At 54.8% G+C, this 42,486-nt stretch carries 49 protein-coding genes and 1 pseudogene; 48 read left to right on the top strand and 2 right to left on the bottom strand.

Annotation, left to right across the window (positions count from 1 at the left end; genetic code table 11):
* From RR877_RS03705 to RR877_RS03485, 45 genes are all read left to right on the top strand, one after another.
* Positions 1–2,263 (top strand): DNA-directed RNA polymerase subunit beta (locus RR877_RS03705; RefSeq protein ID WP_332627722.1); only part of this gene is annotated, 2,263 nt, incomplete at its 5' end.
* A gap of 40 nt (positions 2,264–2,303) precedes the next feature.
* Complete coding sequence (gene rpoC, locus RR877_RS03700; protein ID WP_332551211.1) at positions 2,304–6,179, top strand: DNA-directed RNA polymerase subunit beta'; 3,876 nt, start codon at positions 2,304–2,306, stop codon at positions 6,177–6,179.
* Between the two features lie 118 nt (positions 6,180–6,297).
* On the top strand, positions 6,298–7,377 hold the full coding sequence (locus tag RR877_RS03695; protein WP_332627721.1) for a hypothetical protein: 1,080 nt from the start codon (positions 6,298–6,300) through the stop codon (positions 7,375–7,377).
* Between the two features lie 12 nt (positions 7,378–7,389).
* Entirely contained in the window at positions 7,390–9,876 is a 2,487-nt protein-coding gene (locus tag RR877_RS03690; RefSeq protein ID WP_332627720.1) for a hypothetical protein, read from the top strand.
* A 73-nt stretch (positions 9,877–9,949) separates the two neighbouring features.
* Positions 9,950–10,951, top strand: a complete 1,002-nt coding sequence (locus RR877_RS03685; protein ID WP_332627719.1) for a hypothetical protein — start codon at positions 9,950–9,952, stop codon at positions 10,949–10,951.
* A 32-nt stretch (positions 10,952–10,983) separates the two neighbouring features.
* Positions 10,984–12,180 (top strand): hypothetical protein, encoded by a 1,197-nt coding sequence (locus tag RR877_RS03680; RefSeq protein ID WP_332627717.1) that lies wholly within the window; start codon positions 10,984–10,986, stop codon positions 12,178–12,180.
* A gap of 73 nt (positions 12,181–12,253) precedes the next feature.
* Entirely contained in the window at positions 12,254–12,889 is a 636-nt protein-coding gene (locus RR877_RS03675; RefSeq protein WP_332627716.1) for a hypothetical protein, read from the top strand.
* 216 nt (positions 12,890–13,105) lie between these two features.
* Positions 13,106–13,480 (top strand): 30S ribosomal protein S12, encoded by a 375-nt coding sequence (rpsL, locus tag RR877_RS03670; protein ID WP_182485235.1) that lies wholly within the window; start codon positions 13,106–13,108, stop codon positions 13,478–13,480.
* Positions 13,480–13,950, top strand: coding sequence for a 30S ribosomal protein S7 (rpsG, locus tag RR877_RS03665; RefSeq protein WP_096382567.1), 471 nt, complete (start codon positions 13,480–13,482; stop codon positions 13,948–13,950). The genes rpsL and rpsG overlap by 1 nt, the downstream gene beginning before the upstream one ends.
* A gap of 42 nt (positions 13,951–13,992) precedes the next feature.
* Positions 13,993–16,110, top strand: a complete 2,118-nt coding sequence (gene fusA / locus RR877_RS03660; RefSeq protein WP_332550955.1) for an elongation factor G — start codon at positions 13,993–13,995, stop codon at positions 16,108–16,110.
* A gap of 83 nt (positions 16,111–16,193) precedes the next feature.
* Positions 16,194–17,387 (top strand): elongation factor Tu, encoded by a 1,194-nt coding sequence (tuf, locus tag RR877_RS03655; RefSeq protein WP_110232718.1) that lies wholly within the window; start codon positions 16,194–16,196, stop codon positions 17,385–17,387.
* 81 nt (positions 17,388–17,468) lie between these two features.
* On the top strand, positions 17,469–17,744 hold the full coding sequence (locus tag RR877_RS03650; RefSeq protein ID WP_332550954.1) for a hypothetical protein: 276 nt from the start codon (positions 17,469–17,471) through the stop codon (positions 17,742–17,744).
* Between the two features lie 166 nt (positions 17,745–17,910).
* Positions 17,911–19,401 (top strand): amino acid permease, encoded by a 1,491-nt coding sequence (locus tag RR877_RS03645; RefSeq protein WP_277494939.1) that lies wholly within the window; start codon positions 17,911–17,913, stop codon positions 19,399–19,401.
* Positions 19,402–19,474: 73 nt separating this feature from the next.
* Positions 19,475–20,374, top strand: a complete 900-nt coding sequence (locus tag RR877_RS03640) for a cytochrome b/b6 domain-containing protein (protein ID WP_277494940.1) — start codon at positions 19,475–19,477, stop codon at positions 20,372–20,374.
* Between the two features lie 65 nt (positions 20,375–20,439).
* Entirely contained in the window at positions 20,440–22,107 is a 1,668-nt protein-coding gene (locus tag RR877_RS03635) for a SulP family inorganic anion transporter (protein WP_332550953.1), read from the top strand.
* Positions 22,108–22,467: 360 nt separating this feature from the next.
* Entirely contained in the window at positions 22,468–22,776 is a 309-nt protein-coding gene (gene rpsJ / locus RR877_RS03630; protein WP_030147986.1) for a 30S ribosomal protein S10, read from the top strand.
* An 8-nt stretch (positions 22,777–22,784) separates the two neighbouring features.
* Positions 22,785–23,441 carry a 50S ribosomal protein L3 gene (gene rplC, locus RR877_RS03625; RefSeq protein WP_277494942.1) on the top strand — a complete coding sequence of 219 codons (657 nt, stop codon included), beginning with the start codon at positions 22,785–22,787 and terminating at the stop codon, positions 23,439–23,441.
* A gap of 3 nt (positions 23,442–23,444) precedes the next feature.
* Positions 23,445–24,092, top strand: coding sequence for a 50S ribosomal protein L4 (gene rplD, locus RR877_RS03620; RefSeq protein ID WP_110232723.1), 648 nt, complete (start codon positions 23,445–23,447; stop codon positions 24,090–24,092).
* Entirely contained in the window at positions 24,092–24,397 is a 306-nt protein-coding gene (gene rplW, locus RR877_RS03615; RefSeq protein ID WP_110232724.1) for a 50S ribosomal protein L23, read from the top strand. Before rplD ends, rplW begins: the two co-directional genes overlap by 1 nt.
* A gap of 25 nt (positions 24,398–24,422) precedes the next feature.
* Positions 24,423–25,259, top strand: a complete 837-nt coding sequence (rplB, locus tag RR877_RS03610) for a 50S ribosomal protein L2 (protein WP_277494943.1) — start codon at positions 24,423–24,425, stop codon at positions 25,257–25,259.
* A gap of 15 nt (positions 25,260–25,274) precedes the next feature.
* Positions 25,275–25,556, top strand: a complete 282-nt coding sequence (gene rpsS / locus RR877_RS03605; protein ID WP_096382546.1) for a 30S ribosomal protein S19 — start codon at positions 25,275–25,277, stop codon at positions 25,554–25,556.
* Positions 25,557–25,582: 26 nt separating this feature from the next.
* Positions 25,583–25,978, top strand: a complete 396-nt coding sequence (rplV, locus tag RR877_RS03600; protein ID WP_280797968.1) for a 50S ribosomal protein L22 — start codon at positions 25,583–25,585, stop codon at positions 25,976–25,978.
* Positions 25,978–26,733, top strand: a complete 756-nt coding sequence (gene rpsC, locus RR877_RS03595; RefSeq protein ID WP_110232727.1) for a 30S ribosomal protein S3 — start codon at positions 25,978–25,980, stop codon at positions 26,731–26,733. Before rplV ends, rpsC begins: the two co-directional genes overlap by 1 nt.
* A gap of 2 nt (positions 26,734–26,735) precedes the next feature.
* Positions 26,736–27,155: a 50S ribosomal protein L16 gene (gene rplP, locus RR877_RS03590; protein WP_096382539.1), complete on the top strand. Its 420-nt coding sequence runs from the start codon at positions 26,736–26,738 to the stop codon at positions 27,153–27,155.
* On the top strand, positions 27,155–27,457 hold the full coding sequence (rpmC, locus tag RR877_RS03585; RefSeq protein ID WP_332550951.1) for a 50S ribosomal protein L29: 303 nt from the start codon (positions 27,155–27,157) through the stop codon (positions 27,455–27,457). The genes rplP and rpmC overlap by 1 nt, the downstream gene beginning before the upstream one ends.
* On the top strand, positions 27,457–27,753 hold the full coding sequence (rpsQ, locus tag RR877_RS03580) for a 30S ribosomal protein S17 (protein ID WP_096382535.1): 297 nt from the start codon (positions 27,457–27,459) through the stop codon (positions 27,751–27,753). Before rpmC ends, rpsQ begins: the two co-directional genes overlap by 1 nt.
* Positions 27,754–27,784: 31 nt before the next feature.
* Positions 27,785–28,153: a 50S ribosomal protein L14 gene (gene rplN, locus RR877_RS03575; RefSeq protein WP_332550950.1), complete on the top strand. Its 369-nt coding sequence runs from the start codon at positions 27,785–27,787 to the stop codon at positions 28,151–28,153.
* A 2-nt stretch (positions 28,154–28,155) separates the two neighbouring features.
* Positions 28,156–28,515: a 50S ribosomal protein L24 gene (rplX, locus tag RR877_RS03570; protein WP_332550949.1), complete on the top strand. Its 360-nt coding sequence runs from the start codon at positions 28,156–28,158 to the stop codon at positions 28,513–28,515.
* Complete coding sequence (gene rplE, locus RR877_RS03565; RefSeq protein WP_332550948.1) at positions 28,515–29,102, top strand: 50S ribosomal protein L5; 588 nt, start codon at positions 28,515–28,517, stop codon at positions 29,100–29,102. The genes rplX and rplE overlap by 1 nt, the downstream gene beginning before the upstream one ends.
* Before the next feature lie 61 nt (positions 29,103–29,163).
* The gene (rpsH, locus tag RR877_RS03560; protein ID WP_332550947.1) at positions 29,164–29,562 is read left to right on the top strand and encodes a 30S ribosomal protein S8; all 399 of its coding nucleotides are present in this window, start codon (positions 29,164–29,166) and stop codon (positions 29,560–29,562) included.
* Between the two features lie 6 nt (positions 29,563–29,568).
* Complete coding sequence (rplF, locus tag RR877_RS03555; RefSeq protein WP_332550946.1) at positions 29,569–30,105, top strand: 50S ribosomal protein L6; 537 nt, start codon at positions 29,569–29,571, stop codon at positions 30,103–30,105.
* 2 nt (positions 30,106–30,107) lie between these two features.
* A complete protein-coding gene (gene rplR / locus RR877_RS03550; protein WP_096382520.1) occupies positions 30,108–30,479 on the top strand; it encodes a 50S ribosomal protein L18 in 372 nt (123 codons plus the stop codon).
* 41 nt (positions 30,480–30,520) lie between these two features.
* Positions 30,521–31,150 carry a 30S ribosomal protein S5 gene (rpsE, locus tag RR877_RS03545; protein WP_332550956.1) on the top strand — a complete coding sequence of 210 codons (630 nt, stop codon included), beginning with the start codon at positions 30,521–30,523 and terminating at the stop codon, positions 31,148–31,150.
* Positions 31,150–31,335, top strand: a complete 186-nt coding sequence (gene rpmD, locus RR877_RS03540; protein WP_096382516.1) for a 50S ribosomal protein L30 — start codon at positions 31,150–31,152, stop codon at positions 31,333–31,335. Before rpsE ends, rpmD begins: the two co-directional genes overlap by 1 nt.
* A complete protein-coding gene (gene rplO / locus RR877_RS03535; RefSeq protein ID WP_332550945.1) occupies positions 31,335–31,991 on the top strand; it encodes a 50S ribosomal protein L15 in 657 nt (218 codons plus the stop codon). The genes rpmD and rplO overlap by 1 nt, the downstream gene beginning before the upstream one ends.
* Before the next feature lie 87 nt (positions 31,992–32,078).
* The gene (gene secY, locus RR877_RS03530; protein WP_280802855.1) at positions 32,079–33,401 is read left to right on the top strand and encodes a preprotein translocase subunit SecY; all 1,323 of its coding nucleotides are present in this window, start codon (positions 32,079–32,081) and stop codon (positions 33,399–33,401) included.
* The gene (locus RR877_RS03525; protein WP_332550944.1) at positions 33,401–33,988 is read left to right on the top strand and encodes an adenylate kinase; all 588 of its coding nucleotides are present in this window, start codon (positions 33,401–33,403) and stop codon (positions 33,986–33,988) included. Before secY ends, RR877_RS03525 begins: the two co-directional genes overlap by 1 nt.
* A gap of 12 nt (positions 33,989–34,000) precedes the next feature.
* Positions 34,001–34,846 (top strand): type I methionyl aminopeptidase, encoded by an 846-nt coding sequence (gene map, locus RR877_RS03520; protein WP_332550943.1) that lies wholly within the window; start codon positions 34,001–34,003, stop codon positions 34,844–34,846.
* A 133-nt stretch (positions 34,847–34,979) separates the two neighbouring features.
* Positions 34,980–35,201, top strand: a complete 222-nt coding sequence (infA, locus tag RR877_RS03515) for a translation initiation factor IF-1 (protein ID WP_110232739.1) — start codon at positions 34,980–34,982, stop codon at positions 35,199–35,201.
* 72 nt (positions 35,202–35,273) lie between these two features.
* Positions 35,274–35,387: a 50S ribosomal protein L36 gene (rpmJ, locus tag RR877_RS03510; protein WP_047561540.1), complete on the top strand. Its 114-nt coding sequence runs from the start codon at positions 35,274–35,276 to the stop codon at positions 35,385–35,387.
* A gap of 161 nt (positions 35,388–35,548) precedes the next feature.
* Complete coding sequence (gene rpsM, locus RR877_RS03505; protein WP_110232740.1) at positions 35,549–35,923, top strand: 30S ribosomal protein S13; 375 nt, start codon at positions 35,549–35,551, stop codon at positions 35,921–35,923.
* A gap of 44 nt (positions 35,924–35,967) precedes the next feature.
* Positions 35,968–36,366, top strand: a complete 399-nt coding sequence (rpsK, locus tag RR877_RS03500; RefSeq protein WP_110232741.1) for a 30S ribosomal protein S11 — start codon at positions 35,968–35,970, stop codon at positions 36,364–36,366.
* Positions 36,367–36,446: 80 nt separating this feature from the next.
* A complete protein-coding gene (locus RR877_RS03495) occupies positions 36,447–37,439 on the top strand; it encodes a DNA-directed RNA polymerase subunit alpha (RefSeq protein ID WP_332550942.1) in 993 nt (330 codons plus the stop codon).
* Positions 37,440–37,485: 46 nt separating this feature from the next.
* Positions 37,486–38,070 (top strand): 50S ribosomal protein L17, encoded by a 585-nt coding sequence (rplQ, locus tag RR877_RS03490; protein WP_110232743.1) that lies wholly within the window; start codon positions 37,486–37,488, stop codon positions 38,068–38,070.
* 99 nt (positions 38,071–38,169) lie between these two features.
* Positions 38,170–39,159, top strand: coding sequence for a tRNA pseudouridine synthase A (locus tag RR877_RS03485; protein WP_332550941.1), 990 nt, complete (start codon positions 38,170–38,172; stop codon positions 39,157–39,159).
* Here the strand turns inward: RR877_RS03485 and RR877_RS03480 are convergent.
* Positions 39,156–40,328, bottom strand: a complete 1,173-nt coding sequence (locus RR877_RS03480) for a HipA domain-containing protein (protein ID WP_277494948.1) — start codon at positions 40,326–40,328, stop codon at positions 39,156–39,158. The genes RR877_RS03485 and RR877_RS03480 overlap by 4 nt on opposite strands.
* Entirely contained in the window at positions 40,325–40,558 is a 234-nt protein-coding gene (locus RR877_RS03475; RefSeq protein WP_110232745.1) for a helix-turn-helix domain-containing protein, read from the bottom strand. Before RR877_RS03475 ends, RR877_RS03480 begins: the two co-directional genes overlap by 4 nt.
* Before the next feature lie 327 nt (positions 40,559–40,885).
* Between RR877_RS03475 and rplM the strand changes: the two genes are divergently transcribed.
* The 3 genes and pseudogenes from rplM to RR877_RS03460 all read left to right on the top strand — a co-directional run.
* Positions 40,886–41,332: a 50S ribosomal protein L13 gene (gene rplM / locus RR877_RS03470; RefSeq protein ID WP_332550940.1), complete on the top strand. Its 447-nt coding sequence runs from the start codon at positions 40,886–40,888 to the stop codon at positions 41,330–41,332.
* 34 nt (positions 41,333–41,366) lie between these two features.
* Positions 41,367–41,858, top strand: a complete 492-nt coding sequence (gene rpsI / locus RR877_RS03465; RefSeq protein ID WP_110232747.1) for a 30S ribosomal protein S9 — start codon at positions 41,367–41,369, stop codon at positions 41,856–41,858.
* A gap of 31 nt (positions 41,859–41,889) precedes the next feature.
* A pseudogene (locus tag RR877_RS03460) lies at positions 41,890–42,486 on the top strand (phosphoglucosamine mutase); the annotation flags it as partial.

Genomic DNA, 42,486 nt, shown 5'->3' with positions numbered 1-42,486 from the left:
CGTTGTAGCAGCAATCAAGGAGTTCTTCGGAACCTCACAGCTGTCACAGTTCATGGACCAGAACAACCCTCTCGCCGGTCTGACCCACAAGCGTCGTCTCTCGGCACTGGGCCCCGGTGGTCTCTCGCGTGAGCGTGCAGGTGTTGAGGTTCGTGACGTTCACTCGTCCCACTACGGACGTATGTGCCCCATCGAAACCCCTGAAGGTCCGAACATTGGTCTGATTGGTTCGCTCGCCTCGTTCGCGCGTATCAACGCCTTTGGTTTCATTGAGACCCCTTACCGCCGCGTCGTCAAGGGCAAGGTAACCGAGAACATCGATTACCTCACCGCTTCGGAAGAAGATGACTTCGTTGTTGCACAGGCAAACGCACCTCTTACCAAGGACAGCCACTTCGCTGAAGAGCGCGTGCTTGTCCGTCGTAAGGGTGGCGAGGTTGAACTCGTTCCTGCCGCTGAGGTGGACTACATGGACGTTTCGCCCCGCCAGATGGTTTCTGTTGGTACGTCGCTGATTCCATTCCTCGAGCACGACGATGCTAACCGCGCACTCATGGGTGCCAACATGCAGCGTCAGGCTGTGCCACTGCTGCGCAGCGAAAGCCCACTGGTTGGTACCGGTATGGAAAACTTCGCCGCTATCGATGCTGGTGACGTTATCCTCACCAACAAGGCCGGTGTCGTTTCTGAGGTTTCGGCTGATGTCGTTACCGTTCAGCTCGATGAGGGTGGAACTGAGGACTACTTCCTCCGTAAGTTCGACCGCTCGAACCAGGGCACCAGCTACAACCACCGCGTCATCGTGACCGCTGGTGAGCGTGTAGAGGTTGGTCAGGTCATCGCTGATGGTCCAGCCACCGAAAACGGTGAACTGGCTCTGGGAAAGAACCTGCTCGTGGCATTCATGCCCTGGGAAGGTCACAACTTCGAGGACGCGATCATCCTGTCGCAGCGTCTCGTGCAGGACGACGTCCTTTCATCGATTCACATCGAGGAGTATGACGTTGATGCTCGTGACACCAAGCTGGGTAAGGAAGAGATCACTCGCGACCTCCCCAACGTGTCCCCTGAACTCATCGCTAACCTCGATGAGCGCGGCATCATCCGTATCGGTGCAGAGGTTCGCCCCGGCGACATCCTCGTCGGTAAGGTCACTCCTAAGGGTGAGACCGAGCTTTCCGCCGAAGAGCGTCTGCTGCGCGCCATCTTCAACGAGAAGAGCCGCGAAGTTCGCGACACCTCGCTCAAGGTTCCTCACGGTGAGTCCGGAACCATCATTGGTGTGAAGGTCTTCGACGCAGTGAACGACGAAGACGAGCTCGGCTCGGGCGTCAACCAGCGCGTTGTTGTCTACATCGCTCAGAAGCGCAAGATCACCGAAGGTGACAAGCTCGCTGGTCGTCACGGAAACAAGGGTGTTATCGCCAAGATTCTCCCTGTTGAAGACATGCCATTCCTCGAAGACGGTACCCCCGTTGACGTGGTTCTCAACCCGCTCGGTATCCCCGGTCGCATGAACTTCGGTCAGGTCCTCGAGACCCACCTGGGTTGGATTGCGAAGCAGGGTTGGAAGGTAGATGGTTCACCTGAGTGGGCTGCCAACCTTCCTGCAGAAGCATTCGAGGCTGCCCCTGGTACCAAGGTTGCTACCCCTGTATTCGACGGTGCTCTCGAGGAAGAAATCGCGGGTCTGCTTGACTCCACGACTCCTACTCGTGACGGCGACCGCCTCATCGGTTCTTCCGGTAAGGCACGTCTGTTCGACGGTCGTTCCGGCGAGCCATTCCCCGAGCCCATCTCGGTTGGTTACATGTACATCCTGAAGCTGCACCACCTTGTCGATGACAAGATTCACGCACGTTCAACGGGTCCTTACTCGATGATCACGCAGCAGCCTCTTGGTGGTAAGGCACAGTTCGGTGGACAGCGATTCGGTGAGATGGAGGTGTGGGCACTGGAAGCTTATGGTGCCGCTTACGCACTCCAGGAACTCCTCACCATCAAGTCCGACGACATCGTGGGCCGTGTCAAGGTTTACGAAGCCATCGTCAAGGGCGAGAACATCCAGGAGCCCGGTATCCCCGAGTCGTTCCGCGTTCTCATGAAGGAAATGCAGTCCCTCGGTCTCAACGTTGAGGTTCTCAACGAAGCTGGCGATGTCGTCAGCCTCCGCGACGCCGACGATGAGGCATACCGCGCCGCTGAAGAGCTCGGTATCAACATCTCCACTCGTTTCGAGTCTTCGTCAATCGACGAGATCTAAACGCCAGTCAGACACTTAAGAATCTAAGGAAAGAGTTAAATTGCTCGACGCAACCGCTTTTGACAAGCTTCGTATCGGTCTGGCCACTGCTGACGACATCCGTCGTTGGTCGTTCGGTGAGGTCAAGAAGCCCGAAACCATCAACTACCGCACCCTCAAGCCTGAGAAGGACGGCCTCTTTGGTGAGCAGATCTTCGGACCTTCTCGCGACTGGGAATGCTCCTGTGGCAAGTACAAGCGTGTCCGCTTCAAGGGCATCGTTTGTGAGCGCTGTGGCGTAGAGGTCACCAAGTCGTCCGTGCGCCGTGAGCGCATGGGTCACATTGAGTTGGCCGCTCCCGTTACCCACATCTGGTACTTCAAGGGCGTTCCTAGCCGCTTGGGTTACCTGCTGGACATGGCTCCCAAGGACCTCGAGAAGGTCATCTACTTCGCTGCCTACATGGTTATCGACGTAGACGAAGAGGGTCGTCACGCTGACATGCCTGGTCTGGAGAACGAGCTTCGTCTCGAGCTCAAGACCCTCGGTGACCAGCGCGACTCTCGCATTGCTGACCGCATGCAGCGTCTCGAGAACGACCTTGCAGCTCTCGAAGCTGAAGGTGCTAAGGCAGACCAGAAGCGTCGTGCGAAGGACGTAGCTGAGAAGGAAATGTCTCAGATCCGTAAGTCCATCGACGAAGAAATCGCTCGCCTCGAGCGCGTCTGGGATGACTTCCGCAACCTCAAGGTTGGCGACCTCAAGCCTGAAGACGCTGTCTTCAACGAGCTGGTAGACCGCTACGGCCTGTACTTCGACGCATTCATGGGTGCTGAAGCAATCAAGAAGCGTCTGGAAACCTTCGACCTCGCAGGTGAAGCTGAATCGCTTCGTCTCGAGATCACCGAGGGCAAGGGTGCGAAGAAGATTCGTGCCATCAAGCGCCTCAAGGTTGTTTCCTCCTTCCTCAACACCGGCACCTCGCCTGCAGCGATGGTTCTCGATGTTGTTCCCGTTATCCCACCAGAGCTTCGCCCCATGGTTCAGCTCGACGGTGGACGCTTTGCGACCTCTGACCTCAACGACCTTTACCGTCGTGTGATCAACCGCAACAACCGTCTCCGTCGCCTCCTTGACCTCGGTGCTCCCGAGATCATCGTGAACAACGAGAAGCGCATGCTTCAGGAAGCTGTTGACGCACTGTTCGACAACGGTCGTCGTGGTCGCCCCGTTACCGGTACCGGTAACCGTGCGCTCAAGTCGCTGTCTGACATGCTCAAGGGTAAGCAGGGTCGTTTCCGTCAGAACCTGCTCGGTAAGCGCGTGGACTACTCCGGTCGTTCCGTCATCATCGTGGGTCCTCAGCTCAAGCTGCACCAGTGTGGTCTGCCTAAGCAGATGGCACTCGAACTGTTCAAGCCATTCGTTATCAAGCGTCTGATCGACCTGAGCCACGCTCAGAACATCAAGAGCGCCAAGCGCATGGTTGAGCGTAGCCGTCCCCAGGTGTGGGATGTTCTCGAAGAGATCATCCGCGAGCGTCCAGTTCTGCTGAACCGCGCACCAACCCTGCACCGCCTCGGTATTCAGGCATTCGAACCTCAGCTCATTGAAGGTAAGGCTATTCAGCTTCACCCTCTCGTGTGTGCTGCGTTCAACGCTGACTTCGACGGTGACCAGATGGCTGTTCACCTTCCGCTCTCGGTTGAGGCTCAGGCCGAAGCTCGCATCCTGATGCTTGCTTCGAACAACATCCTCAAGCCTTCGGATGGTCGTCCCGTGACCCTGCCTACGCAGGACATGATCATTGGTCTGCACCACCTCACCACCGTGAAGGAAGGTGCTACCGGTGAAGGTCGCGCATTCTCTTCCGTTTCTGAGGCAATCCTCGCTCACGACCAGCACACGCTGGACCTCAACGCCATGGCACGCATTCGTCTCAACGATGTTGTCTTCGCTGAGGGTGAAGCACCTGAGGGTTACACCGGTGGACCAGTTCTGGTCAACACCACTCTGGGTCAGGCACTGTTCAACGAGGCTCTGCCCGCTGACTACCCCTACATCCAGAAGGTTGCTGACAAGGGCACCATCTCCGGCATCGTCAACGACCTTGCTGAGCGTTACCCCAAGACTGTGGTTGCTGCCACCCTTGACAACATCAAGGATGCAGGTTTCCACTGGGCTACTCGCTCGGGTGTGACCGTTGCACTCTCCGACGTTCTGACTCCTCCAAACAAGCGCGAAATCGTTGCTGGTTACGAGAAGTTGGCTGCGAAGGTTCAGTCTGAGTTCGAGAAGGGCATGATCACTGACAACGAACGTCGTCAGGAACTGATCAAGATCTGGACCGACGCCACTGCTGAAGTTGCTGAAGCTATGCAGAAGAACTTCCCTGCAAACAACACCATTAACCGCATGGTCACCTCTGGTGCTCGTGGTAACTGGCTGCAGGTCCGCAACATTGCGGGTATGCGTGGTCTGGTGAACAACCCTAAGGGTGAAATTATCCCTCGTCCGATCATCTCGTCGTACCGTGAAGGTCTCTCCGTTGTGGAGTACTTCATCGCGACACACGGTGCTCGTAAGGGTCTTGCTGACACCGCTCTGCGTACTGCAGACTCCGGTTACCTCACTCGTCGTCTCGTCGACGTATCGCAGGATGTCATCATCCGCGAAGAGGACTGTGGCACCACTAAGGGTCTCGACCTGCCTATCGCTGCCGCTAACGCAGCTGGTGAGCTCGTCCGTGACGCCAACGTGGAGAACTCCATCTATGCACGTAGCCTCGCTGCTGACGCAGTCGACGCTAAGGGCAACGTCATCGCCAAGGCTGGCGACGACGCAGGTGACGTTCTGATCGACACTCTCATCGCTGCGGGCATCCACGAGGTCAAGGTCCGTTCGGTCCTGACCTGTGAGTCTGCAACCGGTGTATGTGCTGCCTGCTACGGCCGTTCACTTGCTACCGGCAAGCTCGTCGACATCGGTGAAGCCGTCGGTATCATCGCTGCACAGTCGATTGGTGAACCTGGTACTCAGCTCACCATGCGTACCTTCCACACTGGTGGATCCGCATCCGCTGATGACATCACCCAGGGTCTGCCCCGTGTTCAGGAGCTCTTCGAAGCACGTACCCCTAAGGGTGCATCGCCTATCGCTGAGACTGCTGGTCGCATCACCATCGAAGAGACCGACAAGAGCCGTAAGGTAATCCTCACCCCCGACAACGGTGACGAGGCAGTTATCTACCCCGTGCTCAAGCGTTCGACTCTCCTCGTCTCTGATGGAGACCACGTTGAACTCGGTCAGCAGCTCCAGGTTGGAACCGTTGACCCCAAGGAAGTTCTGCGAGTACAGGGCGTTCGCGCCGTTCAGCAGCACCTCGTTGGTGGCGTGCAGGGCGTATACCGCTCGCAGGGTGTACCTATCCACGACAAGCACATTGAGGTCATCGTTCGTCAGATGCTCCGCAAGGTAACTGTTGTTGAGCACGGTGACACCGAACTCCTCCCAGGTGAGCTCGTTGATCGTTCTCGTTACACCGAGATGAACCGCGCTGCTCTCACAGAAGGCAAGAAGACTGCTTCGGCTCGTCAGGAAGTCCTCGGTATTACCAAGGCTTCGCTGGCTACCGAGTCGTGGCTGTCGGCTGCCTCCTTCCAGGAGACCACTCGTGTTCTCACCCAGGCTGCGATGGACGGCAAGTCCGATCCTCTCGTTGGCCTCAAGGAGAACGTCATCATCGGTAAGCTCATCCCCGCCGGAACCGGTCTTGCGAAGTACCGCAACATCTCGGTTGAGGCGACGGAAGAAGCTAAGGCTGAACGCTACCCCAACCGCATCTTCGCGGCTGAGAGTGACTTCACCGACGCTGACCTGAGCTTCGTCGACTTCGAGTCTTTCTCGTCGGATGACTTCTCGGGTAACTACAACTAAATACACCTAAGAAACCGGGTCACGCAATGCGTGGCCCGGTTTTTGTTTAATAGATTGTTCTCTACGCCTTCGACTAGGATTAACTAATGGGGGTATTTTCCCTATTGGGGGCATTGGGATGAATAAGCTGGTTAAAACCGAAAACATAGATATACAGAACGTTACGTCTACCCGTGATGTTTCCGAGAAAAGAAAGAGGATAGTTCTTTTCTTCCTTCTAGGTCTTTTCGTGTTGATTATTTTGCTTGTGGCGCGTGGAATATTTCAGGAGTCAATCTATAGCCCTAGGGCAGTAGCGCAGCAAGCACTCGACTCTGTAAGTCAAGGCAAATCATCCCAGTTAAAGGTCTTGTTATCAGAGAAGTTTCTCGAGTCTGTTGCTATCGATAATTGGATAGATGGGGATATCGCTCATGCTCAATTTCCTGCTGCCGCGAAAATCAAAGATGTGCAATCTTTTGATTCTTTAGCGACGGTCACGTATAGCTACTCCTCAGGAGGAAAAGAGCAAGAAGGAACTTTGGTACTCGTGAAGGAAAGTCTCACGCCACTGCTCACAGATGCGTGGAAGATTCAAGAAGGCGCACCTCTTGCCGTGATTGAGGTTTCGACATCACCTGCAGCTGTAGATATTTCACCATCAAATTATGTGCTGGCAGGAATTGAAGTTAAGGCACCGAAGGAACCAAAGAAAAGTCAAAAGTTCGCGTTAATCCCTGGCAAATACAGCATCTCTATTGAGTCTGCAAATGAATTCATAGACACGCAAACAACGGAGATCAACGAAAATCGTGCTCAGCGAGTAAACCTGTTCTGGCCTTCGACCTTGTCCAGTTCCGGAATTTCATCCGTATCTGGATTAATTGATCAAAAAGTAAACGAATGTTTCGATTCCGATATTTCGCTGGAGAATATTTCGAAATCCTGCAACGACATCGAAATCATGTTTGATGGCGAGGGCTTCCGCAGTGATGCGTCAGAAGTTGATTGTTCCGTGCGTTCGATTCCAGCATTGCAGAGCATGAATGAGGACGGCGAGATCCTTACCGATGGCCTCGGGAAGTTTATGTGCACGAGCGTCGGCAGTACGAGAAGATTCTTTGGCAACGACAGCATCTCCAGCTTGCCAGTAGTCACGGGTGAGTATGAGGTCACCTACCGGCTTCGGATAAGTTCTAAGAGCATTGACATTAGGTAGGTCAAACGAATAATGAGAATTGCGAAAATTATCAGTCGCATCACAGCAGCAACCGCGCTTGCGTCACTTCTAGCGTTGAATGTTCCCAGCCCACCTGAGTCAGCCGTGGCAGCCGAAACCCAATGCGAGCTGGCAATTTTCGCTTTTAGAGGTACCAGTGAACCGCAACTTACAAGCGATGAAACAAAGTACAAAGGATTTACGACGAATGGCTGGGAGGGCGATCGCCTTGGACAGTTACTTCAACATTTCGCAAAAGATTTACAAGCCTCTGGAAGCAAAGACATAGTTAATAAAATTAAAGTAATCGGTGTTGGAGGCGACGATTACACCGCTAAGCTCGAGGGCAATTTAGAGCTCATGGTTGAGGACACCATTGCTTTTCATCAAGCCTTCGAAAATTCAGGCTGTCCCACAAATGGAGCGATTCTTCTCGGATATTCACAGGGCGCAGGTATCGCAACCAGAATAACTTCTGACACGCTTAACTCTGGGCTAGAAGTTGTTGGAGGACTAGTCACTGTTGCTGATCCATACCACATACCTGCTTCTTGGCCTTGGGCGCCTCCGAGTAATACAGGTTCGGGGAGTGAAGGAACAGGTGTTGGTCTGTGGGCGGGAGTAATTCTTCCACTGCTAGCTTCGGCACCTGGAATAAAGGAAGCAATAAATGTAGCTTCAAGCAGGAAAGTTACCGATTCAATTATTCCTGAATGGGTAAAGCCTGTCGAGTTAAAGAATAGATACGATATTTGTCTAAATGGTGACACAATTTGCGATTTTTCGATAGCGAGTGCCCCATACTTTAATATCAGCATCGACCCTTCTCTATTTGTTTTAGAAGTCTTACGTCTAGCAACAACGGGAATGACTGTCCACGGTTCGTACTTCCAAAAGGATGCCGAAGAAAATCAAGATGCGATTTATGGTGGCCGCCAACTTGCGGGCATAGTCAAAAACGCGCTTATTGAGGATGAGGCAAGCAAGGATTACACAAGGCCACTTCAAGTAGCACTGGTCATAGATACGACAAGATCAATGACTGACTACCTAGAAGATGCAAAGTCGCAAGCAAAGGCGACAGCAGAAGGAATCTTCTCGCAGAACGGTAGCGTATCAATCATTGACTACCGAGATTTCTATCCCGAAGTTGACTTCGCTTCAAGAATTCCTACAGGTTGCGAATTCGTCACAACAGTTGAAGCGGTTCAGTCGTGCCTGGATCAGTTGGTCATTGCTCCGGAGAATTCTAGAGAAACTCCCGAGACTGTTTATTGCGGTATTGGGACCGCAATCATGAGGCTACCTTGGGCAAAGGAAAGTATCCGCGATATCGTCGTGATCGGTGATGCTGCCCCGAAAGAGCCCGCAGATTCAAGCCAGCTGTCACTTAAAGATATCGAAACTATGATGAGGACACCAACCATTTGGGGAAGTCTTGCATCGACGAATTTAACCTTCCCGGGATGTCCGGCACCTGATCTCGTGGAGTCCACAGAGGCTCTTGATTCTGTGAGAGTTGACAAGAATCAGCAGGGCGGGCCAATAGTCAATGTCCAGGATGAAGTTGGATTAAGCGCAGTTATTTCCGTTGTGGCAGCTCCGTCAGCCACTTCATGGTTCTCAACGGAAGTGCCCAATCCCATGTCGGGCAGCGCAAGTATGCAAAGTCTTGTCGAGACAACTGGAGGTGTTTTTGTCACGGATGTCCAAGCTAAGAAATCTGGGTTTTCAAGCTCATTGATCGATTCGATTGAGACAGTGGTGGCTTCGGCTCCAGATAATCCAGTTGCCTTGGTCAGTGCCCCAAGTGAGGTCTTCGTTGATGAACCATTTGCCATCGATGGACTTTGGTCTAAACATGTCGGTGAAGAAGCGAAATTCGAGTTCGATTTCGATGGAAATGGAACCTACGAGTTGAGTAGCAAAGTTGGAGTTATCGAGCACACCTTTGAGAAGGCCGGTTACTTTCAAATAGGTATGCGGGTAACCGACTCAAAGAATAGAGTCGCGACAACGAAAATCACGGTCAAAGCCGTCAAGCAGCAGGACGTAACGATTCCGTTTGATCCTGAAGACAAGTCAAGCCAATTACCAGGGGCGAGCTTGTCGACGAACACTGCTGAAGTCGGTCAAGATATTCAGGTATTTGTAAAAGGTTTAGATAGCTCCGAAAATTGGACTATTCGATTTGTCCCCGAAGGCGAAGAAAAGCCCTGGGAGACCTCCCCAACAGCAATGGCCGGACTGTTTGATGCAAAAGCTGGCAAATCCGGACAGGATGTCAGGGTGGATGAAGCACTGGTTCCGGGGAAGTACCGCGCCTTAGTACTCACAAATAATTTGCGCTGGGCTGATGCGGGAGTGCTCGAAGTAAAACCACCCGTTGATTATGCATCTATCGTGCTTATTGCCGGCATTGGTGTAGCCGTTGTGATCCTCATACTTACCGGCTGGCTGGCCTACCGCCGGCTAAAAAAAGAGCGACTGCAGGGCTAAGGTTTACGCACTAAAGTTTTCCCTCTTTTAAAAAACACTATTTTTTGACCTAGAGCCGTAGTAGATTAATTATGTGAGACCCATCTGGGTTGAGCGTCAAAAATGGGGGATTACTTTGTCGTTTGCTAAAAAAACACTTTCAATTTTTGTAGGCCTTGTTCTGGTGACGACCCTTGTGTCGTGTGCCTCGACAAAACCCCAAGATGTGGTCAAACAGGAACCTAAGGCTGTATTGTCAAGGATCTTAGATCTGTTGAAGCAAGGTAACGGACCTGAATTTGCGGCTTTGCTGGCAGCATTCACGGAACATTCCGGTCTCGAAACTGATGACGACGATAAGGTGCTCCCTTTACTCCCCAGTTCCGGGCTTGAGACTGAACCCTTTGTAGAGGAATACAAGTCCCCTGAGACGGGCACCATTACCTACACGCTGACGTTTCAGCAAAACGATAGTGAGTACGGTCTGATTTTCACAGGCGCACAATCTGCGGCCGGTTCACAAACATGGTCTTATGACTTGCAGGAAATGAATTTCCCCGGCACGACGGTGGCAAGCAACTGGAAGTTTGGCGACAAAACATTCAAGCCCGATTATTACGAGGCAATGCCCGGTTTAGCAATTGCACCTGAGATTGCGCCAGATCCAACTGGTTGGATTGAGATGCCCAAAATTAACGCAAAGGAGACCTGGAGCAAGCAAAAGACTGGGGTAGCACTGTCTAACACGGGATTTGAGCAAATTGAAGCAACGCTTCCCGCGGCGTGTGATGCTCTGTTCGCCGACCTTACTGCAAATCTGGACCCAGAAACTTATAGAAATTATGTTTTGGACTCCTGCGAAGGGCCAGACGCTGATGCCATCAGTGTTTACGATGCGTACATTTTCTCAGTTTCGGTAACGCTTAAATATTCTTACGAGTACTACGGAAGTGGTGGATATTTTTTCTCGTCGAAGAAGGAGTGGAAAGCAGCTAGCGATTCAAGATATTCCGATGTCACCTTTTCGCAATCGGATGGAGTGTGGACCGCATTCATCAATGAGGATGGGGAACCAACCGAAATTATGGTCAAGTAACTTTCCAGTCGAGCGAGTTAGAGGTAAATATTATGACGGACAATGCAGATGAGCAATTTGAGAAAGCGACCCTTCCGGATTTTGTAAAGACGATTTCCGGGGATGTTGTCAAGAAGAGTTTCCTTCTTGCGGCAATAACATTCGCATCGACTTATGTAGTCAGTTGGGTTGTGCTGTTGCTGGGCGGAATTATTTCGAACTGGAGTTACTTTGATTTTGGAAACACCTTCACGGGTGCATTCCAATCAATTACATTGGCTGGATTTAGTTCGCTAGTTTCTTCTTCGGAGCAAAGTTTTGGCGGGTTTTCGATTGGTTTTGTGCCACTGTTTACTTTTGCTGCGCTGATCCTCAATACAATCTTTGCTTCTAGGAAGTTGCTCGCCGATCAGGCAAAACTAGGTATGGCGAAACTACTACTTCCTGCAATCATCAGCGGTCTCATGGTTGCTCTGGCCGCCACGATATTTGCCGCGGTTCTTCCCATACAAACCGGAGATGCATTTTCCGAAATGAGTCAATCAGCGGCTTCATTCCTGTCCTTTATTCTGCTGTTTGTTTTCGTCGCCGTGACGATTCTTCTTTCAGTTCTTAAATTAGAGAAAAAATGGCTAGACAAGATCCTTGAATATGTTCCTGCAGGCACTGTTGCGACGTCACTTCGTCACTTAGGTGCATTGATGCTTGTCGGAACCATTGCTTTTTTGATTTGGGTTTCAACGGGGGGAGCCATTGATTTCTGGCTGGTTTTGTTGTTATTGCCAACGGCGGGGATATGGGTGTCAAACATTCTGCTTCTCGGCCAAATACGTGCAGATATGTCTTTGCTAGGTGGTGCATTTCAGCAGGACTTAGGTCTCTTTTCGATGACTTTGGACGCATGGGTTCCGTGGGTGGCCTTGTTGGTAGTTCTCGCATTAGGGCTTATTGCATCGATGTATCTGGCGATTAGGCGTGGTGGAAAGCTAGGCACCAATTCGGATTGGATTAAAACTCCTCTTGCCTACGCCTTTTTAGGTCTAGTTCTACAAATCTTCTCTGTTTTCGCAGTTTCATACAGTGGGGCTGAAGGCTTCGCAGGGGCATCTGGTGGCGTATACATGGCTGCCTGGTCATTCCTCATTTTTGGTCTGTGGGGTTTGTTGGTCGAGGTGAGTAGCCGATTTGTAGCTCCCTACCTTGTTCCAAAACTGCCAAAGGGAATTTTCCAATTTCTAAAAAAATATTAATGTAATTGATTTGACGAAACGTAGTGATGGCCTTGCTTTTGCGGGGCCATCTGCGGTGTAGGCTAAGCGCACCATGAGCGACTCGTCACAAGACCACCCCGAGTTCTTCAAGCCTGCACCCGAGGAAGAACCTCAAGGCCTCGGCTTTGCTGGTGTGAACGGATCGCAGACCACGGAAGATGCTCCTGCGGTTGAGGCTGCGCCCAGCAACCGCACAACTGGTGCCCTAGTTGCGCTCTTGGGCGGCGTGCTCTTTGCCGTTCTCTATGCCCTGGCTGCCTGGGGTTATAGCGCTGCTGCCTGGATGTATGGGGACTCGGCCGAAGGAACGCAGGCCGCGGTCTTTATCCAAGACCGCACCATTGCCTTCCTCTCTACTCCGGTGTATTGGCTCACCGCTATTGCGTTCACGCTCTACTTCGTGATCTTGGCCATCCTGATCAACAAGGGCCACTGGCGCACATTCGTGTTGTGGGGCTTAGTTGTTGCCATCCTGACCTATGCCACCGCTATTGGTGCAGGTCTGCTCACGGTTCGCGCCTGGACGCTGACGTTGAGTGAAGCCCTTGATTTTATGTGGCACGGAATTGCCTTCAACCCCTTGGTTTTGGTCGCTGTGGTGCTCTCTCGTGAGATCCCCATCTGGTTTGGTGGCTGGATCGCAGTCAAGAGTCGCAAGCTGCGCGATGCACCTGAAGTGACTGAGTAGGCAAACTGCCGTTTGACCCCACCGGGTAGCTGAGATAAGCTTTTGCCTTGGTGCGTTTTGCGTGCCAGAAACACCTTAAGGGTCTACCCACTTTCAACAGTGGTGAACCCCCACGGCATATCTGTCAGAAATGACTTCACGCTCGTGAAGTCGCGGCAGATGTTTAGCTAAATCGTTTAGCGGCTGTCACCGTGCAGTTTTATCAAGGAGTAAATAGTGCCAACTATTAACCAGTTGGTTCGTAAGGGACGCTCGCCCAAGGTCACCAAGACCAAGGCACCCGCCCTCAAGTCGAACCCTCAGCAGCGTGGCGTATGCACCCGTGTGTACACCACCACCCCCAAGAAGCCCAACTCGGCTCTTCGTAAGGTTGCTCGTGTCAAGCTCAGCAACGGTACTGAAGTAACCGCCTACATCCCAGGTGAAGGTCACAACCTCCAGGAGCACTCGATGGTGCTCGTTCGCGGTGGTCGTGTAAAGGACCTCCCCGGTGTTCGCTACAAGATCATCCGTGGCGCACTCGACACCCAGGCTGTTAAGAACCGTAAGCAGGCTCGTAGCCGCTACGGAGCGAAGATGGAGAAGAAGTAATGCCTCGTAAAGGTCCCGCTCCTAAGCGTCCTGTAGTCGCCGATCCCGTATACGGCGCCCCCATTGTCACCCAGCTCGTCAACAAGATTCTTCTTGATGGCAAGAAGGGTCTCGCAGAGCGCATCGTTTATGGTGCACTCGAAGGTGTAACCGCAAAGACTGGCGCAGACGCAGTAGTAACTCTCAAGAAGGCACTCGACAACGTGCGCCCCACCCTTGAGGTTCGCTCTCGCCGTGTTGGTGGTTCGACCTACCAGGTCCCCGTTGAGGTTAAGCCTCACCGTGCAAACACCCTCGCACTGCGTTGGTTGACCAGCTACGCAAAGGCTCGTCGCGAAAAGACCATGACCGAGCGTCTCATGAACGAGATTCTCGATGCATCTAACGGTCTTGGCGCAGCAGTCAAGCGTCGTGAAGACACCCACAAGATGGCCGAGTCGAACAAGGCCTTCGCTCACTACCGCTGGTAGTCCGAGCCAAACCCTGTTCACTAACTATTTCGGAGGAATCCTGTGGCTCAAGAAGCCCTCACTGACCTAAACAAGGTCCGCAACATCGGCATCATGGCTCACATTGATGCTGGAAAGACCACCACCACTGAGCGAATCCTGTTCTACACCGGTGTAAACCACAAGATCGGTGAAACTCACGATGGTGCGTCAACCATGGACTGGATGGCACAGGAGCAGGAGCGTGGTATCACGATTACTTCTGCTGCTACCACCTGTTTCTGGAACAAGAACCAGATCAACATCATTGACACCCCCGGTCACGTTGACTTCACCGTGGAGGTGGAGCGTTCGCTCCGCGTTCTCGACGGTGCTGTTGCTGTGTTCGATGGTAAAGAAGGTGTTGAGCCTCAGTCTGAGACCGTATGGCGTCAGGCTGACAAGTACGACGTTCCTCGTATCTGCTTCGTCAACAAGATGGACAAGCTGGGTGCTGACTTCTACTTCACCGTAGACACCATCATCAAGCGTCTGGGCGCTAAGCCACTTGTTATCCAGCTTCCTATCGGTTTCGAGAACACCTTCGAAGGTGTTGTTGACCTGGTAGAGATGCGTGCACTCACCTGGCGTGGAGACGCTAAGGGTGACGTGGAAATGGGTGCCAAGTACGACATCGAAGAGATCCCTGCGGACCTCGTCGACAAGGCAAACGAATACCGCGCTGCACTGATCGAAGCTGTTGCTGAAGGTGACGACGAACTTCTCGAGCGTTACCTCAACGGTGACGACCAGTTCACTGTTGCTGAGATCAAGAAGACCATCCGCAAGATGGTTATCGCTTCGGAGATCTACCCCGTTCTCTGTGGTTCTGCTTTCAAGAACCGCGGTGTTCAGCCCATGCTTGACGCTGTTGTTGACTACCTCCCCAGCCCACTCGACGTTGCCGCAACTCAGGGCCACGACGTGCGTGATGAGGAAAAGGTCATCGAGCGTAAGCCTGATGCTTCCGAGCCTTTCGCAGCACTTGCGTTCAAGGTTGCCGTTCACCCCTTCTTCGGTCGTCTCACCTACACCCGCGTTTACTCGGGTAAGGCAGAGTCCGGTGCTCAGGTGCTCAACGCAACTAAGGACAAGAAGGAACGTATCGGCAAGATCTTCCAGATGCACGCCAACAAGGAAATCCCTGTTGACTTGATGTCTGCTGGTCACATCTACGCCGTGATCGGTCTGAAGGACACCACCACTGGTGACACCCTCTGCGATCCTGCAAACCCCATTGTTCTTGAATCAATGAGCTTCCCCGAGCCTGTTATCTCGGTTGCTATTGAGCCCAAGACCAAGGCTGACCAGGAGAAGCTGGGTACTGCTATCCAGAAGCTTGCTGAAGAAGACCCCACCTTCCGCGTTGAGCAGGACCAGGAAACTGGTCAGACTGTGATCTCCGGTATGGGTGAGCTTCACCTCGACATCCTCGTTGACCGTATGCGTCGCGAGTTCAATGTTGAGGCCAACGTGGGTAAGCCTCAGGTTGCCTACCGCGAGACCATTCGTCGCAAGGTAGACAAGCACGACTACACCCACAAGAAGCAGACCGGTGGTTCAGGTCAGTTCGCTAAGGTTCAGATCTCACTCGAGCCTCTTGAGGTTCAGGGCGACAAGATCTACGAATTCGATAACCAGGTAACTGGTGGACGTGTTCCTCGTGAATACATTCCATCCGTTGATGCTGGTTTCCAGGCCTCCATGGCAGTCGGCGTTCTCGCTGGCTACCCCATGGTCGGCGTCAAGGGCATCCTCCTCGATGGTGCCTACCACGACGTTGACTCATCGGAAATGGCCTTCAAGCTTGCAGGCTCAATGGCCTTCAAGGAGGCGGCCCGAAAGGCTGACCCCGTTCTTCTCGAGCCACTTATGGCTGTTGAAGTTCGTACTCCCGAGGAGTACATGGGTGACGTTATCGGTGACCTCAACTCTCGCCGTGGACAAATCCAGTCCATGGAAGATGCAACGGGTGTCAAGGTCGTTAGCGCCCTTGTCCCCCTGTCGGAGATGTTCGGATACGTCGGTGATCTGCGGTCTAAGACCTCAGGTCGCGCTGTGTACTCGATGACTTTCGACAGCTACGCCGAGGTCCCGAAGGCTGTCGCCGACGAGATCGTCCAGAAAAACAAGGGCGAGTAATCTCGCTCCTTGTGAGTTCAGTAAAATAATCCAAACCCTGTAGTTTCCAACCGGAAGCTACTCGAATGTCCTAGGAGGACCCCGTGGCTAAGGCCAAATTCGAGCGCAACAAGCCTCACGTAAACATCGGAACCATTGGTCACGTTGACCACGGTAAGACCACTCTTACCGCAGCAATCTCCAAGGTTCTCGCTGACACCTACCCATCCGCAACCAACGTTCAGCGCGACTTCGCGTCGATCGACTCCGCTCCTGAAGAGCGTCAGCGCGGTATTACCATCAACATCTCGCACGTTGAGTACGAGACCCCCAAGCGTCACTACGCACACGTTGACGCACCTGGCCACGCCGACTACATCAAGAACATGATTACCGGTGCTGCTCAGATGGATGGCGCAATCCTCGTGGTTGCTGCTACTGACGGTCCTATGGCTCAGACTCGCGAGCACGTTCTGCTCGCAAAGCAGGTTGGTGTTCCTTACCTCCTCGTTGCTCTGAACAAGTCCGACATGGTTGACGACGAAGAAATCCTTGAGCTCGTTGAGCTCGAGGTTCGTGAACTCCTCTCCAGCCAGGGCTTCGATGGCGACAACGCTCCTGTTGTTCGCGTATCCGGCCTCAAGGCTCTCGAGGGTGACGCAAAGTGGACCCAGTCGATCCTGGACCTGATGGAAGCTGTTGACAGCTCCGTACCAGACCCAGTACGCGACAAGGACAAGCCATTCCTCATGCCCGTTGAGGACGTCTTCACCATCACCGGTCGTGGAACCGTTGTAACTGGTCGCGCCGAGCGCGGTACCCTCCTCATCAACTCTGAAGTTGAGATCGTTGGTATCCGTCCCACTCAGAAGACCACCGTTACCGGTATCGAGATGTTCCACAAGCAGCTCGACGAAGCATGGGCTGGCGAGAACTGTGGTCTTCTTCTCCGCGGTACCAAGCGTGAAGAGGTTGAGCGTGGACAGGTTGTTGTAAAGCCTGGTTCCGTTACTCCTCACACCAACTTCGAAGGAACTGCCTACATCCTTTCCAAGGATGAGGGTGGACGTCACAACCCATTCTTCGGAAACTACCGTCCTCAGTTCTACTTCCGTACCACTGACGTGACCGGCGTTATCACCTTGCCTGAGGGCAAGGAAATGGTTATGCCTGGTGACACCACTGACATGACCGTTGAGCTGATTCAGCCCATCGCCATGGAAGAGGGCCTCGGCTTCGCTATCCGTGAGGGTGGTCGTACCGTAGGTGCTGGTACCGTAACCAAGATCATCAAGTAATTTCGATTACTCGATAGAGGGGCCGAGCGAAAGCTCGGCCCCTTTTCTTATGCCCTCAAACCCTTTTGATAGCTTTGACCCATGAGTTTGTCGGAGCTACTGACCTGGGTCGGGGTAATTGCCCTAATGATCTTTGTGATCTCATACCCCGCTCAGCGCCGCAATAAGAAACTGGGTAAGAAACCTTCTGGTGGAGCAGCTGGCGCTTTCGCGGTGATGGATGAACTCTTTCTCCCCAGTGCCCGTGAGTCTCGAATTGTTGCTGAGGAACAGGCTGAAGCCAGAGCACCTATGCCCTCTGCCGATGACAAACCGTTTGACGACAATCGCATAGTTATCACGCTCCCGCCGGAGTAACCTCGGTTGTTCTCGTGACAAAGCCGACAATCTACCAATAGTGAAGCCACAATTCGGGATATTTCTATCTGGCGTTGCGTTGTTTCTAGGTTTAGCCTGATTCTCAGCACGCCGTTGTGCATCTGAATTGAGGAATGCACTGAGCGTGAACACCGAAAGGTTTCGCATGTCGGAGTCCGTTTCACAAACGCACCATGACGATGATGCGCATCTGAAGGCCCTGGGATACCAGACCAGCTATTCACGCACCATGTCACTCTGGGGGAACATCGCCCTCGGATTCACATACCTCTCACCGCTGGTAGCGATTTATTCATTGTTCGCTCTTGCGGTCTCCACCGGCGGCCCCCCTTCAATCTGGTGGATTGTGATTGTCGCAGCTGGTCAGCTTCTTGTGGCACTGGTGTTCGGCGAGATTGTGTCCCAGTTCCCCATTGCCGGAGGTCTCTATCCTTGGGCGAGACGTCTGTGGGGTAAACGGTATGCCTGGCTCATCTCCTGGATTTATGTCTGGGCCATGTTGGTAACCATCACTGCTGTTATTGAATTCAGCACCGGTTATGCCATGGAAATCTTTGGTGTTGCTGTCACTCCAGAATCCACCTTGGCATTTGCTATCGGTATTTTGCTGGTGGCACTGCTGTTGAACCTCGGTGGAACCAAGACCATGTCGCGCATTGCACGAATTGGTCTGGCTGCTGAGCTTGTCGGTGTGGTGGGTGTGGGTCTCTACCTGCTTATCTTCCAGCGCCGAAACGACTGGTCAGTTTTCTTCGACACCTTTGGTAAGGGTGATGGTGACTACATGACCGCGTTTGTGGCGTCGGCACTCGTCGGTCTCTTCATGTTCTACGGCTTTGAAGCCTGTGGTGACGTTGCTGAAGAAGTCAGCAACCCAGGTCGCCGTATTCCTAAGGCCATGTATCTCACGATTTTCGTTGGAGCTGTTTCTGCTCTGATGTCCTTTGCTGGATACGTCATGGCAGCACCTAACCTGATCAGCATCGTCAACGGTGAAGACATGAACCCGATTCCTGCCATTTTGGAATCCTCACTCGGTGTCGTTGGTGCCAAGATCTTCGTTGGTGTAGCTGTGCTGGCATTCATCTCGTGCATCTTGAGCCTGCAAGCAGCTGCAAGCCGCCTCATCCAGTCCAAAGCACGCGATGGCATGCTTCCTGGAAGTGCGTGGTTGGCCAAGCTCACTCCTCGCACCAAGGTCCCACGCAACGCTCTGTTTGTTGCCAGCGTGATTCCGATCATTCTGGCCGTGGTTATCTATGCGATGCCTGACACCCTGGTTCCCATTACTGCCTTCGCGGTTTTGGGTATTTACATCTCATTCCAGTCAGTTGTCTTGGCTTCGCTGGTTCAGCGCTTCAAGGGCTGGAGGCCTGCAGGTCAATTCCAACTTGGTGCCTGGGGCATGATCGTCAACATTGCTGCACTGGCCTATGGCATCTGGGCAATTCTGTGGCTGCTCCAGCCTGGCGCGAGCGGCAACTTTGTTGCCGACTGGGCTTCTTTGCTGGGTCTCGGCGTCGTACTCGCGGCGGGCATTTTGTATATGCTTATCGCTCGTCCAGCGTCGAAGTCGGATGCTCCCGCAGGTGATGCCATTGAGGTGGCAAACCAGATGCGAGCTAACGCAAAGTAATTCATTCGAATACGACAACGGTGTGGGCCCCAGTTTTGCTGGGGCCCACACTCGTTCACGGTAGATTTGTGGTGTGGGTGTGCAGGTCAAGAAAGTTGCTGGCTGGTCGGCAGTTCTTCTGTTTTCGATGACCGTAGTGATCTTGGTGGCGCAGTGGATGCGCACCATTCCCGAAGTCGCGATTTTTATCTCGAATTACCGTGGCACAACCCCATTGCCTGAGGGAGCACCCGTCGGTCTTCCTGCCTGGCTGGGATGGCAGCACTTCTTGAACATGTTCTTTATGTTGCTGGTGATTCGAACCGGCTTGATCATCCGCTCTAAGAAGCGACCTCCAGCTTTTTGGACCCGGAAAGAAACCGGCCTCATTTCACGGATTGGCCCTGCCCAGCGCATGGGTATCTATCACTGGCTGCATATCTCTATAGATGTGTTCTGGGTGCTCAATGGAGTTGTCTTCATTGTGTTGCTCTGGGTAACAGGTCAGTGGATGCGCATCGTTCCCACATCATGGGATGTCTTTCCCAATGCTGTTTCTGCCGCACTGCAATATGCATCACTGCGTTGGCCACTAGAAAATGCGTGGGTCAATTACAACAGCTTGCAGGTTCTTGCCTACTTCGTCACGGTTTTCATTGCCGCACCGATTGCGATCAAGACCGGACTGCGCCTGTCTCCGGTGTGGCCGAAAGAGGGCTGGATGCACCGTGTCTTCCCTGAAGACCTGGCTCGCAGGCTCCACACCATCGTCTTGTTCTATTTCTTTATCTTTATCGTGGCGCACGTCACATTGGTGTTCACCACGGGTGCTCTGCGTAACCTCAACATGATGTTTGCTGCCAATGACGGTACGTCCTGGCTGGGGGCAGGCATCTTTGGACTCGCTGTGGTGGTCATGGTGGTCGGTTGGTTGCTGGCCAAGCCCAGCATCTTGAAACCAATAGCCCGATTGTCTGGAAAAGTTCAGGGATAAGCACTTCCCCGTGAGCGGAAGCCCGTGTGCAGGGAATTCAGCTTCGCAGGAATAACCTTGGTCTCATGTGGGCGACGCTGAAGTCACTGCTCCCAGGTCGAGCAGACTATTCCGCCCTCCCCAGAACCTGGAAGTCCGACCTTCTGGCTGGTCTCACCGTCGGCATCGTGGCATTACCTTTGGCTCTGGCTTTCGGTGTGAGCTCAGGGGTGGGCGCAGAAGCCGGACTCATCACGGCGGTCGTGGCTGGCTTTATTGCTGCCGTCTTTGGTGGTTCGAACGTTCAGGTCTCGGGTCCCACCGGTGCGATGGTCGTCGTACTGGCCCCGATTGTTGCCTCTCATGGTGCGGGGTCGGTCATCATCGTGGGACTCATGGCCGGCGTCATCGTTCTGCTCTTGGGCCTGTTCCGGCTGGGACGTTCGGTGTCCTTTATTCCGTGGCCGGTCATTGAGGGCTTCACCCTCGGTATTGCCGTCATCATCTTCGTTCAGCAAATACCTGCGGCAGTGGGTTCCCCCGAGTTTGTGGAGTCGACGAATGCGGTGGTTTCGGGAATTAGCGCCATCCTGGCGGCGAACGTGGACTTGGCACTCTGGTCGTTGGGTGCGGTGTTGATTGTGGCGCTGATCATGGTGGTCACGCCCAAGGTCATCCCGGTAGTTCCCGGGTCCATTATTGGCATCGTCGTGATCACGGTGTTCGCAGAGCTGACCAGGTCCCCGCTTGTTCGTATTGGTGAGCTCCCCAGCTCGTTGGGAATGCCCTCGTTCCCCGACTTTGCGGGTGTGAAGATAGGGGAGTTGATTGTCCCCGCCATTGCCGTGGCAGCACTTGCTGCCATTGAGTCGTTGCTGTCCGCACGTGTGGCAGCAAGCATGGCCAATACGGGAGTATTCAACCCAGACAGAGAACTGGTGGGGCAAGGACTTGCTTCGGTGGGGTCGGCACTCTTTGGCGGTATGCCCGCCACCGGTGCGATTGCTCGCACCGCGGTGAACGTGCGCTCCGGCGGTAAAACCCGCATGGCCTCGATAGTTCACGCAGCAGTATTACTCGGTGTGGTCTACCTGGCGACGGGTCCTGTTTCCAGGATTCCTCTGGCCGCGCTCGCCGGGGTGCTCATGGTGACAGCAGTTCGAATGGTTCCCAGCAGGGCAGCGTGGAAGATTCTGCGCAGCACTAAGCACGACGCTGTGATCTTCATTGCCACGGCAGTGATTACTGTTGCCCTTGATCTGATTGAGGCGGTGGTGGTCGGCATTGTGGTGACAGTGCTGTTCTCTATCCGAGCACTGATCATGCGGGGCAAGGTTCACCAGGTTGATCTACCTGGGCCTGCAGTTCCTGGAGATGACCGTATTGCGTTGTTCCGGATCGAAGGTGCCTTGTTCTTTGGAGTGGCCGACAAGATTCACGATGAGGTCACCACACACCCTGATGTGACCGTGGTGATTATTCAGCTCTCGGGTGTGCAATTCCTCGATGCCACCGGCGCGCAGATATTGGCAGAGATTGTCACGCAGCTAGAACGCGACGGCAAAACGGCCATTATCAAGGGAATCCCTGAGCAACACCGGGAGCTCATTACCCGCGTGGGAGTGCTGGGGCAGCTGCGGCACCCCAACCATCTCTTTGATAATTTAGAGCTTGCCGTGGCACACGCACGCTCGCATATAACACGCGAAGATGCCGCAGCGGCGGAAGGTCTGCCCCGGCCCTTCTTTAGCTAAGGCAACAGTGGCGTCTTTGCTGGGCAAACTCCTCGACACGCCCGGGTTGCACTCGGGTTGTAATGTGTGGCAGACTCTTCAAGTTCGACATTTTCTGCCTTTGTGCAGAAATCACTACCCTGGCAGTGCATAACGACGGAACATTCCGATCACGTTAGGCCGCAGGTAGAGGACATCGCCAAAGCTCTCCGTTGAGCCTGGGGTAACCCAGACTTTGCCGCGTTCGCGCGGGGAAAGCCCACAGCACATTGACATGTAAACAGTGGTGCGACACCTAAAAGTAGAGTGCCAGCGTTTTAACGCGAAGCGTCCAATGCAGCTCCGAGGCTGTACGACGCTCTGAATGAAAGAGAGAGTCACATGGCGGGACAAAAGATCCGCATTCGACTTAAGTCATATGACCACGAGGTCATTGACTCCTCGGCGCGCAAGATTGTCGACACTGTTACCCGTGCGGGTGCAACTGTTGTCGGCCCTGTGCCCCTTCCTACTGAGAAGAACGTGGTGTGTGTCATCCGTTCACCTCACAAGTACAAGGACAGCCGCGAGCACTTTGAGATGCGCACCCACAAGCGTTTGATCGACATCGTCGACCCCACGCCCAAGGCTGTTGACTCGCTCATGCGTCTTGACCTTCCTGCTGATGTCAACATCGAGATCAAGCTGTAGAGGTCAACATGGCAAATCCAACTAAGACTGTTAAGGGTCTGCTCGGCAAGAAGCTGGGTATGACTCAGGTATGGGACGAGAACAACAAGCTTGTTCCCGTGACCGTTATCGAAATCACCCCCAACGTTGTAACCCAGTTGCGCACCGTTGAGAAGGACGGCTACGAAGCTGTTCAGATCGCTGGTGGCGCTATTGACCCTCGCAAGGTTAACAAGCCTGCGACCGGTCACTTCGACAAGGCTGGCGTAACTCCTCGCCGCCACGTCACTGAGGTTCGCACCCCCGACGCTTCTTCTTACAGCGTTGGCCAGGAACTCACCGTTGACTCCACCTTCGAAGCCGGCCAGAAGGTCGACGTCATGGGCACGAGCAAGGGTAAGGGCTTCGCCGGTGTTATGAAGCGTCACAACTTCAAGGGTGTTTCCGCATCTCACGGTGCACACCGTAACCACCGTAAGCCCGGTTCTATCGGTGCTTCTTCGACCCCCAGCCGCGTCTTCAAGGGCATGCGCATGGCCGGTCGTATGGGTGGAGAGCGCGTCACCGTGCTCAACCTCAAGGTTCACGCAGTAGACGCAGAGAAGGGCCTCTTGCTCGTCAAGGGCGCTGTTCCCGGTGCACGTGGCCGCCTCGTATTCGTTCGCAACGCAGTGAAGGGGGCGTAGTCCATGGCTACCGTTACCACTCTCGACGTCGTTGACCTCAAGGGCAAGAAGGCTGGCTCTGTAGAGCTTCCTGCTGAACTCTTTGACGTCACCGTTAACGTCCCACTGATCCACCAGGTTGTTGTAGCTCAGCTTGCTGCTGCCCGTCAGGGTACGCACAAGGTCAAGAGCCGCGGCGAAGTTTCTGGTGCAGGTCGCAAGCCTTTCAAGCAGAAGGGAACCGGTCGCGCTCGTCAGGGTTCGATCCGTGCTCCTCACATGACTGGTGGTGGAATCGTCCACGGACCAACCCCACGCAGCTATGCACAGCGCACCCCCAAGAAGATGATTGCTGCAGCTCTGCTCGGTGCTCTCTCTGACCGCGCACGTGGTGGACGTCTCCACGCCGTGACCGCATTCGGTGAGAACGCACCTTCGACCAAGGTTGCATCTGACTTCTTGAACACCATCGCTAAGAGCAAGAACGTACTCATCGTTCTTGAGCGCAACGATGAGCTTTCGCTCAAGAGCGTTCGCAACCTGCCTAACGTTCACGTTCTGAACTCAGACCAGCTGAACGCTTACGACGTGCTCGTCTCTGACGACATTGTGTTCACTCAGGAAGCAATCACTTCCTTCGTGAACAGCAAGAAGAAGGATGAGGTCAAGTAATGACTCTCGACGTGTGGAACAAGGACCCTCGCGATGTCATCATCGCTCCGGTCGTTTCGGAAAAGAGCTACGGCCTGATCGACGAAGGTAAGTACACCTTCCTCGTAGACCCTCGCTCGAACAAGACCGAAATCAAGCTCGCTATCGAGAAGATCTTCTCGGTTGAGGTTGCTTCGATCAACACCCTGAACCGTCAGGGCAAGACCCGCCGTACCAAGTTTGGCCAGGGCAAGCGCAAGGACACCAAGCGCGCCATTGTCACTCTGAAGTCCGGTTCCATCGACATCTTTACGGCCGTTGGCTAAGCGGAACGGATAAAGAGGACTAATCATGGCTATTCGTAAGTACAAGCCCACAACCCCGGGCCGTCGTGGCTCGAGCGTTGCGGACTTCGCTGAAATCACTCGTTCGACTCCTGAAAAGTCGTTGCTGCGCCCCCTGTCCAAGACTGGTGGCCGTAACAACCAGGGTCGTATCACTACCCGTCACATCGGTGGTGGCCATAAGCGCCAGTACCGCGTTATCGACTTCCGTCGTAACGACAAGGACGGCGTATTGGCCAAGGTCGCTCACATTGAGTACGACCCCAACCGCACCGCACGTATTGCACTGCTTCACTTCGTTGATGGCACCAAGCGCTACATCTTGGCTCCCAACAAGCTGAGCCAGGGTGACTTCGTTGAGTCGGGCGCAAGCGCCGACATCAAGCCAGGTAACAACCTGCCTTTGAAGAACATCCCCACCGGTACCGTCATCCACGCGATCGAGCTCAAGCCCGGTGGCGGAGCAAAGATGGCACGTTCCGCTGGTGCATCTGTTCGTCTCGTTGCTAAGGACGGCCCCTACGCGCAGCTTCGTCTGCCTTCGGGTGAAATCCGCAACGTTGATGCTCGTTGCCGCGCCACCATTGGTGAAGTCGGTAACGCCGAGCAGTCGAACATCAACTGGGGTAAGGCTGGCCGCATGCGTTGGAAGGGCGTTCGCCCAACCGTTCGTGGTGTTGCTATGAACCCAGTCGACCACCCACACGGTGGTGGTGAGGGTAAGACCTCCGGTGGTCGTCACCCTGTCAGCCCCTGGGGTCAGAAGGAAGGCCGTACACGCCGTCCTAACCAGGAAAGCGACAAGCTCATCGTTCGCCGTCGTACCGTCGGCAAGAAGCGCTAGTAGGAGTTTAAGAAGATGCCACGCAGTCTTAAGAAGGGCCCCTTCGTTGACGAACACCTGCTCCGCAAGGTTGTTCGCCAGAACGAGGCCAACACAAAGAACGTAATCAAGACCTGGTCGCGTCGATCGATGATCATCCCCGCGATGCTCGGTCACACGATTGCAGTTCACGACGGTCGCAAGCACATTCCTGTGTTCGTTACCGAAACCATGGTCGGTCACAAGCTTGGTGAATTTGCACCAACTCGTACCTTCCGCGGTCACGTGAAGGACGACAAGAAGGGCCGTCGCCGCTAACCGCGGTGACGATAGGAGGAATAGAAATGGTGGAGTCAGTCGCACGCGTGCGTCACATCCGCGTTACCCCTATGAAGGCTCGACGCGTTGTTAACCTGATCCGTGGAAAGCAGGCTCACGAAGCTCTCGCGATTCTGAAGTTTGCACCTCAGACCGCTTCCGAGCCCGTATACAAGCTTGTTGCTTCGGCAATCGCTAACGCTCGTGTCAAGGCAGATGCTGCAAACGCATTCCTTGACGAACAGGACCTCTTCGTTTCGGCAGCTTTTGTCGACGAGGGTGCAACCCTGAAGCGTTTCCGTCCCCGTGCACAAGGTCGCGCATTCAAGATCTTGAAGCGCACCAGCCACATCACTGTCGTACTTGCTACCCCCGACGAGCTCGAGGTTGCTGGCAAGGCTGCGAAGAAGGAGGCCAAGTAATGGGCCAGAAAGTAAACCCCTACGGCTTCCGTCTGGGAATCACCACTGACCACGTGTCACGTTGGTTCTCCGACAGCACGAAGAAGGGTCAGCGTTACGCCGACTTCGTGACTGAGGATGTCAAGATCCGTCGCATGCTCAGCGAGACCCTCGACCGTGCAGGTGTTGCACGCATCGAGATCGAGCGCACCCGTGACCGCGTCCGCGTAGACATTCACACTGCCCGTCCCGGCATCGTGATTGGTCGCCGTGGCGCCGAGGCAGAGCGCATCCGCGCTGACCTCGAAAAGCTCACCGGTAAGCAGATCCAGCTCAACATCCTCGAGGTGAAGAACCCCGAGGCTGAGGCTCAGCTGGTAGCTCAGGGTATTGCTGAGCAGCTTGCAGGTCGTGTGGCTTTCCGTCGCGCAATGCGTAAGGGCCTTCAGGGCGCTCAGCGCGCTGGCGCTAAGGGTATTCGTATCCAGGTGTCCGGTCGTCTGGGTGGCGCTGAAATGAGCCGCTCCGAGTTCTACCGTGAAGGTCGTGTGCCTCTGCACACCCTCCGCGCGAACATCGACTACGGCTTCTACGAGGCCAAGACCACCTTCGGCCGCATTGGTGTGAAGGTATGGATTTACAAGGGCGACATCACTAACAAGGAGCTTGCTCGCGAGCAGGCTAACCAGAAGAGTGTCCGTCCCGAGCGTAGCGACCGTCCCCGTCGCGCCCCACAGGGCGAGAAGGCTCCGGTAGCAGCAGGAGTTGAGGCATAACCATGTTGATTCCACGTCGAGTAAAGCACCGTAAGCAGCACCACCCCGGCCGTTCCGGCCAGGCAACTGGTGGCACCAAGGTGTCGTTCGGTGAGTTCGGTATCCAGGCTCTGACCCCCGCATATGTGACTAACCGTCAGATCGAGTCCGCTCGTATCGCGATGACCCGTCACATCAAGCGTGGTGGAAAGGTTTGGATCAACATCTACCCAGACCGTCCTCTGACCAAGAAGCCAGCTGAAACCCGCATGGGTTCCGGTAAGGGTTCACCAGAGTGGTGGGTAGCTAACGTCAAGCCAGGCCGCGTGCTCTTCGAGCTCAGCGGTGTGAACGAGACCATTGCTCGTGAAGCAATGACTCGTGCAATCCACAAGCTGCCCCTCAAGGCACGCATCATCAAGCGCGAGGAGGGTGACGCATAATGGCTATCGGATCCAAGGAACTCGGTTCCAACGACCTAGACACCTTTGACAACGAGCGTCTCGTAGAAGAGCTCCGTAAGGCGAAGGAAGAGCTGTTCAACCTGCGCTTCCAGTCGGCTACCGGCCAGCTCGAGAGCCACGGACGCCTCCGTGCTGTCAAGCGCGATATCGCACGCATCTACACGGTTCTCCGTGAGCGCGAGCTCGGTATTCGTGCAACGCCTGCTGCAGCAGCTGCTCCAGCAAAGGCTGAGAAGAAGACCAAGGCCGCTAAGGCCGAGACCGCGGAGGAGACCGAATAATGGCTACCGCAAAGGCTAAGAAGGCCGAAGAGACTGAGGCAATCGTTCGCGGTTACCGCAAGGTTCGTCGTGGTTACGTCACCAGCGACAAGATGGACAAGACCATCGTTGTTGAGGTTGAGGACCGCGTTAAGCACCCTCTCTACGGCAAGGTTATTCGCCGCAGCTCGAAGGTTAAGGCTCACGATGAGCTCAACACCGCCGGCATCGGTGACCTGGTTGTTATCAGCGAGACCCGTCCGCTCAGTGCTTCCAAGCGCTGGCGTCTGGTCGAGATCGTCGAGAAGGCTAAGTAGGCCCTGGCCTACTTCGTAAAAGGAGTTAGAAGTGCTTCAGCAAGAATCACGCGTCAAGGTTGCCGACAACACCGGCGCCAAGGAGCTGCTCACGATTCGCGTTCTCGGTGGTTCCGGTCGTCGTTACGCCGGTCTCGGTGACGTTATCGTGGCAACCGTCAAGGACGCTATCCCCGGCGGAAACGTGAAGAAGGGTGACGTCGTCAAGGCTGTCGTCGTTCGTACCGTGAAGTCGACCCGTCGTCCCGACGGTTCCTACATCAAGTTCGACGAGAACGCAGCTGTCATCCTCAAGGCGGATGGCGAGCCACGCGGTACTCGTATCTTCGGTCCTGTCGGTCGCGAACTGCGCGACAAGAAGTTCATGAAGATCGTTTCATTGGCACCGGAGGTTATCTAGTCATGGCGAACATCAAGAAGGGTGACCTGGTTCAGGTCATCACTGGACGCTCGCAGGCACGCGGTGGAGACCGTGGCAAGCAGGGCAAGGTAATTGAGGTTCTCACCGAGCGCAACCGCGTCATCGTTGAGGGTGTCAACTACATCACCAAGCACACTCGCGTTGGTCAGACCGACCGTGGCGCAAAGACCGGTGGCATCGAGACCGTTGAGGCTCCGATCCACATTTCCAACGTGGCCATTGTTGACCCCTCGACCAAGAAGCCAACTCGTGTTGGTTACCGCGTTGAGACTGTCACCAAGAACGGCGTGAGCAAGACTGTTCGCGTTCGTTACGCCAAGAAGTCAGGTAAGGACCTGTAATGTCGAACACCGCAGTTGCTGGCAAAATCCAGCCACGTCTCAAGGGTAAGTACAAGGACGAAATTCAGAAGGCCTTGGCCACTGAACTCGGCCTTAAGAACGTTCACGAGATCCCAACCCTCACCAAGATTGTGGTGAACATGGGTGTTGGTGAAGCAGCCAAGGATGGCAAGCTCATCGACTTCGCCGTCGCTGACCTCACCGCTATCACTGGCCAGAAGCCTTCTGTTACGAAGGCTCGCAAGTCGATTGCACAGTTCAAGCTGCGTGAAGGACAGCCCATTGGTGCGCACGTTACCCTCCGTGGTGACCGCATGTGGGAATTCCTGGACCGCCTCTTGGCACTGGCCCTTCCTCGTATCCGCGACTTCCGTGGTCTTTCTGACCGCCAGTTCGACGGAAACGGAAACTACACCTTTGGTCTCACCGAGCAGACAATGTTCCACGAGATCAACCAGGACAAGATCGACCGTCCTCGCGGTATGGACATCACTGTTGTGACTACTGCCAAGAACGACGACCAGGGTCGCGCACTGCTGAAGGCATTGGGCTTCCCCTTCAAGTCGGTAGAAACCTCTACCAACTAAGCACCACAGGTCGCACGCCCGTGTAACGGGCTGCGAAACCTGGTGAATAAAGGATAAACACATGACAATGACAGATCCGGTCGCAGATATGCTGACCAGACTGCGCAATGCGAACTCGGCACACCACGACTCCGTGTCCATGCCGAACAGCAAGCTCAAGACGGGTATTGCTGAAATCCTCAAGTCTGAGGGTTACATCGCAGATTGGGAAGTTGCTGACGCACGCGTTGGTAAGACCCTGACGCTGAACCTCAAGTACAGCGCAGACCGTCACGCTTCCATCGTCGGCATCAAGCGTGTATCGAAGCCTGGTCTTCGTGTTTACGCAAAGTCGAACGAAATCCCCAAGGTCCTCGGTGGCCTCGGTATCGCCATTCTGTCCACCTCTAGCGGTCTTCTTACTGACCGTCAGGCTGAGAAGAAGGGCGTAGGTGGGGAAGTCCTCGCCTACGTGTGGTAACCGAGAATGTCACGTATTGGTCGTCTTCCTATTGACATCCCTGGTGGTGTAACCGTGACCATTGAAGGTCAGGACGTTACTACCAAGGGTCCCAAGGGCGAACTGAAGCTCACCATTTCTGCTCCTATCACTGCTGTGATCGAAGAGAACCAGGTAGTTGTCAGCCGTCCCGATGACGAGCGCAACTCGCGTTCGCTGCACGGTTTGACCCGTACCCTCATCGCTAACCAGATTGTTGGCGTAACCCAGGGCTACGAAAAGGGTCTCGAGGTTGTCGGTACTGGTTACCGTGTTGCTTCGAAGGGCGCAGGCGTTGAGTTCGCACTCGGCTACTCGCACCCCATCACCGTGGAGCCTCCTGCAGGCATCACCTTCACTGTTGAGGGCAACAACAAGCTCATCGTGAGCGGAATCGACAAGCAAGCTGTCGGTGAAGTTGCTGCCAACATTCGTAAGCTGCGCAAGCCAGAGCCATACAAGGGCAAGGGTGTGCGTTACGCAGGCGAAGTTGTTCGCCGCAAGGCTGGAAAGGCTGGTAAGTAGCCATGGCACTCGGAACCCGAGGAAAGTCCAAGTCGGCCGCACGCGACCGCCGTCACGCACGTCTTCGCAAGAAGATCGAAGGAACTGCTGCACGTCCACGTCTGGTCGTCACTCGTTCCGCTCGTCACGTATTCGTTCAGCTCGTCGACGACTCACAGGGTGTCACCGTTGCTTCGGCATCGACCCTCGAGTCAGACATGCGCACGTTCGCTGGCGACAAGACCGCTAAGGCACGCAAGGTTGGCGAACTCGTCGCTGAGCGCGCAAAGAAGGTCGGAATTGAAGCTGTGGTCTTCGACCGCGGTGGAAACAAGTACGCCGGTCGCGTTGCTGCGATCGCCGATGGAGCCCGAGAGGGTGGATTGAGCCTGTGAGCGAGAACACTGTTAACGAAACTGAAGCTGCAGAAGCAGCTGTGGAGTCTGCAATCGTAGACACCGCTAACGAGCCTCGTGAGGCTCGCCGCGGTGGCCGTGAGCGCAACCCCAACAAGGATCGCAACCGCGACCGCGACGCTGAGAAGAGCCAGTTCCTCGAGCGCGTCGTCACCATCAACCGTGTATCCAAGGTCGTCAAGGGTGGTCGTCGCTTTAGCTTCACCGCACTCGTCGTCGTCGGTGACGGTAACGGTATGGTTGGCGTCGGTTACGGCAAGGCTAAGGAAGTACCCCTGGCAATTTCCAAGGGTGTTGAAGAAGCTAAGAAGGCTTTCTTCCGCGTTCCTCGCTCGGCTAACACCATTCCTCACCCTGTTCAGGGCGAGGCTGCTGCCGGTGTCGTACTTCTTCGTCCCGCTGCTGCTGGTACCGGTGTTATCGCCGGTGGTCCAGTGCGTGCCGTACTCGAGTGCGCAGGCATCCACGACGTTCTGAGCAAGTCTCTCGGTTCGTCGAACACCATCAACATTGTTCACGCCACCGTGGAAGCACTGAAGCAGCTCGAAGAGCCTCGCGCAGTTGCCGCACGTCGTGGCCTGGACTTTGACCAGGTTGCTCCTGCTCGCCTCGTGCGCGCAGAAGCTGAGGCTGCAAAGGCAGGTGCCTAATGGCCGCTCGTCTGAAGGTTACCCAGATCAAGTCCGTAATTAGCGAAAAGCAGAACCAGCGCGACACACTTCGCAGCCTGGGACTGAAGCGCATTGGCGACATCGTCGTCAAAGAGGACAGCCCCGTTACTCGCGGATACGTTCGCACCGTGGCTCACCTCGTCAAGGTCGAGGAGATTGACTAATGGCTGAAGAGAAGAAGGACGCCGCTCAGGCTCCTGCGAAGGCTGCTGCCCCCAAGGCTGCCGCTGCTAAGGCACCTGCTGCCAAGGCTGCTGCAAAGCCCGCTGCTGAGAAGGCTGCTGCTCCCAAGGCTGCAGCTAAGCCTGCTGCTGAAAAGACCGAAGCTCCTAAGGCAAAGGCTGCAAAGTCTGTTGCTAAGAAGACTGAAGTTGAATCTCGCGAACAGGTCCTCAAGGTCCACCACCTTCGTCCCGCACCTGGTGCGAAGAAGGCAAAGACCCGCGTAGGCCGTGGTGAAGGTTCTAAGGGTAAGACTGCGGGTCGTGGTACCAAGGGTACAAAGGCTCGTTACCAGGTCAAGATCGGCTTCGAGGGTGGGCAGATGCCTCTGCACATGCGTACCCCCAAGCTGCGCGGCTTCAAGAACCCCTTCCGCGTTGAGTACCAGGTTGTCAACCTCGATGCTCTCGCTGAGCTGTACCCCAACGGTGGAGATGTCACTATTGCTGACCTCGTCGCCAAGGGTGCTGTTCGCAAGAACGAGAAGGTCAAGGTTCTCGGTAACGGCGACATCGCTGTTAAGCTGAACATTGCAGTTGACAAGGTCTCGAGCTCAGCAGAGCAGAAGATCGTCGCCGCAGGTGGTTCAATCAAGTAACCACTCGCTGGTTGCGCAAACGTAGCGTTGCTGGCTCCCCTTCGGGGGAGCCAGTGCGCGTTACACCAAGATTTACAGGAGTCATGTGTGATTAGTGCAGTAGTACGTATATTCCGTACTCCAGATTTGCGCCGCAAGATTGGCTTCGCGCTGGGCATCATCGCCCTCTTCCGCTTGGGATCGTTCATCCCCAGCCCCTACGTTGACTTCGGTAACGTACAGGCATGTTTGAACGCGAACCAGAACACCTCTGGTCTGTATGAGCTCGTCAACCTGTTCTCCGGTGGCGCACTGCTCCAGCTGAGCATCTTTGCTCTGGGCATCATGCCCTACATCACTGCTTCGATCATCGTGCAGCTTCTGCGCGTGGTCATCCCTCACTTTGAGACCCTGCACAAGGAAGGTCAGGCTGGCCAGTCCAAGCTGACCCAGTACACCCGCTACCTCACTATTGCGCTCGGTGTTCTGCAGTCCACCACTCTGATTACTGTTGCTCGCTCGGGTGCACTCTTCGGAACGAACTCCACTCCTGAATGTACTCAGCTGCTCACCAACGACGCTTGGTACGCCATCTTGCTCATGGTCATCACCATGACCGCAGGTACTGGTCTGATCATGTGGATGGCTGAGCTCATCACCGAGAAGGGAATCGGTAACGGAATGTCGTTGCTGATCTTCACTTCGATTGCAGCTGGCTTCCCTCGCTCTCTCGGAAACGTCTACGCAGCACGTGGCCTCAACACCCTGCTCATCGTTCTTGCAATGGGCCTTTTGGTCATTGTTGCGGTTGTGTTCGTGGAACAGTCCCAGCGTCGTATTCCGGTTCAGTACGCCAAGCGCGTGGTGGGTCGTCGTACCTACGGTGGTAACAACACCTATATCCCCATCAAGGTCAACATGGCCGGTGTGGTCCCCGTGATCTTCGCCTCCTCGCTGCTGTACCTGCCTGCACTGATTGCACAGTTCAACCAGCCTGCTGCTGGTCAGCAGCCTGCAGAATGGGTTACTTGGGTCTCGACCTACCTGGTCAAGAGCGACCAGCCTTCGTACATGATCTTGTTCTTCCTGCTGATCGTGGGCTTCACCTACTTCTACGTCGCTATTACCTTCAACCCTGAAGAGGTAGCTGACAACATGAAGAAGTACGGCGGATTTATCCCCGGTATTCGTGCCGGTCGCCCCACTGCGGAATACCTGGACTACGTCCTCACTCGCATTACGCTGCCAGGTGCGATCTACCTCGGTATCGTCGCCATCTTGCCTTTGATCGTTCTGGCCCTCGCTGGCGCCAACACCGACTTCCCGTTTGGCGGAACCTCAATTTTGATTGTTGTGGGTGTGGGGCTGGAGACTGTTAAGCAGATTGATTCTCAGCTGCAGCAGCGGCACTACGAAGGGCTCTTACGCTAATGACGGGAACTCGCCTGCTTCTTATCGGTCCTCCCGGCGCAGGCAAGGGTACGCAAGCTGCCATTCTGGCTGACACCTACTCAATCCCCGCCATCTCCACCGGAGACATCTTCCGTGCAAACGTGAAGAACGAAACTCCTCTGGGGCTCGAAGTGAAGTCCATCTTGGCTCGCGGTGAGTATGTTCCTGACTCGCTCACTAACGCCATTGTCGAAGATCGTCTGCACGAAGCAGATGCTGTCTCTGGTTTCCTCCTTGACGGCTACCCTCGCACCATCGACCAGGTGAACGAACTTGACCGCATGCTTTCCGCAGATGGCAAGGCGCTCGACGCTGTTGTCTTGATTACCGCTGACACCGATGTTGTGGTGGATCGACTGCTCAAGCGTGCTGAGATCGAAGGCCGCGCTGACGACACCGAAGAAGTCATCCGTCACCGCATGTCTGTCTATGAAGAGCAGACTGCTCCACTCATCAACACCTACTCTGCTCGTGGCCTTGTTGTCACCGTGGATGGCCTCGGTGCGGTTGAAGAAGTGACCGGACGTATTGTTTCTGCTCTGGCAGATAAGGGTGTTCAGGCCTAAGCCTGAAAGCTCATGGGTTTCCGCACCAACATCTATAAGTCCCCAGCTCAGCTGAGGCTCATGGTTGAACCCGGACTCATCACCGCTGCCGCACTGGATGCAGCACGTCCATTGATTCGCGCGGGTGTTTCCACGCTTGAAATTGACACCGCTGCCGAAAAAGCGATTCGCGACCGCGGCGGCGAGCCTAACTTCATGCTGGTTCCTGGTTACCGTCACACCGTGTGTGCATCGGTGAACGACGAAGTCGTCCACGGTATTCCTGGTGGTCGTATTCTCGAGCCCGGTGACATTGTTTCCATTGATGCTGGTGCGCAATATCAGGAATGGAATGGCGACTCCGCCATCACTGTTGTGGTTCCGGACCCCAGCCGTCCCGAGGTTGTGGCCGAACGCGAACAGCTCTCGAAGATTACCGAAGGTTCTCTCTGGGCAGGTATTGCTCGACTGGCCAAGGCTAAGCATCTCAACGAGGTGGGCGACGCCATCCAGGGTTACATCGAACTCGAAGGCATGAAGGTTGGCCACCGCTACGGCATCCTGACCGATTACATCGGTCACGGTATTGGCCGCGACATGCACGAAGCTCCACCGGTGTTCAACTACCGTGTGAAGCAAAAGGGCCCTGAAGTAAAGCCTGGACTGGTTGTGGCCATTGAGCCCATGGTGGTCACCGGCAAGATCGATACTTATGTCGGAGAAGATGACTGGACCGTCATCACCGAAGACGGTGGCATGGCTTCACACTGGGAACACTCGGTTGCTGTGCACAAAGATGGCATCTGGGTACTCACTGCGCATGACGGTGGCGCAGCAGGTTTGGCACCCTTCGGTGTCGTTCCCACCCCCATTGCCTAAATCCGAGTTGGATTTCTGCGGGAATATCACATAAGCTTGGACTTTGGTGTCTGTTGCCATGCCTTTGGCGTGTCGTCAGAAATCATTTTGCATCCGCAAGACCAGTAATCCCCAACAAAGCGATAAGTGAGTTATGGCCAAAAAAGACGGCGTCATCGAGATCGAAGGTTCGATCACCGAAGCGTTGCCCAACGCAATGTTTCGCGTTGAGCTGACTAATGGCCACAAGGTTCTTGCCCACATCTCGGGCAAGATGCGCCAGCACTACATCCGAATCCTCCCTGAGGACAAGGTCATCGTAGAGCTGAGCCCTTACGACCTCACTCGCGGACGTATCGTCTACCGCTACAAATAAGGGTTACTGAGAAGTAACGGCCAAAGCCCACAAGGCTTCGGTACGAAGACAGCGATAAAAAGGAAAAGAACAATGAAGGTTAACCCCAGCGTTAAGCCCATCTGCGACAAGTGCAAGGTTATTCGCCGCCACGGAAACGTCATGGTGATCTGCGAGAACCCTCGTCACAAGCAGCGCCAGGGCTAGTAACTACCCCACAGATTTTCACTCTCACGAGTGATCCCGCGGTTCGCCGCAACAACTCAATAAGCACTCCCAAGAACCTACGCAAGTAGGGGACACCTACGGTTGGAGGCCGTGGCACCGGGAATGCTCCACACCTCCACTACACACAAGGAGATGCCACCATGGCACGTCTTGCCGGAGTAGACATTCCCCGCGAAAAGCGCGTGGAAGTTGCACTGACATACATCTACGGTGTTGGCCGTACGCGAGCACTCAAGACTCTCGCTGACACCAACATCAGCGGAGATATCCGCGTCAAGGACCTCACCGACGACCAGCTGGTCGCTCTGCGTGACTACATCGAAGGAACCTTCCGCGTCGAGGGTGACCTCCGCCGTGAAGTACAGGCTGACATTCGCCGCAAGGTTGAGATCGGTAGCTACGAAGGTCTTCGCCACCGTAAGGGTCTGCCGGTTCGCGGTCAGCGCACCAAGACCAACGCTCGTACCCGCAAGGGACCAAAGCGTACCGTCGCCGGCAAGAAGAAGGCTAAGTAATCCGCATAGCGGGTACTAGCCCCCAATAGGTTTTAGGAGAAATCATGGCAGCACCTAAGTCGGCAGTTCGCAAGCCGCGCAAAAAGGACAAGAAGAACGTTGCTGTGGGCCAGGCCCACATCAAGAGCACGTTCAACAACACCATCGTGTCAATCACTGACACCACTGGTGCCGTAATCAGCTGGTCTTCATCTGGTCAGGTTGGCTTCAAGGGTTCACGTAAGTCGACTCCCTTCGCAGCTCAGCTTGCAGCAGAGTCGGCAGCACGCCAGGCACAAGAGCACGGCATGAAGAAGGTTGACGTTTTCGTCAAGGGCCCCGGCTCTGGTCGTGAAACCGCTATCCGTTCGCTTCAGGCCGCTGGCCTCGAGGTTGGTTCGATTTCCGATGTGACCCCACAGGCTCACAACGGTTGCCGTCCACCTAAGCGTCGTCGCGTTTAGTCTTTCCCCCGTTTTAACAACTCAATAACCCCGCTCACGCGAGTGTCATATATCGGACACTCAGCCGAAAGGAATACATAGTGCTCATTGCACAGCGCCCCACGCTTTCCGAAGAGAACATCTCCGAATACCGTTCACGTTTCATCATTGAACCGCTTGAACCAGGTTTCGGTTACACCCTTGGTAACTCGCTCCGTCGTACCCTGCTCTCCAGCATTCCTGGTGCAGCAGTAACCAGCATCCGTCTGGACGGCGTACTCCACGAGTTCTCCACCATCCCCGGTGTCAAGGAAGATGCAACTGAAATCATCCTCAACATCAAGTCTCTGGTTGTTTCCAGCGAGCACGACGAGCCCATCACCGCTTACCTCCGTAAGCAGGGTGCTGGCGTTGTCACCGCTGCAGACATCTCCGCACCTGCAGGTGTTGAGATCCACAACCCTGAGCTCGTGATCGCAACCCTGAACGACAAGGCAAAGTTCGAACTCGAACTGACCATCGAGCGTGGCCGCGGTTACGTCTCCGGTAGCCAGAACCGTTCCGAGTTCTCCGAAGCAGGTCAGATTCCTGTTGACTCGATCTACTCTCCAGTACTCAAGGTGACCTACCGCGTCGAGGCAACTCGTGCCGGTGAGCGCACTGACTTCGACCGCCTGGTCGTTGACGTTGAGACCAAGCAGGCCATCACTCCTCGTGACGCAATGGCTTCTGCTGGACGCACCCTGACCGAACTCTTCGGTCTGGCACGCGAGCTCAACACTGCTGCTGAAGGTATCGAGATCGGTCCTGCACCAGTTGACGCAGTCCTCAGCTCTGAGCTGTCGATTCCTGTTGAAGACCTCGACCTCTCTGTTCGTTCCTACAACTGCCTCAAGCGCGAAGGCATCAACACCGTTTCTGAGCTCGTAGCTCTGTCCGAAACTCAGTTGATGAACATTCGCAACTTCGGTCAGAAGTCGGTCGACGAGGTTCGCGACAAGCTCATCGAGATGGGCCTGTCTCTCAAGGATTCTGTCCCCGGATTTGACGGAGCACACTTCTACGGTGGCTTCGACGAAGACGAGAACATCTAAGCGACTGTCTTTCTAGACACGTCATTGATTTACGGAGATATAAAAAATGCCTACCCCAACTAAGGGTCCTCGCCTCGGAGGCGGTCCTGCACACGAGCGCTTGATGCTCGCGAACATGTCCGTTTCTTTGTTCACTCACAAGTCGATCAAGACCACTGAGACCAAGGCAAAGCGCCTGCGTCCCGTGGCTGAGCGTCTCATCACGTTTGCAAAGCGTGGAGACCTTCACGCACGTCGCCGTGCGCTGTCGATCCTGCGTAACAAGGAAGCTGTTCACATCCTTTTCGCTGAAATTGCTCCTCTGGTTGCTGAGCGTGAGGGCGGCTACACCCGCATCACCAAGCTCGGTTACCGCAAGGGTGACAACGCTCCTCTCGCACAGATCGAGCTCGTGCTCGAGCCTGTCAACAAGAAGCCTGCCAAGGCTAAGCCTGCTAAGGCTGAGGCTCCCAAGGCTGCTGCTCCTGTAGCTGCTGAGGTTGTAGAGGAAGTTGTTGTTGACGAGGTGACCGAAGAGGTCGTCGTTGACGCAGCTGGCGAAGCTGAAGTTGAAACCGTTGTTGAAGAGACTGTTGTAGAGGTTGCTGAAGAAGCTCCCGCTGCAGAAGCTACTGAAGAAGAAGCTAAGTAGTCTTCATCACACACGTTGGAAGCCCCGGTGTTACACCGGGGCTTCTGTGGTTAAGTCATGTAGGAAACTGCGCACTGTTGAAGCTTTAGACTTTGAGACGTGAATGAGGAAGCCATAACCCCAGGCGAGATCGTCGAGGATGACTTTTCTGACCTCATTGACGTGGAAGGCGATGTTCGTCTCCGTCTGGACTTTGGCTATGACGGCACAGACTTCGCTGGCTGGGCGAAACAGCCCGGCAAGCGCACTGTGGAGGGAACTCTCGAGCAGGCCTTCGCGCAAGTGTTGCGCATGGAGGTCTCCCCCCGCATTGTCGTTGCGGGAAGAACGGATGCCGGTGTTCATGCCGCTGACCAAGTGGCTCACATCGATGTTCCGTTAGAACAGCTCATCCGGGTCTCCTTCTCCCGCGAAGAACGTCGTGCACTACAAGAGCAGGGTGGTATTCCCGTTGTTGGTGGGTTGCCCCAGGTCCCACACACCATGCTGCATGCCCTCATGCGGCGCGTGGATGGCTCAGTGGGACGTAATGCTGATGTGGTGATCAATAAGATCACCGTTGCCCCGTTGGGGTTTGATGCCCGATTCTCCCCTTTAGCCAGACGCTATGAATACCGACTGGCAGATGGTCTCGAGCGACTCAATCCCATTGAGCGTCGCCGTACCGCTTTTCACTTCTACCCTCTGAACGTGGACGCCATGAATGAGGCAGCAGAGATGATGCTCGGTCTTCGAGACTTTGGTGCATTCTGTAGACCACGACCTGGTGCGACCACGATTCGGGAACTTCAAGAGTTCCACTGGGAGCGGGATGCTTCCGGTGTGATCGTGGCTCAGTTGCAGGCTGATGCGTTCTGCCACTCCATGGTGAGATCACTTGTGGGGGCGTGCGTTGCTGCTGGGTCAGGAACGCATTCTCTGGATGCCATTGAAGACCTGCGCACCAAGGGGGAGCGCACGAGTGTGTTCAAGGTGATGCCTGCACACGGGTTGACCCTGACCCAGATCATTTACCCTCCAGATTCAGAGGTGGGGCAGAGGGCAGACCTTACCCGCAGTCGCCGCGTGCTTGAAGAAGATTTCCTTTAGAAGTATTTACTGAACTCTTGATATCTCCGGCGAAGCTGCCGTGCTGCTTTGGATGTGATTTTGGGGTCAAAGGGGAGCACCCCGTTGTCAACCTCGTCAGCAATCTCTTCGGTGACAGCCAGCACGCGTCGACGAATATTCTCAACAGATGCCAGAGGTAATCCAAGAAATTGACCTACCTCGATGAATCTCTTCACAGTGAGAGTTGAGTGATCGCCAACTTTCAAAGCAAGCTCGGGATTCAGATCCGGATAGAAAAGTGAACTAGGTAAGTCATACATTGGTGCCACCAAGCTGGCTTGTTTCCTCCCCACGATGGACAAGTTCTTGGCGTGCATGTCGCCGTTTCCGGTGAGCCAAGCGAAAGCGAGTTGCGTGAGCAAATTAATACTGGAGGCAAGTGGTGAGATGGTGGCTCGACTGAGGCCTTGGGCTACTTCTTCAAAGCTGAGGTTGTATTTGTCGGCAGGATAGTGTCCGAGAACCTGGGTTCCGTCTTCTACGTGGATAAGTTCTTTCTTGTTTCGATCAAATCTTTTGACCAGCAATGCTTCTACGCCAGTGCTGTCAGTGATGAGCCGTGATTGCCCCACATCTATTTTGAGCTTTTTCGCGCGCTCGAGAAAAAACTGTTCGTTGCGGCAGAGGTGGCGAAATTCAGGAGGATCAAACTTGATGAGGTGTTCCACGTCAGCCTTTGACGCATGGAAAGAGATCATCTGTGCTGAGGCTTTATCTTGAACCCCAGCGATGCGGGGGCTCAGAGCAATTCCCTGTGACGCAAAGACTTCTGAGAAATCAAGCTGTTCTGGGTTTCGCGGAATCTGGACCGTAGGTTTTTCCTGAACGGGCAAACTGCCCTCAATCACGTAAACATCACCGACTGTGGCAGGCCCCACGGCAAGTAGAAGACCTAGCTCGTCATCGGCTGAGGTCTTCGCGTTTCTGACCAACGCGTTCAACCGGCGACCTTCAGGAAGAAGCCCGGCAAAGAAGGCAGGAACAGAAGCACCGGGGGTGTGGACTGGCTCTGGGCTCAGTGGAAGTGTTGTTGCAACTGAGTCGTTGTTGCCATCAAGGTAATCGGTCTCGTATGTGAAAACAGTGTGGGCGCCTTCTCTGCGCAATGTTGCCGCTCGGCGATTGCCGACGAAGACGTTACCAATCATGTGAGATCACCAAGCGAAAGGGAATATCCCAGCACTGAGAGAATTCTCTCGAGACCGTCGAGTTGAACGGTGGGCTTGCCCGCCTCAACCATTCCCACTAACTTTGGGGACACGCGCGCCGCAGCCGCGAGTTCTTCTTGTGTCAATCGAAGTAGTTTTCTCCGCTCCTTCAGCTTGGGGGCGGAGACTGTCAAGAATTCCGAACGTGCGTACTGATTTGGGGTTTCCATGCTTCAATTATGGCACGATTACGCAAAAATAGATACGTACGTACCGAATTTAGCTTTAAGACTATACATCTGTATCTCTGTGAGTCTGAATCCGCACGTACGTGGAGAAATTGATGAAACACTAATCCCCTGCACGAACTGAGCCACCGGCCCAAATTGACCAACAAGACTCAAGTGGCGTAAATTAGACCCTTGGTGCTTGTTCTCTATGGATAAGCCGCCGAAGTTGAGCCCTCGACTGATGGGTTCTAGCCAGATTCTGGCTGAGAACGCAACGACTGAGCGGGATACACGGACCACTCATTTCGACAAGAAAGCAGTATTACTGTGACTCGTACCTTTACGCCTAAGGCAGCAGAAGTTACGCGCGGCTGGGTCATCATTGACGCAACCGACGTTGTTCTCGGACGCCTCGCATCTCACGCTGCAACCATTCTGCGTGGCAAGAACAAGGCCACCTACACTCCTCACATGGACATGGGTGACTTCGTTATCATCGTCAACGCAGACAAGGTTGTCCTCACCGGCAACAAGGCTGCACAGAAGAAGGCATACCGCCACTCTGGTTACCCCGGTGGTCTGACTGCTACTACCTACACCGATCTTCTCGAGAAGAACCCTGAGCGCGCTGTGGAGAAGGCTATTCGTGGCATGCTCCCCAAGACCTCACTCGGTCGCGACCAGTTCCGCAAGCTCAAGGTTTACCGCGGCGCTGAGCACCCTCACGCTGCACAGCAGCCACAGGTATACACCCTCACTCAGGTAGCTCAGTAGAGCCTCGAAGATTTAGATAAAGGATTAAGTAATCATGGCGGATAACGCAGAAATCGAGACCGAGGCCGTAGAGGTCACCGAGTACTCAACCGAAACTCCTGTCGCAGCAGCTCCTAAGGCTCCTCGCGCAATCCTCAACGTTCCAGGTGCAGCTGTAGGTCGTCGCAAGCAGGCAATTGCTCGCGCACGCCTCGTACCCGGTTCCGGCAAGATCACGGTCAACGGCCGCGAGCTCGCTAACTACTTCCCCAACAAGCTGCACCAGCAGCTCATCAACGACCCCTTCACCGTGCTTGAGCTCGGTGGCGCATACGACGTTGTTGCACGCATCAGCGGCGGCGGCCCTTCCGGTCAGGCTGGCGCACTGCGTCTCGCTATTGCTCGTGCACTCAACGAGATTGACCGCGACAACAACCGCGCGACCCTCAAGAAGTCTGGCTTCTTGACTCGTGACGCTCGCGTCATTGAGCGCAAGAAGGCTGGTCTCAAGAAGGCTCGTAAGGCTTCTCAGTTCTCGAAGCGTTAATCTCGCTTCTTTAGCAGAAGTCGACTGTCCCTTGGCACGTCTATTCGGCACGGACGGTGTCCGAGGCTTAGCAAACCGTGAACTCACGGCAGACCTAACCTTGGCACTGGCCCAGTCGGCCGCGGTGGTTCTCACCAGCGGTCGCAGAGCCGAAGCCAGACGAGCTGAGGGACGTCGTGCTACTGCGGTCATTGCTCGCGACCCTCGCATCTCAGGTGAGTTCCTCACTGCTGCCCTCTCTGCTGGTCTCGCCAGCTCGGGCATTGATGTGTTGGATGCCGGCGTGATTCCCACGCCCGCAGCTGCCTTCTTGGTTAGTTCGATCGGCGCAGACTTCGGCGTGATGGTTTCGGCCTCGCACAACCCTGCTCCTGATAACGGCATCAAGTTCTTTGCCTTCGGCGGAACGAAGCTTCCTGATGAGGTCGAAGACCGCATCGAAGCTGCGTTGGACGCCGATCACCTGCTGCCCACCGGCGGTGAGGTTGGTCGTATTCGTCGCTTCGCAGATGCAGAAGACCGCTACGTCATTCACCTGCTGGGAACCCTGCCCAACAAGCTCAACGGCCTGCACGTGGTGCTGGACTGTGCTCACGGTGCTGCCTCGGCTATCTCGCCTGAGGTGTTC

The sequence above is a fragment of the Aurantimicrobium sp. genome (genome assembly GCF_036667855.1).
GTDB lineage: Bacteria > Actinomycetota > Actinomycetes > Actinomycetales > Microbacteriaceae > Aurantimicrobium.
This window is presented reverse-complemented; position numbering and strand designations above follow the sequence as displayed.

What these genes read in the sequence shown, in the direction of transcription:
- RR877_RS03650 (WP_332550954.1), top strand. Translation starts at nt 17,469, where the DNA reads ATGAGTTTGTCGGAGCTACTGACCTGGGTCGGGGTAATTGCCCTAATG.
- rpsS (WP_096382546.1), top strand. Translation starts at nt 25,275, where the DNA reads ATGCCACGCAGTCTTAAGAAGGGCCCCTTCGTTGACGAACACCTGCTC.
- rpsK (WP_110232741.1), top strand. Translation starts at nt 35,968, where the DNA reads ATGGCAGCACCTAAGTCGGCAGTTCGCAAGCCGCGCAAAAAGGACAAG.
- rpsJ (WP_030147986.1), top strand. Translation starts at nt 22,468, where the DNA reads ATGGCGGGACAAAAGATCCGCATTCGACTTAAGTCATATGACCACGAG.
- rpsC (WP_110232727.1), top strand. Translation starts at nt 25,978, where the DNA reads ATGGGCCAGAAAGTAAACCCCTACGGCTTCCGTCTGGGAATCACCACT.
- rplE (WP_332550948.1), top strand. Translation starts at nt 28,515, where the DNA reads ATGTCGAACACCGCAGTTGCTGGCAAAATCCAGCCACGTCTCAAGGGT.
- RR877_RS03480 (WP_277494948.1), bottom strand. Translation starts at nt 40,328, where the DNA reads ATGATTGGTAACGTCTTCGTCGGCAATCGCCGAGCGGCAACATTGCGC.
- RR877_RS03695 (WP_332627721.1), top strand. Translation starts at nt 6,298, where the DNA reads ATGAATAAGCTGGTTAAAACCGAAAACATAGATATACAGAACGTTACG.
- RR877_RS03475 (WP_110232745.1), bottom strand. Translation starts at nt 40,558, where the DNA reads ATGGAAACCCCAAATCAGTACGCACGTTCGGAATTCTTGACAGTCTCC.
- rpmC (WP_332550951.1), top strand. Translation starts at nt 27,155, where the DNA reads ATGGCTATCGGATCCAAGGAACTCGGTTCCAACGACCTAGACACCTTT.
- rplD (WP_110232723.1), top strand. Translation starts at nt 23,445, where the DNA reads ATGGCTACCGTTACCACTCTCGACGTCGTTGACCTCAAGGGCAAGAAG.
- rpsQ (WP_096382535.1), top strand. Translation starts at nt 27,457, where the DNA reads ATGGCTACCGCAAAGGCTAAGAAGGCCGAAGAGACTGAGGCAATCGTT.
- rpsH (WP_332550947.1), top strand. Translation starts at nt 29,164, where the DNA reads ATGACAATGACAGATCCGGTCGCAGATATGCTGACCAGACTGCGCAAT.
- infA (WP_110232739.1), top strand. Translation starts at nt 34,980, where the DNA reads ATGGCCAAAAAAGACGGCGTCATCGAGATCGAAGGTTCGATCACCGAA.
- rpsM (WP_110232740.1), top strand. Translation starts at nt 35,549, where the DNA reads ATGGCACGTCTTGCCGGAGTAGACATTCCCCGCGAAAAGCGCGTGGAA.
- RR877_RS03675 (WP_332627716.1), top strand. Translation starts at nt 12,254, where the DNA reads ATGAGCGACTCGTCACAAGACCACCCCGAGTTCTTCAAGCCTGCACCC.
- map (WP_332550943.1), top strand. Translation starts at nt 34,001, where the DNA reads ATGGGTTTCCGCACCAACATCTATAAGTCCCCAGCTCAGCTGAGGCTC.
- RR877_RS03690 (WP_332627720.1), top strand. Translation starts at nt 7,390, where the DNA reads ATGAGAATTGCGAAAATTATCAGTCGCATCACAGCAGCAACCGCGCTT.
- rpmJ (WP_047561540.1), top strand. Translation starts at nt 35,274, where the DNA reads ATGAAGGTTAACCCCAGCGTTAAGCCCATCTGCGACAAGTGCAAGGTT.
- rplX (WP_332550949.1), top strand. Translation starts at nt 28,156, where the DNA reads ATGGCGAACATCAAGAAGGGTGACCTGGTTCAGGTCATCACTGGACGC.
- rplF (WP_332550946.1), top strand. Translation starts at nt 29,569, where the DNA reads ATGTCACGTATTGGTCGTCTTCCTATTGACATCCCTGGTGGTGTAACC.
- rplP (WP_096382539.1), top strand. Translation starts at nt 26,736, where the DNA reads ATGTTGATTCCACGTCGAGTAAAGCACCGTAAGCAGCACCACCCCGGC.
- RR877_RS03525 (WP_332550944.1), top strand. Translation starts at nt 33,401, where the DNA reads ATGACGGGAACTCGCCTGCTTCTTATCGGTCCTCCCGGCGCAGGCAAG.
- rplO (WP_332550945.1), top strand. Translation starts at nt 31,335, where the DNA reads ATGGCTGAAGAGAAGAAGGACGCCGCTCAGGCTCCTGCGAAGGCTGCT.
- rplQ (WP_110232743.1), top strand. Translation starts at nt 37,486, where the DNA reads ATGCCTACCCCAACTAAGGGTCCTCGCCTCGGAGGCGGTCCTGCACAC.
- rpsG (WP_096382567.1), top strand. Translation starts at nt 13,480, where the DNA reads ATGCCTCGTAAAGGTCCCGCTCCTAAGCGTCCTGTAGTCGCCGATCCC.
- rplB (WP_277494943.1), top strand. Translation starts at nt 24,423, where the DNA reads ATGGCTATTCGTAAGTACAAGCCCACAACCCCGGGCCGTCGTGGCTCG.
- rplV (WP_280797968.1), top strand. Translation starts at nt 25,583, where the DNA reads ATGGTGGAGTCAGTCGCACGCGTGCGTCACATCCGCGTTACCCCTATG.
- RR877_RS03680 (WP_332627717.1), top strand. Translation starts at nt 10,984, where the DNA reads ATGACGGACAATGCAGATGAGCAATTTGAGAAAGCGACCCTTCCGGAT.
- rpmD (WP_096382516.1), top strand. Translation starts at nt 31,150, where the DNA reads ATGGCCGCTCGTCTGAAGGTTACCCAGATCAAGTCCGTAATTAGCGAA.
- rplC (WP_277494942.1), top strand. Translation starts at nt 22,785, where the DNA reads ATGGCAAATCCAACTAAGACTGTTAAGGGTCTGCTCGGCAAGAAGCTG.
- rplR (WP_096382520.1), top strand. Translation starts at nt 30,108, where the DNA reads ATGGCACTCGGAACCCGAGGAAAGTCCAAGTCGGCCGCACGCGACCGC.
- rpsI (WP_110232747.1), top strand. Translation starts at nt 41,367, where the DNA reads ATGGCGGATAACGCAGAAATCGAGACCGAGGCCGTAGAGGTCACCGAG.
- RR877_RS03635 (WP_332550953.1), top strand. Translation starts at nt 20,440, where the DNA reads ATGTGGGCGACGCTGAAGTCACTGCTCCCAGGTCGAGCAGACTATTCC.
- RR877_RS03645 (WP_277494939.1), top strand. Translation starts at nt 17,911, where the DNA reads ATGTCGGAGTCCGTTTCACAAACGCACCATGACGATGATGCGCATCTG.
- rplW (WP_110232724.1), top strand. Translation starts at nt 24,092, where the DNA reads ATGACTCTCGACGTGTGGAACAAGGACCCTCGCGATGTCATCATCGCT.